The organism is Sagittula salina (genome assembly GCF_017813235.1).
GTDB lineage: Bacteria > Pseudomonadota > Alphaproteobacteria > Rhodobacterales > Rhodobacteraceae > Sagittula > Sagittula salina.
The window spans coordinates 109,571-167,241 of the sequence record NZ_JAGISH010000003.1; the positions used below are offsets into that span (position 1 = coordinate 109,571).

Here is a 57,671-nt window from a genome sequence, read left to right on the forward strand (position 1 = left end):
CCGGTCGGGAACATCCCGCCAGCCGAGGCCCAGCGCAACTTCTATGAAACGATCGAAGGAGTGAATATGGTCGCCTGAAGCCAAGCAAACTGCCTCCGGCAAACCCGGCGCGGTTCAATTTGGCAGGCGTGTATTGCGCGAGCCAGGTGTCCACGTCACCCTGCTGGTCGGCCATGTCCTGCAGGGTGATCTCAAGGCTGCGATTGCGGGGCTGGCGGGCCCGGGTCTCCCGCTCCTTCGGGTCGGAGATGTAGCCGTAATGAGCCAGGTCGACCGCCGTCAGCGGAGCATCGCGGGCGGTCGCGGCACGGGTCTTCAGCGTTGCCGGGCCTTCGTCCCCGAGTGCGGGGGCCAGCGCCTCGACCGCGTGGTCGAACGCGCCGTAGCCATCCGCGACCATGGCTTCGAAAACGTCTTCAGCAAGCGCCTGCGCGTCAGGCGAGAGGTTTGGTGCGATCCGCCCCAGGGCCTCCATCGCGGCGCGCAAGCTATCGCCGATGGTGCCCCAGCTGTCATCGGTACGCTCAAAGATACATTCGGCCAGGTGCAGCTGCGCCCGGAGCAGGTCGAATGCAAGGTTCGGCGCTTCGGGCGCGATGCGGGCCTCTATCAGCTGAACGGTGCCGTCCAGTTCCTTGCCGAGCTTCTTCTGCGAGGTGCGCGAGATGAGCTGCAGCCCCGCCGGATCGAGGCAAACCTCTTGCGGATGTCAGCGGCGACCGGCTCCGCCCCCTGGCCGGCAGCCAGCGCCATGCGAACCTACCGTTGCCGCGCCGCCTCGCCCTGGACGGCTTCGAGCAGCAGGTCGGCCAGCGCTTCGGACCCCAGAGCCACCAGGGTCGGCCTTGTTCAGCGCCTTGCCCGCCATCTTGCGCCCCCTTTCAACCCTACGCCCGGGCGACTTCACACCAGGGTCAGCCGGAAATCAATATATGGAAAAGGCGCCCAATGGGCGCCCTACATGTTGAATTGATCCTGGCTTCGCGGGATCTTTGCCCCGATGTACAACCGTCAGTGCGTCCAAGGGGCGCGGCGGTCGCTGGCGAAATTCTCCGCGTAGCCGCGTGCGCGGATGTTGGGCTTGCGCTTCTTTGGCTCCGTCACGACCGCGTCGATACCGTGATCCTTCGCATAGGCCAGCGCCGCCTCTTTCGTCTCGAACTGCAGGCGAACCTGACTCTGGGTGTCCGAGGACGAGGTCCACCCCATCAGCGGGTCGATCGCGCGCGGGCTTTCGGCCACGTAGTCGAGAACCCAGTGCTTTGTCTTGCCCTGCCCCGAGGACATCGCCGTACGGGCCGGCTGATAGATGCGTGCGCGCATGTCCAGACCTCCTTGAATCACCGGGGTTATCGGGGATTCCGCGCGCCAAGGCAACCGCGCATGCATGGCCAATTGTCACGGCAGCGCCTCACAGAAGTAAGGCGCAAGCAGCGCCAAGGGTCAAAGCCCGTACCACGGGGAGCGAGGGGTGGGTAAGGTGGTACAAGGATCAGGCCAGCCGCTGCTTGCTGACCCAAGGCTATTGCGCAATTCAAATCTGGCAAGGCGCAAGCATTGGCATTTTTGGGCGGATTGCCGCCGCTGAAACGACAAGCAATTGGCAGCGAACCGTTTTCGCCCGGCCCCCGTGTTTGCTCCATATACTCAAGTCGTGCCGATCTGCTCACGGCTTGCGCACTGCGTGAACGCCACCGCCCGCCCTTCCTGCCGAAAACCGTCAGGAACCGCCCTTGCATCCCGGCCCGGCCATGCCACATTCCCTCCGAAGGAGTCGCCGATGCACAACAACAATCCGCAGTCCATGCCCGTCCTGCACGCGGCCGCGCCCGACGTGCGCACACGCGAAAAGCTCGAGGGCGGGAAGCGGTTCACCATGCAAACGGAGTTCAAGCCCGCCGGCGACCAGCCCACCGCAATCGCGGAGTTGTCCACGGGCGTGCGAGAAGGCGAGCGCGATCAGGTTCTGCTCGGCGCCACCGGCACGGGCAAGACCTTCACCATGGCGAAGGTCATCGAGGAAACCCAGCGGCCCGCAATCATCCTTGCCCCGAACAAAACACTGGCCGCGCAGCTATATGGCGAGTTCAAGAGCTTCTTCCCCGATAACGCGGTGGAATACTTCGTCTCCTATTACGACTACTACCAGCCCGAAGCCTACGTCGCGCGCTCTGACACCTATATCGAGAAAGAAAGCCAGATCAACGAACAGATCGACCGGATGCGCCATTCCGCCACCCGGGCCCTCCTGGAACGGGACGACGTGATCATCGTGGCGTCGGTGTCCTGCATCTACGGCATCGGGTCCGTGGAAACCTACGGCGCCATGACTCAGGACCTGTTCGTGGGGCAGGAATACGACCAGCGCAAGATCATGGCCGACCTGATCGCGCAGCAGTACCGCCGCAACGATCAAGCGTTCCAGCGCGGGTCGTTCCGGGTGCGCGGCGACGTGCTGGAAATCTGGCCCGCGCACCTCGAAGACCGGGCGTGGCGGCTGTCCTTCTTCGGCGAGGAACTCGAAGGACTGACCGAATTCGACCCGCTCACCGGCGAAAAGACCGCCAGCTTCGATCGTATCCGCGTTTACGCCAATTCGCACTACGTGACCCCGCGCCCGACGATGCAACAGGCCGTCATCTCCATCAAGAAGGAGCTGCGCCAGCGGCTCGACCAACTGGTTGGGGAAGGCAAGCTGTTGGAAGCGCAACGGCTGGAGCAACGCACCAACTTCGACATCGAGATGCTGGAGGCCACTGGTGTCTGCAACGGGATCGAGAATTACTCGCGTTACCTGACCGGCCGCGCGCCGGGCGAACCGCCGCCCACGCTGTTCGAATTCATCCCCGACAACGCCATCGTCTTTGCCGACGAAAGCCACGTCTCCGTCCCGCAGATCGGCGGCATGTACAAGGGCGACTACAGGCGCAAGTTCACGCTGGCTGAACACGGGTTCCGCCTGCCGTCCTGCATGGACAACCGCCCTCTGAAGTTCGAGGAATGGGACGCGATGCGCCCGCAATCGGTCTTTGTCTCCGCCACGCCCGCCGCGTGGGAGCTGGAGCAATCCGGCGGCGTCTTCTCCGAACAGGTGATCCGCCCCACCGGCCTGCTTGATCCGCAGGTGGAAATCCGCCCCGTTGAGATGCAGGTGGACGACCTGCTGGACGAGATCCGCAGGGTCGCGGCGCAGGGCTTCCGAACGCTCGCTACCGTGCTGACCAAGCGCATGGCCGAAGACCTTACGGAATACCTGCACGAACAGGGCATCCGCGTCCGCTACATGCACTCAGACATCGACACGATCGAACGCATCGAAATCCTGCGCGATCTGCGGCTTGGGGCTTTCGATGTTCTGGTGGGCATCAACCTGCTGCGCGAGGGCCTGGACATCCCGGAATGCGGGCTGGTCGCCATTCTGGACGCGGACAAGGAGGGTTTCCTGCGCTCCGAAACCTCGCTGATCCAGACCATCGGCCGCGCGGCGCGGAACGCCGAGGGCCGCGTCATCATGTACGCCGACCGCATCACCGGCTCCATGGAGCGCGCCATCGACGAAACCAACCGCCGCCGCGAAAAGCAGATGGCCTACAACGTCGAACACGGCATCACTCCGGAAACGGTGAAAAAGAACGTCGATGACATTCTCGCGGGCCTCTATCAGGGCGACACCGACCAATCCCGCGTCACGACAAAAATCGACCCGAAACTTCAGGGTTCCAACATCCAGGCCGTGCTTGAGGGGCTGCGCACCGACATGCGCAAGGCCGCCGAGAACCTCGAGTTCGAAGAGGCCGCCCGCCTGCGCGACGAAGTCAAGCGGCTGGAGGCGGTGGAACTGGCCGTATCCGACGACCCCCTTGCGCGACAACAAGCCGTTGAACGGGCATCCGAGGCTGCCGTAAAGGCGCGAGGCCGGTCGACGGCCGGCAAGCCGGGTCAGCGGGGCGGGAACGTGAAGCGGCGGAAGCGGTGATGGCCGGACCGGGAACAGGGTTCGGATAAGCCGAAAACTCAGACGCCATCTGGGCGCAGGACGTCGTATCGGGGCAATCGTCACCAAGGGTTTTCGTGCAAGCGAATTGATCCCGCACGTGGGCCAGTTTCATTCGGTCGATCCGGCCTGCACCTTCTCGGCTTGATCGACAGTACAGGTATGAAGGCCCCTTGGGGTCGTTGAACTCCGCTCTGTATCGCATCGCGGATATGCCGCGGTGATGGCTGGTTGCGCCGCACTGCATTCATCCGTAAAATACCAATGGGGACAGACGCCTGCGCCATGAGGCCAGTCCGGCGGGGTTCGCTGGCTTATGAGCCCGATTGCAGCCGGGCGAGGGATGTTATGATCAGCCAGATGCCAACTTTGGTCAATGCAGCCATGCTCCGGGCGCCAATCCGGCTTGCCGTCACCTCAGCGGATGATCTCTGACCTGGGGCGCGGGCCCGACCCGGTGCGCGCTGGTCAGCCCAAACCCATCGACCCTGTGAACTTGCGGCTGTCGGGCCGGTTGGTTGTCGCCAGGCTGGAAGAGGCCCGCGCGCAATTCCCGGCAACGGCAACAGCCGCTGACATCAGTCTCGACCTGTCGGCGGTCGAGGCCCTGGATACGGCCGGGGCATGGCTGATCATCGACACGCAAACCGCCATCCAGGACCGTGGCGGGCACTGTGATATTGTCGGCGCATCGGCGCCCCACCGCGAATTGCTGGACGTCGTCCGGCAAAGCATCCCCGCCAGAGCCACACTGGAAAAGCCGCGCCACAGCTTTGTCGATTGGGTCGAGATGATCGGCGCCAAGACGTGGCATGGCATTCTCGGGCTGGTGGAAATCGTCGGGTTTCTCGGGGCGGTCGTGGCGTCCTTGGCGTTTGTCATGGTGCATCCCAGCCGACTGCGGCTGACCTCGCTTGTGCATCACATGCAGCAGATAGGGCTGAACGCCATTCCCATCGTGTCACTCATGGCGTTCCTGATCGGCGTCGTCATGGCCTTTCAGGGCGCCGTACAGTTGCGGCAATTCGGAGCAGAGGTATTTGTCGTCGACCTGATCGCGATCTCTGTCCTGCGCGAACTGGGCATCCTTCTTACGGCTATCATTGTCGCGGGGCGCTCCGGCGCGGCCTTTACCGCGGCAATCGGGTCGATGAAGATGCGCGAAGAAATCGATGCCATGCGGACATTGGGTCTGGATCCGATTGAGGTGCTGGTCCTGCCGCGCGTTCTGGCATTGATCGTGGTGCTGCCGTTGCTGGGCTTCGTGGCGGATGTCATGGGCCTGTTGGGCGGGGCCATCATGTCGTGGATCGAGCTGGGGGTGTCTCCCGGCATGTTCCAGACGCGGCTGTATGATTCCGTCGGCGCCTGGCATTATGCCGTCGGGCTGATCAAGGCGCCGTTCTTTGCCGTCATCATCGGGATCGTCGGCAGCTACGAAGGCATGAAGGTCGGCGGCGACGCGGAATCCCTGGGCAAGCTGACTTCGACTTCGGTGGTGCTGTCGATCTTCCTCGTCATCGTGGCGGACGCCCTGTTTTCGGTCTTTTTCGCCGTGGTCGGTGTCTGATGCGGGAACCGCGCGATGCCATCATTCAGGTCCGCGGGCTGCGCACGCAGTTCGGCACACATGTCGTCCATGAGGGACTGGACCTGGACGTCTATCGCGGTGAGGTGCTGGGCATCGTCGGCGGATCGGGTACGGGGAAATCCGTCCTGCTGCGGGCCATCGTCGGGCTGGTGCATCCCAGCGCGGGCAGCATCGAGGTCTTTGGCACCGACCTGCTGAACGCCTCGGCTGAGACCCGGCAAGGCATCGGGCGGCGATGGGGCGTGATGTTTCAGGACGGGGCGCTGTTTTCTTCGCTGACGGTGCGCGAAAACGTCGAGGTCCCGATGCGCGAGCAGACGGATCTGCCTGCCAAGACCCGCCGCGCGCTGGCGGAGCTCAAGATTTCGATGGTCGGCTTGCCGCCGCTGGCGTGTGACAAGTATCCGTCGGAACTGTCTGGCGGGATGCGCAAGCGCGCGGGGCTGGCCCGGGCGCTGGCGCTCGACCCGGAGATTGTTTTCCTGGACGAGCCTACGGCCGGGCTGGACCCGATCAGCGCCTCTGCCTTTGACGCGCTGATCAAGAAGCTTCAGACCACGATGGGTCTGACGGTGTTCATGGTGACCCACGATCTGGACAGCCTGCATGCGATCTGTGACCGAATTGCCGCCCTTGCGGAAAAGAGGGTTCTGGCAACCGGCACGATGAAGGACATGTTGAAGGTAGAACATCCCTGGATGCAGGAGTATTTCCACGGTCCCAGGGCGCGGGCCGCGGGGCTTGGGACGGACAGATCGGGAACTGAGGGACCGGGGACCGACCGGCCGGGGCTGGGGGGCTGAATACGGATGGAGACCAAGGCCAATTTCGTGCTGATCGGCACCGTCACCCTGGCTGGCATCCTGGGGGCACTGGGCCTGTTGGTCTGGTTCGCCAAGGTCGAGATCGACCGTCAGTATGCTGTCTACGAAGTCCTGTTCGAGGATGTCTCGGGGCTGGGGATGGCAGCGGACGTGCGTTACAACGGTCTGGCGGTCGGCAAGGTCATCGGGCTGGATCTGGACCAGACCGACCCCAGCAAGGTGCGGGTGCAGATCGAAGTCGCCGCAACCACACCGGTCAAGACCGACACGACCGCGCAACTGAATTCTCTGGGTGTGACGGGGGTGGGCTATGTTGCCCTTGACGGGGGCAGCCCCGCCGCGCCGCTGCTGCGCGATCCCGACGACCCGACTGCGGTCAAACTGATCCCGTCGGAACGCTCTGTGGTTCAGGCGCTGACCGAAGACGCCCCTGACCTGATGGCCGAGGCGGTCGCCGCGATCAGGGAAGTCCGCACCTTTCTGGGGGCCGAGAACCAGCAATCGGTGGCCAACGTTCTGAAAAACCTCGAAAGCGCGTCAGGGCAGCTTGAAACGGCGCTCAGCGACTTTTCGGACATTTCCCGAACCGTCTCGGATGGCGTCAGCGAAATTTCCAAGTTCACGGGGCGGTTGGATGACATCGGAAACTCGGTGGAGACGACGCTTGTGTCGATCACCGAAACGCTGGACGTCGCCAGATCGGCCATCGCCAATGTCGAGCCCACGTTCCAGTCCGCGACGGCGGCGTTCAACACGGCCGAGGCGACCCTTGGCGACGTGGACGCGTTCGTGCAGACCCGTGTCCCGCAGATCGCCGACGATCTGACGACGGCCATCCAGTCCGTCGAGACCGCCACGAACGACCTGCGCCCACGGCTGGACGAGGTGCTTGCCCAGTTCGGCGGCACGGCCGAGGCCGCGACGAAACGCTTTGCCGAGCTTGAAGCAACGATTGCCGATCTGGATGTGACCCTTGCGGATGCGCGCGCATCCTTTGCCGCGATCGAAGCGGCCTCCGACGATTTCCAGACGCTGGTGAACGGCGAAGGCACGGCGCTGGTGACCGACGCCCGCGCGACATTGACCACGGTGAACGAGGCCTTCGCCGGCGTGGACAAGATGCTGAAGGACGACATCCCGGCCGTTGTTGCGGACATCCGCACGGCTGTCACCTCGGCGACCGAGGTGATCAACGAGGTCTCGACCGATGTCACGGCGTTCACGAAGCGCCTCGACCCGCTGGCGCTCAGCGGCGAGGAAACGCTGAAGGCGGCGACGCGGACCCTGCAAAACGCGGATCAGACCCTTGCCAACCTCGACCAGGCCCTGACGACCACAGAGACGACGCTGGACGCCGCCAAGGGCGCGTTTGCCAAGGCCGACACGGTGTTGTCCACCGATCTCGGGCCCGCGATTGCCGATATCCGCATCGCGGCAGGTCAGATCGAGGAGACAATGAACCAGTTGGCCGGGGACATCCCCGCCATCGCCACCGACCTGCGCGAGGCCGCGTCGCGCACGCTCAAGGTGGTCGAAAACATCGAAACCACGGTGAACGCCAGCGCGCCGCCGCTGCAGGACTTTGCCCGCAACGGCTTGCCGGAGTTCACCAAATTCGCCCGGGAGGCCCAGCAACTGGTCCTTCGGCTGGAACAGGTGGCCAAGAAGCTGGATCGGGACCCCGCCCGGTTCTTCTTTGGCAACAACATCCCGGAATTCAGGAGATAGGCAGACATGACACTTCGTATCGCATTGCGACGGGCGGCTCTGACGCTTGGGCTGGCCGCGATGGCCGGGTGTTCGGCCATTTCCAGCATCCAGTCGGCGTCGACGCCGCTGGGCACCTATGAGCTCAGCCCGCTGCCTGCGGTTTCAGACGGAACACGGCGGGGCCGACATCATCTGGAGGTCGCGATGCCGACCGCCACGGGGGCGCTGACAAGTGACCGCATCGTGATCAAACCGACGCCGCTGGAGCTGCAGACGCTGCCGGATGCGCGTTGGGTCAATGACGCGGCGGCGCATTTCCAGTTGCTGCTGGTGCGGTCGCTGGCGAATTCGGGACGGTTTTCGCTGGTCACCAGCGCCGGGTCGGGGCCGTCGCCGGACTATGTGCTGATGACGGATCTGCAGGCGTTCCAGGCCGAGGTCGTCGGCGACAAGGTGCGGGTTGTCATCCGGTCGACCATGACCGTGCTGCGCGACAGTGATGGCGCGATCGTCGCCTCGCGCAGCTTCAGCAGCTACGTGCCGGTGGCCGACACATCCGCAGAGCTTGTCGTCGGTGCGTTTGACGCGGCCATGACCCGGCAACTGACGGAAATGGTCGACTGGCTGGCCGATACGCGGGGCCTGTAGTCACACGGTCCGCCGCCCCGGATGTCCATTCACGTTGCCTTCAGATCGCGGCAAAGCCGCTGAAACTGTATTTGCATCGGCGGGCGGGGCATGACCTGCGCTTCAGGAAATAGCATCTTCTGTTTCTGAATCTCCTCAGCCATCCTCCCGAGAAAATTCCACGTCCGCATCCTCCTGAAATCAGTAACCGCCCGGTTGTCACCGCGGATCGGTGCGGCGGCGTCCAGTTCCATGGAAGCGGTTCGCCGAGCCGGTTGATCTTGTGATCATGGACGCGGTCGAGGATGTCGGGGAGCCAGGCTTGCGGATCGATCCCGTTCATCTTGGCTGTCTCGATGAGGGTCATCGCCCGGGAGAGCGTTTCGCCACCGCTGTCGGCGCCCGCGAAAAGTCGGTTCTTCCGCCCGATGCCAATCGGTCGCATGGCGCGCTCGGCCGGGTTGCCGATGCCGACGCGGCCATCTTCGAGAAAGAGTTCGAAGGACGGCGAGCGGCTGAGACCGTAGCGGAAGGCCTTGGCGAGATCCCCCTTGCCCGGAATGCGCTGCAGCTGGGCTTCGGCCCATGTCTTGAAGGTATCGACCATGGGGCGGGAGTGCTTCGCGCGTGGCTGCGCTCAGTTCGGCCGGTTGGCCAGCGATTTCGGAAAAAAGGGCGCCGAAATCCACCGGCAGGAACACCGTACCGTGGTCCGGGGACCACAGGCCCTATTTCTTCAGGTCACGCGACCGGCCATAGATCAGACACCGTGTAATCTCGTGACGCTGGGCGACCTGCGTCACCGAGGCCCCGCCGACGCCGACCTCCAGCGCGATCTTGAGCTTCTCATCGTCATTCCAGCGGCGACGTTCGACACCCAGAACCTCGCCCAGCATGGCCCCTCCCGATAAACACGTCGCCAACGACATCGTTACGCGCGTGTCTCGACTCGGCGGACCTCTGTCAGGCAGGCGGTCTCAAACAGGCGGTTACTGAAATCAGGGGGATTACCTTCCTCAATCGCCCCATCCACCATTGCATCCTTGGCATGAGGCGCAACGACGGCTGACACTTCATGGCCCTGTCTGACGTCCCCTCGCTAGGCCAAAGGCTTCATCAACTCGTGGCGGATGCCCTCTGGCAGTTCCTCGGCCTTGTAATACCGTGTCGCATGGGCAGCCCGCATGATGGATGCGCGCTTGCGCGGCAGCCGCTCCATTACGCAGCGTCCGATCCGGCGGCCCGCCACCGTCTCGTTGCGGGCCAGTGCAAAATACCCCGGCAGATAGGTCGAAAACCGGTGGGCGGGCCGCGAGGTGAAATTCAACGCCACATTGTTCCACGCCGGCGCGCTGGCAAAGAACCACGCATAGCCGTCCTCCACCCCCAAAAGCCACCCGCGCAACTCGCGCAACTTTGGCGGCAGAACGTCCGTCTGCAGGATCGAGGACCGATTGACGTAGCCGCGCAGAACCCGCGCCCCGGGCAGCGTCTTCATCTGGAGGGCGGAGCACACAAAACTGTCCGCCATGCCCATTGAGGCCCGCCAATACAGGTAAAGCCCATCCGGCAGTTCTTCGGGCGACACGTAGTGCGAAACGTGCTCGGGCAGGAAATGCACCGCGTTCTCCAGCCCGAAATTCCGGGGCGGCGGGGGCCGGACAGAGCCGGGCGGGGGCAGGCCCGCGATGAAGCCACCGGGCAGCACCTCCGTCAGGATACGCGCATCCACACCGAAGAAATCACTGATCCGCTTCAGCACGGCGGGCTTCGGGTGGGCCTCTCCGTTCAAATATCGGTTGAATTGCGCGCGATTGATGTCCAGTGACCGTGCTGCTTCGGCTGTGGACGGACACAAGGCCACGAGTTTGCGGAGATTCGCGCAGAAGCGCATCGATACGGGTATGTCGTCCAGAGGATTCATCTCGCCTGTCTCAGAATTGCGTCGAAAACCGCGAAAATGTATACATTCACGTTACGTCAGTAACAGTTTCTGATCACGATGACCGCAAAAAACATGCACATTCCAAATGCTTTACGTCAAATTGGTTGATCAACCCGCATGATAAATTCACATATCGTTGTTTGATCAATGTATCATCCTGGGACCATATAGATCATTCTGATGCGAAGGGAGGCAAACTCGTGAACAACAACCTTTTCGCGCATGCCATTACAACCGCCGAACGCGTTCCGGCTCAAGCTGCGGCGGGACTGACGGAGGGAATCATTCATCGATTGGAGCATGTTATTCGCCTCCTCGAACAAAGTGGCTACGAGCTCGCGCGGTCCGACACCTCGGCCGACGCGCCGCAACTCTTCCTCGCCGCCGCCTCGGTTGAGCGCGTGATCGCTCGCCTCAAAGCCTAGAAGATTGCCTTCCAGGAACAGCTTGACCCGCTCCGATCTGCGCACCCCGGATCGGGGTATTACTTTTTTCGTCAATAGCCTGCCGCGCGAACGCGGGACAGGGGCGGGACGCAGCTTACCCAGCCATCGCCCGACACCTCATAGCCCGCCCATTCGATTTAACGTATTGTTTTAGCTTGTTCAATTCGCGGGTGCGGGTAGCGCTCCATCAGCTAATTCCGTCTGGACTCGCGGCGGTGTGTCTGAGACAAACGCAGGCGGCCTGACCCGTCGGAGGCGCCCTCATGACCATCACCCACCTCGTCACCCATTCCGGCGGCTTCCACGCAGACGAACTGCTGTCCTCCGTCATCCTGACCCACCTTTTCCCGCAGGCGACGCTGTTGCGCAGCCGCGATCCCGCATGGACCAATCCGGCCCCTGGCCGCATCGTGTATGACGTGGGGCGCCTGTATGATGTGGATCAGAAAATCTTCGACCACCACCAGAAGCAAAGCCCCCTGCGCCCGGACGGCCATCCCTATAGCTCTTTCGGGTTGATCTGGCACCATTTCGGGCGCGACTACCTGCGCGCGCTCGCCGTGCCGGAGGCGGACGTGGACTCGATTCACGAGGGCTTCGATCGCAGCTTTGTCCTGCCTGTCGACCTGATGGACAATGGCGCGCTGGAGCCCTCGGTCGCCGGTCCGCTGGCCGCACTGACCCTTCCTGTTCTTCTGGAGACGCTGAAACCGACCTTCGACGACCGCAGCGATGCGGCGGACGATGCGGCCTTCGCGCAGGCATTGACCGTCGCCCGCACCTTCGTGGAGGCCACCGTGCGCGGCAAGGCCGCCAGACATCGCGCCGAGGCGGTCGTCCTGAAAGCCATTGAGGCCGCAGGAAATTCGCCCATCCTCGAACTGCCGTCAGGGATGCCCTTCCGGGCCGCGATCGACAAGGCTCACGCCGACCATCTGCTGTTCATTATCCATCCGCGCGACGGCGACTGGGCGCTCAGCACGATCCGCAAGGGCGCCGACACCTTCGAAAGCCGCGCCGACCTGCCAAAGGCCTGGGCGGGCCTGACCGACGGCCCGCTGGAATCCGCCTGCGGTGTCGAGGGCGCAAAGTTCTGCCACAACGCCCGTTTCATCGCCGTCGCCCACACCCGCGAGGCAATCCTCGCCATGGCCGAGAAGGCCGTGGCGGCGGTAACTCCCCCCTCCTGAACAGCCCCGCAATGCCGCCAAAAATACAGGCAAACCCTGCATGACGTTACGGCGCCCAGCGCGGCCCCCTTCCGCTGCGCCCGCAACGCGCCGCGACCAACCATCTGAAAAGCAATAACAATACCCACGACCAGCCCCCGCATGTTTTGCTTGCATAGCCTCATGCAGCATCGGCATTTGCAGTCCGCAAACCCGTCTCAATAGGCTGCCGCCATTCTGACAGGGAGAAAACAATGTCATTTCTGAAGACCTGCGCGGCTTCGACCGCGCTCGTTCTCGCACTCGCCGGGGGTGCTCTGGCCGAGACCACGGTCCGCGTCGCCTATGACGCCGACCCGGTATCGCTGGACCCCTACGAGCAGCTTTCCGGCGGCACGCTGCAGCTGAACCACATGGTATTCGACCCGCTGGTGCGCTGGACGCAGGATCTGGAATTCGAACCGCGCCTTGCGACCTCGTGGGAGCAGGTGAACGACACCACCGTGCGCTTCACCCTGCGCCAGGGCGTGAAGTTCCACTCCGGCAACGAGATGACCGCAGAAGATTTCGCCTGGACCTTCGAGCGCATCCGCAATTCGGATGACTTCAAGGGCATCTTCACCCCGTTCTCCGGCCTCGAGGTCGTCGATGACTACACCATCGACCTGAAGACCACCGCGCCCTACCCGCTGGTGCTGCACACGGCGACCTACCTCTTTGCCATGGACAGCGCTTTCTACACCGGCCAGACCGAGGACGGGAAAGACAAGGCCGAGATCGTCAAGCACGGCGACAGCTTTGCCTCGCGCAACATGTCGGGTACCGGCCCCTTCACCGTCACCGCGCGCGAGCAGGGCGTGAAGGTCGAGTTCGAGCGTTTCGACGGCTACTGGGACACTGAGTCCGACGGCAACGTCGACCACATCGTTCTGACGCCCATCAAGGAAGACCCGACCCGCGTCGCGGCACTTCTGTCGGGTGACGTCGATTTCATCGCGCCGGTCCCGCCGACCGACCTGCAGCGGATCGAGGATGCCGAGGGCGTCGACCTGATCACCATGCCGGGCACCCGCGTCATCACCTTCCAGATGAACGAGGACCGCGTCGAAGCCTTCAAGGACCCGAAGGTGCGTCAGGCCATCGACTTCGCCGTGAACAACACCGGCATCGTAGACCGCATCATGCGCGGCTTCGGCACCGTGGCGGCGCAGGCATCGCCCGCGGGCTACGCCGGCCACATCGACGACCTCGCACCGCGCTACGACGTGGCCCGCGCCAAAGAACTGATGGCCGAAGCAGGCTACGCGGAGGGCTTTTCCATCACCATGATGGCGCCGAACAACCGCTACGTGAACGACGACAAGATCGCGCAGGCCGTGGCTTCGATGCTGTCCCAGATCAACATCACCGTCGACCTTCAGACCCTGCCAAAGGCGCAGTACTGGCCCGCCTTCGACGAGCGCGCGGCCGACATGATGATGATCGGCTGGCACTCGGACACCGAGGATTCCGCGAACTTCCACCAGTTCCTGACCGCCTGCCCCGATGCCGACACCGGCAACGGCCAGTACAACTCGGGCAACTACTGCAACGAGAAGGCCGACGAGCTGATGAAGGCCGCCAACAACGAGGTGGACCCGGCGAAGCGCACCGCCATGCTGCAGGAACTCGAGCAGATCCTCTATGACGAAGCGGCCTTCATCCCGCTGCACTTCCAGGACCTCGCATGGGGCGCAAAGTCCAACATGAACGCGGGCGAGATCGTCAACGCGCTCGACTTCCCCTACTTCGGCGACCTCGTGGTATCCGAAGAGTAAACCCTCCGGGGGCGCCTCGCCGCGCCCCCGTTCCCGCCGCGGGCCGCGTCACGTACCGGCCCGCGCTTTCCTTTCCAAAAAAGAGGACTGCCATGTTCGCCTATCTCGTCAAACGGGTCCTTCAGGCCATCGCGGTGATGCTCGCCATCTCGCTGATCGGCTTTGCCATTCAGGGCAATCTCGGTGACCCCCTGCGCGAGTTGGTCGGGCAGTCCGTTTCCGAAGAGACCCGCCAGCAGTTGCGCGAGCAGCTGGGCCTCAACGACCCGTTCCTCGTGCAGTACACCCGGTTTCTGGGTAACGCGCTGCAAGGCGATCTGGGCACGTCGTATTTCTTCAAGGAACCGGCGCTGGACGTGATCCTGAAGAAACTGCCTGCCACGCTGGAGCTGGTGTTTGGTGCGACACTCCTGATCGTCGGCCTGTCGGTGCCGCTGGGCGTCTTTACCGCGATCCGCCCCAACGCGATCCTTAGCCGGATCATCATGGCGGTGTCGATCGTCGGCATCTCCATCCCGGTCTTCCTGACCGCGATCCTGATGATCTACCTGTTCTCCGTCGAACTGGGCTGGGCGCCCTCCTTCGGCCGCGGCGAAACCGTGCATGTCATCGGCTACTGGGACACCAATTTCCTGACCGCCGACGGCTGGGCACATATCGTCATGCCCTCCATCGCGCTGTCGTCGATCATGCTGCCGATGTTCATCCGCCTGATCCGCGCCGAGATGCTGGAAGTGCTGCAATCCGAATACGTCCGCTTTGCCAAGGCAAAGGGCATCGCACCGTGGCGCATCTACTTTGTGCACGCGTTGAAGAACACGCTGCTGCCGGTCATCACCGTGGGCGGCGTGCAGATCGGCACAATGGTGGCCTACACCATCCTGACCGAAACCGTGTTCAGCTGGCCCGGCATGGGGGCGATGTTCCTTGAAGCCGTCAACCGCGTGGATACCCCGCTGATCGTTGCCTACCTGATCGTCGTCGGCTTCATCTTCGTGGTGACAAACACCATCGTCGATCTGATCTACGGTCTCGCCAATCCCACAGTCAAACTCGCGAGGATGGGGGCATGACCGACCAATCCGTCGAAAACACCGTCCTGCAGGCCCGCCACGCGCCACGGCTGCGCGCGTTCTGGGACAGCAACATCATCTATGCCTTCCGTCACAACCCGGTGGCCATCGTGTCCTTCACCGTCTTCGCGGTGATCGCCGTTCTCAGCTTCTGCGCGCCGCTGATCGCGCCATACGATCCCTACGATCCGGCGCAGATCGACATCATGAACTCCGAATACCCGCCGGCCTGGGTGAACGGGTCGCTGCCGGAATTCTGGCTGGGCACCGACGACCAGGGCCGCGACCTGTGGTCGACTATCCTTTACGGTACGCGGCTGTCGATCATCATCGGCCTCTGCGCCGTGGTGGTGCAGGCGGTGCTGGGCATCACCATCGGGCTGCTATCGGGCTATGTCGGCGGGCGCACGGATTCGATCCTGATGCGTCTGGCGGATATCCAGCTGTCGTTCTCCACCCTGATGGTCGCGATCATTTTCCTCGCGTTGACGCAGGCGCTCTTCGGCTCGGAGGTCTTCGGGCAATATGCCGTCGTCTTCCTGATCGCGGTGATCGGCGTCGCGGAATGGCCGCAATACGCGCGCACCGTCCGCGCCACCGTGCTGGCCGAAAAGAAAAAGGAATACGTCGACAGCGCCCGCGTTCTGGGCTTTGGCCCCGTCCGCATCATGGCGCGGCACATCCTGCCGAACTCGCTGTCGCCGATCTTCGTGATCTCCACCGTGCAGGTCGCCAACGCCATCATCTCAGAAGCGTCGCTGTCGTTCCTCGGCCTCGGCATGCCGCCGTCGCAGCCCTCGCTGGGTTCGCTGATCTCGGCTGGCTTCGACTATATTCTCTCGGGGAGCTGGTGGATCACGGTGATCCCCGGCGTGGTTCTCGTGGTGCTGGTGCTTGTCATCAACCTGCTGGGTGACTGGATCCGCGACGTTCTCAACCCGAAACTCTACAAGGGCTGACCCATGACGCTGCTTTCCGTCCGTGACCTCACGGTCAAGTTCAAGACACGGGAGTCCTCCGTCACGGCGCTTGACGGTATCTCCTTCGACATCGCGCGCGGCGAACGCGTGGGCGTGGTGGGTGAATCCGGCGCGGGCAAGTCGATCACCGGCTTCGCGCTGATGAACCTGTTGTCGCGCCCCGGCTACATCGACGGCGGTCAGATCCTGTTCGAAGGGCAGGACGTCACGAAGATGACGCCGAAACAGGTCCGTGCCATGCGCGGCAACCGTATGGCGATGATCTTCCAGGACCCGATGGTGACGCTGAACCCGGTGCTGACCATCGGTCAGCAGATGATCGAAACGCTGCGCGCCCACCGCAAGCTGTCAAAGGAAGAAGCCCGCCAGATCGCGCTGGTGAAGCTGAAGGAGGTCTACATCCCCTCCCCCGAGGCGCGGCTGGACCAGTACCCGCACGAACTGTCTGGCGGGATGCGCCAGCGCATCGTCATCGCCATCGCGCTGCTTCTGGACCCGCAGCTGATCATCGCGGACGAACCGACGACCGCGCTCGACGTGACGATCCAGGCCGACATCATGGACCTTCTTCTGGAGATGTGCCGGTCCAACATGGTGGGGCTGATGCTGATCACCCACGATCTGGGCGTGGTATCCCAGGTCACGGAGCGGACCATGGTCATGTACGCCGGGCGGATCATCGAGAGCGGGCGCACGCGGTCGATCATCAACGATCCGCAACACCCCTACACGCAGGGCCTGATCAACGCACTGCCGCAGCAGACCCCGCCGGGATCGCGGTTGAAACAGATCCCCGGCACCATGCCGACGCTCTCGGCGATGCCGCAGGGCTGCCCCTTCCACCCGCGCTGTGCGCTGGCGACGGACGAATGCCGCGCGGTGATGCCGCCGCTCACGCAATACGGCGAGGTTCAGGTCGCCTGCCACGAGGTGCAGCGCCTGCACCGCGAACTCGCAAAGATGGAGGCCGCGCAATGACGAACGCTGCAACAAAGGCGGGGACACAGCCCGGGACACAGGGCCGGGACAGCGGCGCACTCCTGCAGATCCGCAACCTCGAACGCCGTTTCGACGTCGATGCGGGTTTCCTCGAAAGCCTCAAGTTCAAGGGGGGCCGCATCGTCCGCGACACCCGCGCGGTGCACGCGGTCAACGATATCTCCTTTGACGTCCACAAGGGCGAGGCGGTCTGCGTCGTGGGCGAATCCGGTTGCGGCAAATCCACGGTGGCGCGCATGGTCGCCTCGCTGCTGCCGCCCACCGCCGGCTCGATCCACTACGAGGGCCAGCGCATCGACACGCTGAAGGGCCGCGCCCTGCTGCCCATCCGCAACAAGATCCAGATGGTCTTTCAGAACCCCTATGCCTCGCTGAACCCGCGCATGACCATCGGCCAGATCCTCGAAGAACCCACGCGCTACCACAACCGCGGCGTCTCGACCGGAGAGATCCGGGACAAGGTGACGCAGGTCATGCAGTCCGTGGGCGTCGATCCGAACTGGGCCGCGCGCTACCCGCACGAATTGTCCGGCGGCCAGCGCCAGCGTATCGCCATCGCCCGCGCACTGACAGTCGACCCGCAATTCATCGTGGCCGACGAACCGATCTCCGCGCTCGACGTGTCGATCCAGGCGCAGGTTCTGAACCTGATGCTGGAAATGCAGGAACAGCACGGCATCACCTACCTCTTCATCACCCACGACCTGTCGGTTGTGGAACATTTCGGCACGCGCGTCGTGGTGCTTTATCTTGGCTCGATCTGCGAGGTGGCGGACACCCGCACGCTGTTCGCCGCGCCCAAACACCCCTATACAAAGGCGCTGCTGTCCGCCGTGCCGCAACTGAAGGACGACCGTCCCAACCACATCCGCCTGAAGGGCGAGATCCCGACGCCGATCGACCTGCCCTCCGGCTGCCCCTTCCAGACGCGGTGCCCGCAGGCCAATGATCGATGCCGCGCTGAAAAACCCCGTGGCGTCACGCAACCCGACGGAAGTCTTGTGGCCTGCCACGCAGTAGAAGAAGGTCGCACAGAACCCGGGGTTGAATCCGGCATGAAGGAGGCCGTCTAAGGTGGAATTCAACTGGTTGCGCGATTTCATCGCCCTTGCCGCGACGCAGAGCTTCTCTCGCGCCGCAGAGGAGCGGCACGTGAGCCAGCCCGCCTTTTCCCGCCGCATCCGCGCGCTGGAGGCCGCCATCGGTGCGACGCTCATCAACCGCGAGACGTTGCCATTGTCGCTGACCCCGGCGGGGGAGATCTTTCACGGTCAGGCGGAGGCCATGCTGCGCACGCTTGAGGACACCATCGAGCGGTGTCAGGCGGCCGAGGTGGAGGACGAGAACCTCCTCCGCCTCGCCGCCAGTCAGTCGCTTTATACCACCTACCACGCGCGCCACGTTCAGCCGCAGGCCAACGAGGGCCTGCTGAGCGTGGAACTGGGCGCGGTGGACTGGCCGGCGGAAAAATTTGCCGCCGCGCTGCACTCGGGCAGCGTAGATCTGGTGTTGGTCTACTGGCACCCGAGCCTGCGCTTCCTCGACGTGCTGGACACCGGCGCCTTCGAACATGCCGTGCTGGCGCGCGATGCCTTTGTCCCGGTGTCGAAACCCGATGCCGAAGGCCGCCCGGTGTTCCGCCTGCCTACCGCCGATAAAACCCGCGTGCCGCTGCTGTCCTACGGTTCGGCCTCCGTGCTCCGGCCGCTGGTCGACGACCTGCTGGCGCGCCACGCAGGCACGGTCGACACGCTTCAGGTCAGCCAGAACGCGCTCTCCTCTTCGGTGAAGGCGCTGATCCTCGAAGGTTTCGGCCTCGGCTGGCTGCCGCGCCGCTTCGCGCAGGCAGAACTGGACCGGGGCACGCTGGTGCCCGCCGGAGATGACCGCTTCGAAGCGCCGCTTGAAATTCGCCTTTACAGCCGCCGCGAAAGCCCGAAGCCAAAGCTGGCTCAGGTCCGCGAGGCGCTTTGCGCGCCGCAGGCAGACGATCACCCGGACACCGCGCAGGTGGTCCGGCTGAAACCCATCCAACAGGGAGATAGGCAATGAAGACAACAATCCTCGCCGCATTGATCGGCTCGACCATGCTGACGGCGGCATGGGCCGCCGACGTGCCCGAAGGCACCACGCTGGCCGAAGACCAGACCTACACCTACCGGGTACTGGACGAATACGACAGCCTTGACCCGCAGATGCTGGAAGGCGTCGAAAGCTCCACCGTGGTGCGCGACCTCTTCGAAGGTCTCTACAACATGGACGCCAAGGGCGAACTGGTGCCGGGCGTGGCGACCTCGCACGACGTGTCCGACGACAACCTCGTCTACACCTTTCACCTGCGCGATACCGCCAAGTGGTCGGACGGCAAGCCGGTGACCGCGAACGATTTCGTCTACGCGTGGAAGCGCGCGGTGGACCCGGAACTGGCCTCCCCCTACGCATGGTACATGGAACTCATGTCCATCGCGGGCGCGGCAGAGATCATCGCGGGCGAGGCCGACAAGGACACCCTCGGCGTCAAGGCCGTGGACGACAACACGCTCGAAGTCACGCTGTCGAAGCCCCTGCCCTACTTCGCCGACATGGTGGCGCACGCGACCACCTTCCCGTCACCGTCCTGGGCGATCGAGGCGCACGGCAAGGAATGGACCCGTCCCGAGAACATCGTCGGCAACGGTGCCTACATCCTGACGGAGCACGTCCCGAAGGAGCGCCTCGTGCGCGAGCGCAACACCCGGTACTGGGACAACGAGCACACCGTGCTGGACAAGGTCGTGGCCCTGGTCATCGGTGACGAGAACCAGGCTCTGACCCGTTACAAGGCAGGCGAGCTGGACAAGACCGACATCCCCGCAGGCCAGTACCCGGCCCTGAAGGACGAGCTGCCCGACGAGGCCTACGCCGTGCCGCGCCTGTGCAACTACTACTTCAGCTTCAACCTCTCCGACACCGGGCTGGAGGCGTTCAAGGACGTGCGCGTCCGCAAGGCGCTGTCCATGGCGATCGACCGTAAGGTGATCGTGGACGCGGTGCTGAAGGGCGGCCAGTTCCCGGCCTACAACTTCACTCCCGAAGCCACCGCCGGCTTCGAGCTGCCGGAAATCGATTACGCCGGAATGACCCAGGCGGAGCGCGATGCCGAAGCCCTGCGGCTGATGGAAGAGGCAGGCTACGGCAAGGGCGGCAAGCCACTGGAGTTCGCCTACCTCTACAACACGTCCGACAGCCACAAGCAGATCGCCATCGTCGCGACCCAGATGTGGAAACAGAAGCTGGGCGTGAACGCGACGCTGGAAAACCAGGAGTGGAAGGTCTTCCTCGAGAACCGCGGCAACCAGAACTTCGACATGGCGCGCGGCGCATGGTGCGGCGACTACAACGAGGCGTCCACCTTCCTCGACCTGCTGGCATCGAGCTCCGGCTACAACGACGCGAAGTATTCGAACGACCGTGTGGACGAACTGCTGACCGAGGCGAAGACCTCGCATGACACGACGCCGCTCTATACCGAGATCGAGCAGATCGTCGCCGAGGACATGCCGGTGATCCCGGTCTACCACTACTCCGTCAACATGATGCTGAAGCCGGACCTGAAGGGCTGGCCAATGGATAACGTCATGCAGAAAATGTACTCGAAGGACATGTACAAGGTCGCCGAGTAAACCCACCGCCGCCGCCCCTTTCGCGGGCGGCGGCCCCCTCCCTAAGCCATTCTCCGGCAAAGGCTCCCCGACATGCTGCAATACACGTTCCGCCGCACGCTTGCGGTGCTGCCGACGATCATTTGCCTGATCGTCATCTGCTTTTTCCTGATGCGCCTCGCACCGGGCGGCCCGTTCACATCCGAACGCCCGCTGCCGCCCGCGATCATGGCCAACGTGCTGGAACGCTACGGGTTGGATCAGCCCCTGCACGTGCAGCTCTGGACCTACCTGAAGAACATCTTCTTCCACTTCGACTTCGGTCCCAGCTTCTCGCAGCGCGACCGAGACGTGAACGACATCATCGCCGCCGGTTTCCCGGTGACGCTTACCTACGGGTTCTGGTCGGCGGTCTTCGTGCTGGCGCTTGGCATCCCGCTGGGGATCATCGCCGCCCTGAGGCAGAACAGCCTCTGGGACTACATCATGACCGGCTTCGCCATCTTCAGCCAGATCTTCCCGAATTTCGTGCTGGCGCCGCTGATGGTGCTGACCTTCACGCTGGCATGGGGCCTTTTGCCCGGCGGCGGCTGGAACGGCGGACAGTGGGAATATGTGATCATGCCCGCCGTGGCGCTGGGCACGTCGTACCTCGCCAACGTGGCGCGGATCACGCGGTCCTCCCTGCTCGAGGTGCTGGGTGCGCCCTACATCCGCACCGCCCGCGCCAAGGGCCTGGCCGAACGCACCATCCTGTGGCGTCACGCGCTGAAACCGACGCTGCTGCCGGTGATCTCCTACATGTCTCCGGTCTTCGTCTACATGATCACCGGCTCGGTTTTCATCGACGTCTTCTTTTCCACCGGCGGGATCGGGCAAAGCTTCATCGACGCAGCCTATACCCGCGACTACTCGGTGATCCTCGGGCTGGCGATCCTCTACTCGGTGCTCACCTTCGTGCTCAACCTCGGCGTCGACCTCGCCTACGCGGCGATCGACCCCAAAGTCCGGAGCGGCCTGAAATGACCAATCCCCAGACGCCAGAACAGACACCGGACAACCCGGAACACCACCCGCGCACCATGTTCGGTGCGCGCCGTCAGCACGAAGCGGCAGAACTTGCCGCAGCCGAGGAGATGATCGTCTCCCGCTCGTTCTGGGCCGACGCGCGCCGCCGCTTCGTAAAGAACCGCATGGCGATGATCGGCTGTTTCTTCGTCGTTCTGATCTTCCTCTTCGCCGCCTTCGGCGGGGTGTTCGCGCAATACAACATCGAGGAAATCGACTGGTCCCTGCTGGGCAAGGTCGAAACCGAGGGCGGCCCCAACCTGACCAACGGTCACTGGTTCGGCGTCGATGAACTGGGTCGCGACCTTTACGCCCGCGTCGTGCAGGGTACGCGCGTGTCGCTGCTCGTGGGCTTTGTCGCGGGTATCACCTCGGTGATGATCGGGTCGATCTTCGGGGCCATCGCGGGCTACTACGGCGGCCGCACCGACCAATTCATCATGGCAGCCTACAACATCACGCTGTCGATCCCCTACATCATCTTCTTCGTCGTGTGGCAGGCATTCTTTGGCCGCTCCGTGACGCAAATGGTGCTGGTGATGATCCTCATCAACTGGACCGCCGGGCTGCTGATCACGCGCGGACAGGTCATGACTCTGAAGAACCGCGAATTCGTCGATGCGGCGCGGATGCTGGGCCTGTCGGACCTGAAGATCATCGCCCGCCACATCCTGCCCAACATGCTCTGGGTGATCGTGATCTATACCTCCATCACCATCCCCGACGCCATCATGATGGAAAGCCTCGTGTCCTTCCTCGGCGTCGGAATCCAGGAACCGCAGACCTCATGGGGCGCACTGATCTCCGAAGGCGCATCGACCATGACCTACGGCACGCTCTGGCAACTCATGTTCCCGGCCCTCTTCTTCGCCGTGAACCAGATTTCGCTCTATTACATCGGGGACGGACTGCGTGACGCGCTGGACCCGAAGGAACGCTGATGACCCTTCTATCCGTCGAAAACCTCTCCATCCGCTTCGGCACGCCGGACGGCGACGTCCACGCGGTCAACGACGTCTCGTTCGATATCGCCGCGGGCGAGACCGTCGCGCTGGTCGGTGAATCGGGCTCCGGCAAGTCGCAGATCGCACTGTCGATCCTCGGCCTGCTGGCGCCCAACGCACGCACCTCGGGGCGCATCATGTACGGCGGGCGCGACCTCCTGTCCCTGAAGCGGCGCGAGCTGAACAAGGTCCGCGCCAAGGAGATCGCCATGATCTTCCAGGACCCGATGAGTTCGCTCAACCCCTACATGACCATTGAACGCCAGCTGAACGAAAGCCTCGAACTGCACGAGGGCCTGCGCGGAGCCGCCGCCCGCAAGCGTGTGCTTGAAGTGCTGGACGCAGTGCAGATCCCCGACGCCAGGAACCGCCTGCGGGCCTACCCGCACGAATTCTCCGGTGGGATGCGCCAGCGCATCGTCATCGCCATGGCACTCCTGTGCAATCCAAAACTCATCCTCGCCGACGAACCCACCACCGCGCTCGACGTGACGGTGCAGGCGCAGATCATGCGGCTTCTGGACGACATCCGCCGCGACATGGGCACGGCGATCCTGCTCATCACCCACGACCTCGGCGTGGTGGCGGGGTCGTGCGAAAACACGCTGGTGCTCTACTCCGGCAAGGTGATGGAGCACGCCCCCACCCGCGCGCTGTTCGCCGAACCGCAGCACCCCTATACGCGCGGCCTCTTGCGCGCCGTGCCGAACATCCACGACGAGGCGGGCGCGCTGCACGCCATTCCGGGCCAGCCGCCGAACACCATGCGGGCGCTGACCGGCTGCCCCTTTGCGCCGCGCTGCGTCGACGCCATCGCCGCCTGCCACCAGATCGTCCCGCCGCTGGAGGGGGACGCCCTCAGACAACGGGCCTGCATCCGCCCGGTGGAGGAGCTGACATGACCCTGCTTTCCGTCCGCGACCTCGAGGTCGCCTTTACCCTGCGCCACACCGCGCCCTGGCCCTGGCAGACCCCCGACGTGGTGCATGCGGTCAACGGCGTGTCCTTCGACCTTGAAAAGGGCCAGACGCTGGGCATCGTGGGCGAATCCGGCTGCGGCAAGTCCACCCTGATCCGCGCCATCGCCGGGCTGGTGACGCCCTCCGAAGGCACCGTGACGCTGGAGGGCCAGCAGGTCGCCTACCATTCGAAGGCCGACCTCACCCGCCTGCGCCGCTCCGTCCAGATGATCTTTCAGGACCCGGTGGCTTCGCTCAACCCGCGCATGACGGTGCATCAAACGCTGGAAGAACCGATCCGCCAGTTCTTCCCCGACCGTTCTGCGGCAGAACGCAAGCGCAACGTGAAGGACCTGCTCGACCGCGTCGGCATTCCCGAGCGCAACGCCAACCGCTACCCGCACGAGTTCTCCGGCGGCCAATGCCAGCGCATTGGCATCGCCCGCGCGCTGGCGGCGGAGCCGAAGCTGCTGCTCTGCGACGAACCGGTGTCCGCGCTCGACGTGTCGATCCAGGCGCAGGTGGTGAATCTGCTGCGCGACCTGCAGCGCGAGATGGGACTGACGCTGGTCTTTGTCGCGCATGACATCGGCATCGTGCGCCATATCTCCGACGAGATCCTGGTGATGTACCTCGGTGGCATGATGGAGATGGGCGCCGGCCGCGACGTGGTCACGCAGGCCGCCCACCCCTACACGCAGGCGCTGCTGTCGGCGGTGCCGGTGCCCGACCCGGACGTGAAGGTAATCCCGCAGATCCTCACCGGCGACCTGCCCAGCCCGCTGAACCTGCCCACGGGCTGCTTCTTCCGCAGCCGCTGCATCCATGCGACCGGGGCCTGCGCCCAGCGCCCCGCACTGCGGCCCGTCGGTGCCACGCGGGCGGCCTGCGTCCGGGCAGAGGAAATCGCCAGGATCCCCGCCTGACCCTGCTCCGGGGGCACTGCGCCCCGCGTATCGGAACGCGCATTGACAATTCCTTCCCGGCGCAACGATCATTGCCAGAACGGATTTTTCCGCAGGCAGGATCGCGTCGGGGAGGACGCCGCATGAACAGACTCAAGGATCTCTGGGCCTCTGGGCGCCCGGCGCTGAACGGCTGGTGCTCCATCGGCAGCCCCTTCACCGCCGAGATCATGGCCGCGCAGGGCTACGATTCACTCTCCATCGACTGGCAGCACGGCGCGCTCGACTACTCCGACCTGCTGCCGATGCTCCAGGCCATCCGCGCCTCCGGCGTCACGCCCATGGTGCGGGTGCCCTGGCTCGATCCGACATCGGTGATGAAGGCCCTCGACGCGGGCGCCATGGGGATCATCTGCCCGATGATCTCCACCCGTCAGCAGGCTGAGGATTTCGTTTCCTACATGCGCTACCCGCCGCAGGGGCAGCGATCGTACGGGCCGACGAGGGCCGGGTTTGCCATGCCGGGCTACGGCGTGGGGATGAACGATCACGTTCTGGCGCTGGCCATGATCGAAACGAAGGAAGGCGTCGAGAACCTTGAAGAGATCGCCGCCACGCCGGGGCTGGACGGGCTCTATGTCGGCCCCGCCGACCTGACGCTCGGGACGCAGGACGGCCGCCTGCCACCGGGCTTCGACCGCGAGGAACCCGAGATGACCACCCTCATCCGGCGCATCGCCACCGCCTGCAAGGCAAACGGCATCCGCGCCTGCCTGCACTGCGGCACGCCAGACTATGCCGCAAAGGCCATCGGCTGGGGCTACGACCTGACCACCGTCAGCGGCGACACGCGGCTTCTGGCGGGGGCGGCAAAGGCCTCGGTCGACGCCTTCCGCGCGCTCACGAAACGGGGCGACTGATGCCGCATGTCCTCGTCGCGGGAAAACTCCACCCGCTGGGCCGCGCCGTGCTGGACGCGGCCCCCGGCATCACCGCGCACTACATCGACGAGATCAGCGAAGACAGCTACGCGCCGCACATCGCGCAGGCCGACGCGCTGCTGATCCGTACGCAGCCGCTCTCTGCCGCGACGGTGGCGCGGGCGGACCGCCTGCGGTTCGTCTCGCGCCACGGCGTGGGCTATGACGCCGTGGACGTGGCGGCGCTGAACGCCCGCGGCATCGCCCTGGCGGTCTGCGGCGACGTCAATTCGACGGCAGTGGCGGAACACGCCTGCATGATGATCCTCGCCGCTGCCAAACGCGCCCTGCGGGGCGATCGCGCCGTGCGAAGCGGCCCATGGGACTGGCGTAACACCCTGGAATCGCAGGACATCCGGGGGCGGACGCTGCTGATCCTCGGCTATGGCCGCATCGGTCAGCATGTGGCGCGGATGATGGCGGGCTTCGGCCTGACAATCCTCGCCTACGACCCGTGGCTGGCACAACACGGCTGGCCCGACGGCCCCGCCACCTCCGTCACCGATCTGGACGACGCGCTGGGGCAGGCCGATATCCTTTCCGTCTCGGCGCCAAAGGGCAACCGCCCGCTGATCGGCGCGGCGGAATTCGCGCGCATGAAGCCCGGCGCCATCCTCGTGAACACGGCGCGCGGCGGCATTGTCGACGAGGCCGCGCTGGTCGACGCGCTCCGGTCGGGCAAGGTCGGCGCGGCGGGGCTCGACGTCTTTGCGCAGGAACCGCCCGCCCCGGCCAATCCCCTGCTGGGTTTCGATCAGGTCATCCTGAGCCCGCATATCGCAGGCGTCACCGAGGGCGCGGCAGAGCGCATGGCCGTCTCCTCGGCGCAGAATATCCTCGACTTTCTCGCAGGGCGGCTCGACCCGGCGCTGATCGTCAACCGCGACGCCCTGCGCGCGGATTAAAGTGTCAGGCTCTCCGGCCCGTCGAGCGGACGCACCCCCCGGCCAAAGACGCTCTCCGGCTCCGCCCGGAGCGGGTCGTGCGTCCGCAGGGGGCCGAAATCCAGCCCGGTGAACGCCTCGATCTCTGACACTTTCATCTGATAGGTGCGGTATTCACCCAGCACAAAGGCCGCCTCCGTCAGAGACCGGATCATGTCGCCCTGCGTCAACAGGTAGCCCGTCGCAGACAGCGCCCCCGTGTCGTCGTTGATCATCACCGCCACCTTCCAGAAGCTTTCGGGGATCAGGATGTCCTCCGCGCCGGGCTGCTCGCGCAGCTGCTTGTCGCCGGGCAGAAAAACCGGCCCGGTAAAGACCGAGACCCGGAACCCCCGCGTGGTTGATGACCCGAGGATGTAGTCCTCCAGCCCGACCCAGTCCTTCTGGTTCAGATCGGCGTGCTGCGGCGCGCAGTTGGTGTAATGGAAGGTGTCCTGCTCCGCCGCCTGCGCCTCGGCCCGGCTGTCGCCCCAGCCGGGGTCCTTGCGGCGCACCATGTGGCCGCGATCCAGCGGGTTGCGGCGGTAAAGCTCGTTGCCGATCTGATGCTCCGGCTTCAGCCGCCCGTCCAGTCGCCAGTTGCCCTTGCGTTTCAGCGACAGCGCCTTTTCACCGTCGATGTTCACCGCCGTCACGCGCGGCAACCGTCGGGAGGCCGACTGCAATACCGTAAAATGCGTGTAGTCGAGGTGCCCGTCGTCGCGGCCCTGCACGGGTGCGAGATCGGATGCGTGGTCGCAAAGGTCGGGCAGCGGCACCTGTCGGTCCGCCCCGAGGAAATCCGGGTCGTAGCCCTGCCGCCCGTCAAAGCTTTCGGCCGGCGCTTCCTCCGTGGGCGGCGGCGGCGCGGCGGCAGCTGTCAGGCGGCCCTGAACGTCGCGCAGCGCGGCCGCCACCACATCGCCCGCCACGGCGTAGTTCATTTCGCGGAAGGCCCCGGCAAAATGCAGCCCGACCGCCTCCCCCGTTTCCAGATCCAGCACCACCGACCCGGAGTTCCCGCCGAGCGAACTGTAGTCCGCAAGAAGCAGCGTCCCGTCGGACTGCGCGCCGGTGATCATGCCGGGCGAGAACCGCTTGACCTTGTAGACGCCCTTGAAGATCCGGTCCATCAGGTCGGGATCGTTGCGCCCGCCGTCCCGCGCCGGGTAGCCCACCGCGGCGACCGGGGCCCCCGGTTCCGGCATGGCCGTGGCGATGGAAAGCGGCTCCAGCCCCTCCGGGTTCGCCACCCGCAGGAAGGCGATGTCGGGCGCACCCGAGGGCGCCACGTACAGCACCTCCGTCGCCAGAAGGATGCGCGGCGGCAGCCCGCGCGGGTCCTGCTGGCGGAGGGTGTTCACCTGCACATGCAGCGGGTTGCCGAATGTCCCCTCCCCGAACCGCCAGTCGCCCAGCCAGTCCCGCGTGGCAAAGACATGCGCGACGTGGCGATTGGTCACAACGATATCCTTCGCCACCAGCCAGCCGGTGCCCGCGTAATCCATCGTGACGTGGTTCAACAGATCGACCCGCCCGACGCGGGCGCAGACCTGTTGCAGGGTGTCGCGGTTCGCCTCCAGCAGGTCGATGCGGTCGAAATCGCCCTGCACCTCGATCCGGTCGCCTTCGATGAAATAGGCGGGGCGCATCTCCGACAGGATGATCGCCTCCAGCGCACCCTGCACCGGCCCCTCGAAGGGATCGCCCCGCCGCAGCCCCTCCAGCGCGTCATCCACCGGCCCCCCGGCCATCGGCGCCATGCCCTCCAGCGGTATGCCCATGGGTGCCGCCATCGGCGCGTCCAGCGGGCCGGGGCTGTGCTGCACCGTGGGGGACAGGGTGTCGAGGTAAAGCCTGCGCGCCTTCTCCAGCGCCTTGTCGAACTTGTCCGAGCCCCGCAGGGCGTCAATCTGTCTGGGTGCCATGGAACCGGCCTTTCGTGGAAAAAATCATGGGAAAATATATTGGCTTGGGTCGGGCGAGCCCGTCGGGCCGCCCGTCCTGTCTGTCAGGACACGGGGGTCAGGCTGTCGCCCCAGACCGCGCAGATCTCCTCCAGCGTGGGGCGGATCAGGCGGCGGATCATCACGGCGGCGACCACGGCGGCCACCGCCGGGCTCAGTCCGAAACTGACCACAAGCAGTTGCACCAGCGCCGCCGCCACAGCCGCGTCGCCGAGGCCCAGCGCCTTTGCCAACGCCTCGCGCTCCGCCTTGTCGGCGGCCGCGGCACCGCACATCAGGCCGTGCAGTTCCCGGTTCAGGCGCCGCAGGATGCGCTGCCCCGTGTCGCGGAAGGTGTCGCCCACGCCCTCCAGCGCGCCGAATTCAAGTGGCGCGATCGCCGCCATCGGCAGCGCGCGCTCCGGTTCTGCCGAAGTCAGCAAGGCGCGGCGGCCGATCTCAGCCTCCAGCGCGGCATCGGTCATCGTGGCGGCCATCTCCGCCGCCGCCTGCGCCGCTGCCTCCAGCCCGGCGGGGCCGGCACTGCCCGGAGCGGCCCCTGGCATGCCCTCCAACGCGCTGCCGCGCAGGCCTTCCAACGCGCTGCCGCGCAGGCGCAGCGCCTCGCGGAACTTCCCCGCCACGCGGGCGTAGCTGTCCGAGGTCGGGTGCAATTCGTCGTGCCACTGTTTCACCACCGACCGGCAATCCACCAGCCCCACCTGCCCGGCCATGCCCGGTTCGTCCACCAGCGCCGTCAGCGCGTCATAGAAACGGTCCACCATGCGCGCCACCAGCGCCCGCTGCAGACCCGGCGCGAGAATGCCCAGCGTCTGCATCGGACGGCCCAGCCACTTGCCCCGTGCAGGGATGGCGTGGTCGTAGCCGTGGATCAGCACCGGCAGCCCGGGAAAGCCGCGCACCAGACGGTGCAGCAGCCCGCGATAGTCCGTAATCACGGCGTGCAGCGCGGTTTCGAACCCCTGCGTCAGGTAATCGTCGACCCCAAGCGCCGGGTCGTAGGGCCTGAGGGACCGCACCAGCCGCCCCTCCCCCAGCAGATCGTTGCCGCCACCCGAAATCAGCACCCCGTCGGGGCGTTCGGCGGCGACGGTGGCGATCAGTTCGTCCTGCGCCACGATGTCCGCCACCAGATCCCCCGCCGCGCCCAGACTGCGGATCGCGTAATGCGCGCCGAGGTGGTCGATCACGTCCGACAGCAGGATCGGATACTGGAACCAGCTGTCGCCCTCGGACACCAGCTTTGGGCCGTCCCATGTCCTCAGCTTCGCCTTGTACTGTACATCCCGCCGCCAGCGCGCGATGCGGTTGGCGGAGGACATCAGGACGGCGCCCTCCTCCATCGAAGGCGTGACCAGCGCCGGATTGGGCACAATCACCGGGTCGAACCCCCGGCTGCCCCGCGTGTCCTCCATCAGGTAGGGGGCGATTTCACTATCGGGAACCGAAGGGTCCATCAGCCGCCGTCTGAGTTCGCTTTCGGTGATCGGGGTCGGTATTTCGGCCATGACGCGGCCTCCCATCTGGAAATGACAAACGGATGGAAAACTGCCGCCTCCCGGTCCCGTCCGCCGCCCTGAAACGCCTTTCCACCCAACGATGGTCTTAACACGGATCGCCTTATGGTTCTATATTGGCGATCAAGAACAACGCATAATTGCTTCGACGATTGGCAGACCGATTTGGAGACCGCTCATGCCGCTGCCATTTCAGGACCTGAACGCCCTGCATGCTGCTCTGTTGCAGGCGTTTCGGAACCGGGCGGAATTCGAGATGTTCCTGATGCGGCGTGGCCGCGTCTACGAGGACCTGACCGGCGCCGCGCGCCGGGATATCGAGTTCTTCAACATCCTCGTCGAGGCCAATGCCAAGGGCTGGCTGGGCGACCTCGCCCGCGCGCTGTCCGAAGATCCCGGCCTGTCGGGCAACGCCGCGCTGACGCAGGCCGCCGAATCCCTCCTTGCCAAGCTGCACGAACCGCAGGCCCCCGCCCTGCCGGACACCGCCCTGCCCCCGGCACGCGTCTCCGACGCGGCCAAGGCGCGGGCCGACAGTCACGACGAGGACGTGCAGGACGCGCTCCAGCGCATCGTGGACAAGATCAATCCCTACGTCGATGCGGTAGCGGTGCTGCAAAGGCTGGCGCGCACCGGCTGCCACACCGGGCGGGTAGAGGCCTTTGGGGGCACGCAGGGCAGTTGCCTTCTGGTGGGGCCGGACCTCGTGCTGACAAACCACCACGTGATGAGTCCTCTGAAACCCGTGGAGGCCGGGCACCTCGCGGTGCGTTTCGATTTCTACAAGGACGAACACGGCATCGTGCACGACGGCTTTACCGTCGGGATGACAGCGGACTGGCTGGTGCTCGACAGTCCGCCCGCACCGTCCGATTTCAGCAACGACCCCGATGACGAAGCGACGGCCGACCACCTTGATTACGCGCTGGTGCGGCTGGCGGAGGACGTCGGCATCCGCCCCTGCCACACCGCGCTGGGGGGTGGGACGGGCGGCAGGGCGACGGGGCGAGGCTGGACGACGCTCGACACGGACGCCCCCTGCCCGCAACGTGGCGCCTACCTGACCATCGTCCAGCACCCCGTCGGCGCCCCTCGCAAAAGCACGCCGGGCAAGGTGCTCAGCTACGGCCCCTCCGCGCGGCGTATCCGCTACGACGCCAATACCGAAGTTGGCTCCTCCGGTTCTCCGGTGCTGAACGGCGAAGGCCGGCTGTGCGCGCTGCACCACTCCGGCGATCCGAATTTCGACCTCAACGCCTTCAATCAGGGCATTCCCATCGGCCTGATCGCGGCGGATATCGCGGCGCGCGGCGTGATCCTGCAGGCGGCGTCATGACCGGGACGCGCCTCATCGCATCCGGAGGGCCGCCATGCACCTGAGCCCGGAAGACATCGGCACCCTGCACGGCGCGCTTCTGGGCGCCTATCCGGCGATCGCCGGTTTCGACCACATGCTGAAGATGCCGCCCATCGGCAAGAACCGCGAGGACATCATCCTCGAAAGCAACGGCGTCACCCGGCCGGTGATCTACGAACACGTCATCCACGCGGCCCAGGCGCAGAACTGGCTGACTGACCTGATCCGGGGCGTTCTGAACGCGCAGGACGCGCATAGCCCGCTTCATGCCACGCTGGCGCCGCTGCTCGACCGCCACGCCGCCGAGGCCACGCAGACGCTGCTGAAACGCCTGACCTGCGACGGCGTGGCCTTTGCCAACCGCGACGGGCTGCGCGACACCCTGACAGAAATGCTCAACGTCGAAGGGCCGCGCGTGCTGGTGCTTTACAACGACGGGCGGCGGCGCCATTGCGGCACATCCTACAGCTGGTACCTGGTCAACGTCCTCGCCCGAGAAAAGGCCAAGGCCGAGCGCATCTACCACGACTTCGACGACTTCGGAGACCACTCGCCCACCGGCCTGATCGACTCGCTCTGCCTGCAGATGGGCTTCGACCCGCCCGACATCGGCGACGACAGGCCCAGCGATGCCCAGCTTGCCGCCCGCTATGTCCTCAAATTCCTCGGCCTGTTCCGCAACAGCGACCGCACGTGGTGGATCGTTCTGGACAATGCCCACCGGGCCCACGTGCCCCCCGAAACCCGCGAGATGATCGCCGGCATCGCGCGCAAGGTCTCCTCCGGGGCGATGGAGCGGGTGCGCCTCTTCGTGCTGGGTTTTGACCGCCGGATGAGCAATCTGCACGCCAATTATTCCCGGCAAGACAGCCTGCGTCCGCTGTCGCGCGACCATGTGCAGCGCTTCGTGGAGGACGTGCGCAGCCGCTACAACGCGCTGGGGGACTATGCCGACGTCGATGCCGCGCTGGAGGATCTGCTCGCCGACGTGGATTTCGACGCGCCCGACCTGGAGAAATTGCAGATTTTCTCCGACAAGCTCGGTCGCCTTATTCCGAGGGCGCCGCGATGATGGCGCCCCCGCAGGACGCGCCGGACCGCGACGGCCCCGCGATCCGCGCCGCCGCGCTGCTGGCGTGGTACGACCCCTACAGCACCGGGGGCAAACCGCGCGACCCGGAGGAAACCGAGGATCTGACCGCCATTGGCCGGCCGGTGACGCGACCGCCGGGCGCATGGTCGCTGCACCCGCTGACCCGTCGCCGCCTTCTGCAACGCTTCGACAGCCGCGACGACGCCCGCGCCCTGCTCGCCGCCCAGACCGACGCGCCCGACATCCCCGTTCAACGCGGCATCGCCCTGCTTCTGGCGGGACCGGAGGCGGTGACCCGCGCCATGACAGAGGCCGATCCGCAGGTGCTCGCGGGGCTGGTGCAAGCGCGCGGCTGGCTGGACGGCGTGCCCGCATTAAGCGACGGCCTGCCCGGCACCGAGACCCTGACCCAGTCCCTGCAGGAGGCCCGCCGCTCCGAACCGCTCCGCAAGCTCGTCGGCTCCCATTTCTCCGGACGGGGCGATATTCTCGACCAGCTGCGGCAATACATCGAGGCCCCCGGCGGCGAACAGGACATCCTGTTTCTCTACGGCCCCGGCGGCATCGGCAAATCCTCCGTCCTGGCGAAATTCGCCCTCGACGCGCGGCAGTCCGGGCTGCTCGACGCCGTGGTCTACCTCAACCTCGACCGTGCCGTGCTGCGCGCCGAGGAACCGCTTACCCTGCTCGAGGACATGCTGCTGCAGATCCGCGGCCAGATCGCCGGTGCCGAAGACACGCTGGCTCCCGCAATCGAGAACGTCAGCCACCTGCTGCAACAGCTCACCGCTGACACCGCTGACACCAGCCTGCTGGAAAGCGTCATGACCTTCTCCGGCGGGCGGGCGTGGGAAAGCGTGCTCGACGACACCATTCGCCGCCTCAACGCGCTGGCAGTCGCGCGGCCCATGCTGGTCATGGTCGACACCTTCGAACTGGCCTGGAATCAGGGGCGCGAGGTCGTCTCCGAAATCTGGCGGCTGGGCCAGCGTCTTGCCCACGACGTGCCACAGCTGCGCATCGTCGCCGCCGGTCGCGTGACAGAGCCGGGGTTCACCGCAAACGCGGTGCCGCTTCAGGCGCTGGAAAAGACCGATGTGGCCCGGATCCTCGCCGAAGCACTGGGACAGGACCCCGACCCGGCACTCATCGACGCGGTTCACGACGGCACGGACGGCTACCCCCTCATGGTGCGCCTGACCGCCATCGACATCGCGCAACAGGGCGCCGAGGCCTTCTCCGATCCGGAGGCCCGCGCCCGACTGGTGGCGCAACTCCGCGACCGGGGCCGCATGGCCTTTCTCACCGGGCGCGTGCTGAACCAGATCACGGATCCCATGGTGCGGCGTCTTGCCTCTCCCGGCCTTGCCCTGCGCCGGATCACCGTGCCCGCGATCCACCAGATCCTCGCAGGTCCCTGTGCCCTGCCGCTGGCCGAAATCGCCAAGGAGGCCCTGCACCAGCGCGGCGAGAACCCCGGCGGACGGTCACAGACCACGCGGGAACATCTCGGCGCAGAGGCGCTCTTTGCCCGGCTGGCCGCGCAGCTCGATCTCGTGACGCCCGACGACAGCGACCCCGGTGGCCCCGCGCTGGTGCATCGCCGCGACGTGCGCGCGCTGATGCTGCCCCCGCTGCGTCAGCACGAAGCCGCCCGCGCGCGCGAAATCGACGACCGTGCCGTGGCCTTCTATGCGGGCCAGCCCGGACGCCGCGCCCGGGCGGAGGAGATCTATCACCGGCTGTGGCGCGGTGACACGCCAGAGGTTCTGTCAGACCGCTGGAGCGGCGCCGCCGCGCCCTATCTTGCCGACGCCCTGCCGGAATTGCCCGACCCCGCCCGCGACTGGCTGGCCCGGCATCTGGGCGACCGAGCCGGGCTGGAGCAGTTCCACGACGGCCCCTTTGCCGGGCGCGATGCGGCGCTGGACCGGATCGCCCGCCACATCGCCGCGCCGGGGCCGCAGCCCCCGTTGCAAGTCTGCGGGCCGGGCGGCGTCGGAAAGTCGACACTCGTGGCGCAGGCTGTCCGCACTGCACAAGTGGCGGGGGATGCCGCCGCCTCCGTCTACCTCGACCTCTCGCTGCTGCCGCCGGAAACGCTGCGCCAGTTCCTGCCCACCCTGCTGGTGCAGGCGGGCGAGGCCCTTCCCGAAAGCGCCCCCGGCCAGCGCCAGTCCATCCTCGACCTCGCCAGCGCGATCATGGACGGCGTGCCACCGCCGCCGGACTTCGACGCCGTGCTGCCGCAGGCGGACGCACCCACCCTGATCGTGCTCGACAACCTCGAAGCGCTCGACCGCATGGCGGATGCGGACCTTGCAGCCCGCATCGCCGCCGACCTCTCCGCTCTCGCTCTCGGTGCCGCGCGCCTGCGCCTGATCGGCGTCGGCCGCCACCCCCTGCCCGGCCTGCATGGCCCGACGCTGACCCTTGGTGGCCTCGGCCCGACGGAGGTCGCCGCGCTGGTGCAAAAGATCGCCGGGGATACGCCGTCCGACGCGGTGCTCGACGCCATTGTGGCCACCACCGGGGGCAGGCCGCAAATGGTCCGCCTGCTGGCGCATTCCCTTGCCGGGCCAGGGCGTGACGCCGTGCTGCGCGGGCTCGAACAGGGCACCACCGACCCCGAAGAGGCCGTCATCCGCAGCCGGCTTCTGTTCCACCGCATCCTCGATGGCATCAAGGACCCGACCCTGCACGCCATCGCCGCGCATTGTCTTGTGCTGCGTCTGCTCGATGCTGATCTGCTGTTGCATGTGCTGGGTCCCGCGCTCGACCTCGCGCTCGACCCCGCGCAGGCTCCGCCGCTGATGCGCGCCCTGCGCGACCTCACCCGGCTGGTCACGGACACGCCGAAGGGCGACGATCTCACCCTTCAGGTGTTTGGCGATGTGCGCCGCATCCTGCTGCCCGAGGTGCGCGAGGCCGACCCGCAGGCCACCGCCCGTATCGACAGCGCCGCCGTGACCTGGTTCGCCGCCCGCAAGGGCCTGCCCGACCGCGCGGAGGAACTTTACCACCGGCTCTGGCGCGGCGACGATGCCACCACACTCGACGCGCGCTGGAACCCTGATTGCGCCGATCTGCTCACCGCCGTTCTACCGGAACTGCCGCCGCGCGCGCAGGGCTGGCTGTCGGCGAAACTCGGAACCGGGGTAACCAGCGAAACGGCCTTTGCCCTCGATCAGCCCGAATGGGAGGCCGCCCGCGCCCGGATGGCCCGCCAGCTTCTGGCCAAAGGCGCCCCCGCCGAAGCGCTTGACACGATCCGCCAGCGCCACACGCGCCTGCCGGGCAGCGTGCTCTACGACCTCGAAGCGGAGATCCTGCTGGCCCTCGGCCGCGCCGAAGACGCCGACCGCGTGCTGCAATCCGGACTTGCCAGCCTTGACGACGCACCCGACCCGCACCGCCGCTGCGAAATGCTGCTTTTCACCAGCCTCTTCCGGGAACGCCGGCGCGCCTTTTCCCAGGCCGCCGAAATCGCCGCCCGCGCTGCGGAGCAGGCCGCCGCGATCGGCGATGACGAACTGCACCTGCGCGCGATCTCCGCCCTGCTCCGGCTGTATCGCAAGACCCGCGCCCGCCCCGGCCCGCCGCGCGACGCGCTGGTGTTGCAGGCGATGAAACTCGTCTTCAGCCCGCCCGAGGATCCGGGCACAGAACCGGGCGCACCGCGCACCGTGCGCCCCTTCGTTGCCGGCAATCCGGCGCTGGCGCGTGGCCTCGCCGCCGAACTGGGCGCCGAGGCACCGGAACTGCTGGAACTCGGTCTGGGTCCCGGCATGGCCTTCTCCGCCGGGGATTCAAACACCGGCGCCCTGATAGAAGCCGTGACCGACCGGCTGCTGACCGTAACCGCCGCCGATATCGGCAACACTCTGCGCAAGGCGCTGGCGGACGGGCCGGAGGCCACCATGCGCCTCGTGCCGGAACTCCTCGGCCGGGCCCGCGACAGCAATGCGCTCGATCAGGTGGCAAAACCGCTGTCATGGGTGCTTGCCGCCGACGTCGACCAGCGCATCGGCGCCGTGCCCTCGCGCTCCATGATGGAACGCCATACCGGCCTCGACCTCGGACCCGTCCAGAAAAAGTGACCCAAGGCCGACAGCCACCGCCCCCCTGCGGCTTTACCAGAGCGCGTTTACCCGATGCTAACCAAGTTTGCCGCAGGCTGCGCAGCGGGTCCGACCGGGGAAACGCATGACCGCCACCGCCTATACCGTCGCCTTCGAAGGGGTGGAGGCCCGCCCCGTGCAGGTGCAATGCGCGGTGACCACCGGCGTGCCGGCCTTTTCCATCGTGGGCCTCCCGGACAAGGCCGTGTCGGAGGCGCGCGAACGCGTGCGCACCGCACTCACCGCCCTGTCCATCGCGCTGCCCTCGAAACGCATCACGGTGAACCTGTCGCCCGCCGACCTGCCGAAGGAAGGCTCGCATTTCGACCTGCCCATCGCGCTCGGTCTCCTTGCCGCGCTGGAGATCCTGCCGCGTGACGCGGTCGCCCAGACGCTGGCACTGGGCGAACTGTCGCTTGACGGAACGCTGGTGCCAGTGCTGGGGGCCCTGCCCGCCGCCATGTGCGCCGCAGAGGAGGACCGCACCCTGCTCTGCCCGCGCGCCAGCGGCGCGGAAGCCGCCTGGGTCGAAGCCTGCACCGTTCTGGGTGCGTCCAGCCTGCTGGACATCATCCACCATTTCACCGGGCGCCAGGTTCTTGAGCCCGCCCGTCCCGGCGAGGTGCTGCACCCGGTCGGCCACCGCGATCTGCGCGACGTGAAGGGGCAGGAACGCGCCAAACGCGCGCTTGAAATCGCCGCCGCCGGGCGTCACCACATGATCATGATCGGCCCGCCCGGCTCCGGTAAATCCATGCTCGCCGCGCGGATGCCCGGCCTCTTGCCGCCGCTCACCCCGCTGGAGGCGTTGGAAACTTCCATGATCCACTCCATCGCGGGGCTGTTGACGGATGGCGGCATCTCTCGCACGCGGCCCTTTCGGGAACCGCATCACACCGCGTCCATGGCGGCGCTGATCGGCGGCGGGCGCGGTGCCAAGCCCGGCGAAATCAGCCTCGCCCACAACGGTGTACTCTTCCTCGACGAGTTCCCCGAATTTCCCCGAACCGTGCTGGAAACCCTGCGCCAGCCGGTGGAATCCGGCGAAGTCATGGTCGCCCGCGCCAATGCGCATGTGCGCTACCCCTGCCGTTTCCTGCTGATGGCGGCGGCCAACCCCTGCCGCTGCGGCCATCTGTCTGACGCCAATCGCGCCTGTTCAAAGGCCCCGCTTTGCGGCGAGGACTACCTCGGCCGCATCTCCGGGCCGCTGATGGACCGCTTCGATCTGCGGCTGGAGGTCCCCGCCGTCAGCCACACCGACCTCGACCTGCCGCCCTCGGGCGACGCGTCGGCACAGGTCGCCGCGCGGGTCGTCGCCGCCCGCAAGGTGCAGGAGACCCGCTTCGCCGACCACCCCGAGTTGCGCACCAACGCCGATGCCGAAGGGCGGATGCTGGACGAAATCGCCGCGCTCGATGAAGAAAGCCGCACCGTGCTGAACAAGGCCGCCGACCGTTTCGGCCTGTCGGCGCGCGGCTATCACCGCGTCCTGCGGGTGGCGCGCACCATCGCCGACCTCGACGGCGCGGACCGGATCGCACGCCCGCATCTGGCAGAGGCGCTCAGCTACCGGCTGATTGCCGCAAAGGAGGTCTGAACAAAGCGCGCCGCCCGTTTCAGCGTGGCGCGCCCCTCCGGCACCCAGCCCTGAAACAACGGCCAGACGTGCGGCGCGGTGGGATGGACCTCCGTTTCCACCCGCGCGCCGAAGCCGCGCAGCCGCTCCGCCATCCGTGCGCAGTCGTCGCGCAGTATCTCCGTCTCCGCCCAGGCGAGGAAGACCGGCGGGCAGTCCGGGAAATCGGCATAGAGCGGCGAGGCGCGCGGGTCCGTCGGGTCCGCACCATCCAGAAAGAGTGTCGCCAGATCGCCGATCCGCTCCGGCGGCAGCAACGGGTCACTGTCCGCGTTTTCCCGCAGCGAGGCGCCGGTCAGCGCTAGGTCCGTCCAGGGGGAGAAGACCACCGCCCCCGTAGGCCGTTCACCACGGCGACAAAGCGCCCCCAGCAGCGCAAGCGCCAGTCCGCCGCCCGCCGAATCGCCGCCCAGCACGATGTCCCGAGGATGATACCCCTGCGCGCGCAACCGGTCCCAGGCCGTCACGGCAGCCTCGAACTGCGCCGGAAAGCGCGCCTCCTGCAACAGCGGATAGCGCGGCGCACAGACCTCGACCTGTGCATCGCAGGACAGCGCACCCAGCATCGCGCGATGCGTCCACGGGCTGCCCGAGATATACCCGCCGCCGTGAAACCAGAGGATCGCCTTGCCGGATTTGCAGGTCCCGCAGGCAACCCATGTCAGCCCGCCGGGGCGTTCGAAAACGCGCAGGTAGGGCGGAACCCAAGCCAGTTGCGAGGAACGCTCCACCTGCAGGGCGGCCTCCTGCGGGGAGGCGGTGCGGCCGATGCGCCGCTTCGTGATCAGCCGCAGCTGCGCATTGAGCAGCCGCAGCTGCCAGCTCATGCCTGTGCGGCCGTTTCGCCTGCCGCGACCTTCGGCTCGATCGCGAGCCAGATCTTCTCTGCCACGTTGATGCCATCGAACCGCTCCAGCTCCTGGATGCCGGTGGGCGAGGTGACGTTGATCTCGGTCAGCCAGTCGCCGATCACGTCGATGCCGACAAAGATCTGCCCGTGCTCGCGCAGAACCGGCCCGATGCGGGCACAAATCTCGCGGTCCCGCTCGGTCAGTGCGACCTTCTCTGGACGGCCGCCGACGTGCATGTTCGACCGCACCTCGCCCTCCGCCGGTACGCGGTTGATCGCGCCCACCGGCTCCCCATCGACGAGGATGACACGCTTGTCGCCCTTGGCGACGGCGGGGAGGTACCTCTGCACGATCAGCGGCTCGCGCGAGAAGCCGGTAAAGAGTTCGTGAAGGGAGGACAGGTTGCGGTCATCCTGCGTCAGGCGGAACACGCCCGCGCCGCCGTTGCCATAGAGCGGCTTGAGGATGATATCGCCGTGCTTGGCACGGAAGCGGCGGATCGCCTCCAGATCGCGGGCGATCATCGTCGGCGGGGTCAGATCCTCGAAGCCGAGGACCAGCAACTTTTCGGGGAAGTTGCGGACCCAGAACGGATCATTGACCACCAGCGCCTTGCCCTTCAGCCGCTCCAGCAGGTGCGTCGTGGTGATGTAATGCATGTCGAAAGGCGGGTCCTGCCGCAGCCAGACCACATCCATTTCGCCGAGGTCGACGGTCACCCGCTCGCCAAGCACGGCGGGTTTCTCCGCCACGCGCTGCACCGTCATCCAGTGGCCTGTGGCCGTGATCCGCCCCTCGTCGAAGGCCAGCTGGTCCGGCCCGTAGTAGAACAGCCTGTGCCCGCGCGCCTGCGCCTCCTCGGCGATGCGAAAGGTGCTGTCGGCATTGATGTCGACCCCGGTGATCGGGTCCATCTGAAAGGCAATCTTCATGCGCGTTCCCCGCAACTGTCCGGTACGATTTGCGCCCATTGATGGCGCAAGCCGCAGCCAGAGGCAATGCAGGCCGCGTTGCCGAAGCTGTTACCAGCCGCACAAGGCGTTTTCGATCACGCGCATTTCGCCCTGTCCGTTAACCAGCGCAACATCGAAACGCACCTCGGTCAGACTGCCCTTCGGCTGGGTTCCAAGGTATTCCTCCGCCGCCACCCGCAGCCGGGCGATCTGGCGTGCCGTCAGCCGTTCGAGCGCTCGTTCAAAGGACCGGCTCTTCTTGACTTCGACAAAGACCAGCCCCTCCCCGTCGCGGAAGATCAGGTCGATCTCCCCGCCCATGCCGCGCCACCGCCGCCGCGCGACGGGGAAGCCGCGCCGTTCGTAATCCTGCGCGACCCGCAATTCGGCGGAAAGCCCAGCCTCGTAACCCATCCGGCCTTCGTGCTTTCGACGATCCGCCGAAACACGTTTTGCGGGACTCGTCGGGCGGTCATCGGCCACCGGCCGCGAACTGCCATGGACCTGCGCCCCGGCCATGTGGAGGGAAACCTCGGCTACGCGACACACAGGAGGAGACACAGGCGGAGACACAGGCGCGCCGCTCAACGCGGCCAATGCATCTCCGGGCCAATCCCATAGCGACATCTGCCGCCCATCGGTCTTGGGTCTGCGCCGTGTCATCCCGTCCCCTCCCCGAGTGTTAGCCGGTCTCCTTCGCCAGACGCATGGCCAACTGGTACACCGGGCGGCGTTTCACGCCATACCGGGTGGACACATAGTCGGCGGCATCCCGCACCGACATCGTTTTCAGTGCGATGTTCACTTCCTGTTCTAAATCGAATTCCCTAATATTCTCTGAATCGCCCTTTCCCACCACAACGACGATTTCCCCGCGCGGAGGCGCGCCTTCGTAGTGGGTTGCCAGCGCGCTCAGCGTACCCTCGCGGACTTCCTCGAATTTCTTCGTCAGTTCGCGGCAAACTGTCGCGGGGCGGTCGCCCAGCCGGTCCGCCGCATCCGCCAGCATCGCCGCAAGCCGTTTGGGGGACTCGTAGAAAACCAGCGTCGCGGGCACGGCCGCCAGTTCGTCCAGCGCCTTCTTGCGCGCCCCGCCCGCGTTCGGCAGGAACCCGGCAAAGAGGAACCGGTCCGTCGGCTGCCCCGCCAGCGTCAGCGCCATGATCGCCGCCGAGGCCCCCGGAGCGCTGGTCACCGCCCCGCCCGCCTCGCGAACCGCGCGGCCCAGGTCGAAACCCGGATCCGAAACCATCGGCGTCCCCGCTTCCGAGGCGTAGACCACCGATTTGCCCGCTGCGATCTCCTCCACGATGCGCTGCCGCACCCGGTCGCCGCTGTGGTCGTGGTAGGACCACAGCGGCCGCTCGCCCAGCGCCACGCCGTGGATGTCCATGAGGTGCCGCAGGCTGCGCGTGTCCTCCGCCACCAGCATGTCCGCGCCGCGCAGCAGGTCCAGGGCACGCAACGTTATATCCCGTGCGTTCCCGATCGGCACCGCCACGAGGTACAGCCCCGCGGGGACCGCGCCCCCCGGTTTCCCCCCGCCAAAATCCGCCTTCTCGGGAATCGTCACTGGTCCCGCCCCCTATGCCGCTCTATCATTGGATCAAAACCCATGCGGGCCGCTCACCCCGCTATCCGAACGACGACGAGGGAGTCTCCATGTTCACCGTTTTGTCCCGCCTCCGCAAGGCGACGCTGGCGCTCGGCGCGCTGACCGCGGTCGGTCTGCTTGCCGCCTGCGACCCGGTCGCAACCTCCGGCACCGGTTCTGCCGGCACCGGCGGCCCGGCCATCCGCGGCGGCGCGCCCGTTCCGGTCGCCCTGCTGGTGCCGAAGTCCGACAGCGGCGCAGGCCCCGTGGCTGCCTCGCTGGAAAACGCCGCGCGCCTCGCCATCCGGGAACTCGACGGCGTCGAGATCGACCTGCGCGTCTATGACACCGCCGGGCAGGCCGGGCAGGCGTCCGTCGTGGCACAGAAGGCCGTCGACGACGGTGCCAAGATCATCCTCGGCCCGCTCTTTTCCGAGGCCGCGAACGCCGCCGGTGCCGCCGTCGCGGACGAGGGCGTCAACGTGCTGTCCTTCTCCAACACCACCGCCATCGCGGGCGGCAACGTCTTCATCCTCGGGCCGACCTACGCCACCACGGCGAACCGCCTGATGGGATACGCCCGCAAGACCGGCAAGACCCGCGCCGTCATCATCTATTCCAACGACGTGCCCGGCCAGTTCGGCAGGGCCGCCATCGAGCAGGCCGCCACGGTCAACGGCGTTCAGATCATGTCCTCCGAGCCCTACGAGCTTTCGATCGAAGGGGTGTCCGCCACCGCCCAGCGCGCCGCCGCCACGGTGACATCGGGGGCCGCCGACACGATCTTCATCACCACGGATGCCACCAATGCCGCCATGCCGATGCTGCTGAACCAGTTGCCTTCCAACGGCGTGTCGCCGGGACAGGTGCAATTCGTGGGCCTGACCCGCTGGGACGTGCGCCCCGACCTCTTCAACATGCCCGGCGCCCAAGGCGCCTGGTTCGCCCTGCCGGACAACCAGCGGCAGGAGGCCTTCAACCAGCGTTACAGCGCCGCCTTCGGCGCGGCGCCCCACCCGCTGGCGGGCCTGGCCTATGACGGCATTTCCGCCATCGGTCTGCTGGCAAAGCGCGGCAACTCCGACGCATTGACGGGAAAAAGCCTCACCTCTGCTGGATTCACCGGCACCGGCGGTGTATTTCGCCTGCTCAAGAACGGTACCAACCAGCGCGCGCTGGCGGTTGCCTCCATCCAGAACAATCAGATGGTGATCCTTGACCCTGCCCCCAGCAGCCTCTCCGGAACAGGTTTCTGACGTCACAAGCGAAACGCTGCCGGCGGACCTGATCGCGCCGGCAGCCGACATCTTTGACCTGCCTGCAATCCGCACCGATCTCTTTGCCGCCTGCCCCCACGGGGCGGCGGAACAGGAGGTGCGCAAGGTCACCGTCGCCCTCCTCAACGAGGCGGCGCAAAATGGGCGCAAGGTCATCCGCGAGGCTTTCGAACGGGAACCCTTTGGCGCCCGCCGCACCACGCGCTCCTATACCTGGCTGACCGACGGGCTCGTCACGCTCGCCTTCGAGGTCGCCACCCAGATCCTGCACCCGAAACACAACCCCACCGATGGCGAACGGCTTGCCGTGCTGGCGGTGGGCGGCTACGGCCGGGGCGAAATGGCGCCCTTCTCCGACGTGGACCTGCTGTTCCTGACTCCTTACAAGGTCACCCCCTGGGCCGAGAGCGTCATCGAGTCGATGCTCTACATCCTGTGGGACCTGAAGCTGAAGGTCGGCCATTCTTCCCGCACCGTGCGCGACTGCGTGCGCCTCGGGGGGGAGGATTTCACCATCCGCACCGCCATGCTGGAAGCCCGCCACCTGATCGGGGAACAGGCCCTGTCCGACCGGCTGGAGGAACGGCTCTGGGCCGACCTTTTCGAAGGCACCGAACGCCAGTTCGTCGAGGCCAAGCTGGATGAACGCGATGCCCGCCACGACAAGCAGGGCCAGCGTTACATGGTCGAACCCAACGTCAAGGAGGGCAAGGGCGGGCTGCGCGACCTGCAATCGCTGTTCTGGATCATCAAGTACGTCCACCACTCCGACGACGTCAGCCTGCTGGTGAAACGCGGCGTCTTCCTGCCCGAGGAATACGAGACCTTCGTGCAGGCCGAACGCTTTCTCTGGGCGGTGCGCTGTCACCTGCACCTGCTGTCCGGCCGCGCCGTGGAACAGCTGACCTTCGACCTCCAGCCCGAAGTCGCTGCCCGCATGGGTTACAACGACCGTGCCGGGCGGCGCGCGGTGGAATGGTTCATGCAGGACTACTTCCGCCACGCCACCGCCGTGGGCGACCTGACCCGGATCCTGCTCACCGCGCTGGAGGCCGACCACGCCAAGGCCCCGCCCCTTCTGGAACGCATCTTCAAGCGCACGCCCGACACGCCCGACGGCTACACCGTGACCCACGGCCGCCTCGCCATTCTCGACGACGCGGCCTTTCTCAAGGACCCGCTGAACCTCCTGCAGATCTACGAGGAAGGGCTGCGCACCGGCCTGCTGATCCACCCCGACGCCATGCGTCTGGTCAAGGCCAACCTGCACCTGATCGATGACCGGATGCGCAATGACCCACGCGCTCAGAAGCTGTTCCTCGACCTTCTGCTGAACCACGGCAACCCGGAGCGCGCCCTGCGCCGCATGAACGAACTCGGCGTTCTGGCCCGCTTCATCCCCGAATTCGCCCCCATCGTGGCGATGATGCAGTTCAACATGTACCACCACTACACGGTGGACGAACACACCATCCAGTGCCTCTGGCACCTCTCGGAGATCGAGCACGGCCACCTTCAGGAGGAACTCCCTGTCGCCTCCACCATCCTCGACGCGGGCGTGAACCGCCGGGTGCTGTACGTGGCGCTGCTGCTGCACGACATCGGCAAGGGCCGGGAGGAAGACCACGCCATCCTCGGCGCGCGTATCTCGCGCACCGTGGCGCCGCGGCTCGGCCTGACAAAGGACGAATGCGAGACCGTCGAATGGCTGGTCCGCTATCACCTGCTGATGTCCGACATGGCGCAGAAGCGCGACATCGCCGACCCGCGCACCGTGCGCGACTTTGCCAAGGCGGTGAAGACCCGCGAACGGCTCGACCTGCTGACCGTGCTCACGGTCTGCGACATTCGCGGCGTCGGCCCCGGCGTCTGGAACAACTGGAAGGCCGCGCTGATCCGCGCCCTCTACCGCCAGACCCGACGCGCGCTCGAGGGCGGGATGGAAGCGCTCAACCGTGAAAATCGCGGCGCTGAGGCCAAAAAGGCCCTGCGCGAGGCCCTCTCGGACTGGCCGGCGGAGGATATCGCCCGCGAAACCACACGTCATTACGGCCCCTACTGGCAGGGCCTGCACGTCACCGGCCATGTGATCTTTGCCAACCTCCTGCGCGGCATCGGGCAGGACGAGATCCGCATGGACATCCACCTCGATTCCGACCGGGACGCAACCCGCGTGGGCTTTGCCTTGCAGGATCACCCCGGCATCTTCTCGCGCCTTACCGGCGCGCTGGCGCTGGTCGGCGCGAACGTGGTCGATGCGCGCACCTTCACCACCCGCGACGGCTATGCCACGGCCATGTTCTGGATTCAGGATGCCGACGGCGCGCCCTATGACGACGCCCGCATCCCGCGCCTGCGCCAGATGATCCTGAAGACGCTGACCGGCGAGGTCATCGCCCGCGATGCGATCCTGCCCAAGGACAAGCTGAAAAAGCGCGAGCGCGCCTTCAAGGTGCCGACCCATGTCACATTCGACAACGACGGCTCTGAGATATTCACCATTATCGAGGTCGATACCCGCGACCGCCCCGCGCTGCTTTATGACATCACCCGCACGCTGGCGCATCAGAACATCTACATCGCCTCCGCCGTCATCGCGACCTACGGCGAACAGGTGGTGGACACCTTCTATGTGAAGGACATGTTCGGCCTGAAACTGCACAGTCAGGCCAAACGCGACCTGATCGAAAAGAAGCTGCGTCAGGCGCTGGCGGAAGGCACCGAACGCGCCTACGGGTGAGACGGCAAACCGTCGCCCTGCCGCAGCCATTCGTCCTCAAGCACCCGGTATTCCGGGCGGCTGCGGTCCAGTTCCAGCCAGTCCAGCGCCGCGATGCGGTCGCGGAAGACCTCCACGTCCCAGACCGCCGTGGACAACATCGCCTTGAGCACCTGCACCACCTGAAAGGTCACCGCGTCCGGGGCGTAGATCGCATGTCGGGCCGTGATCCCGCGGTCGGGAAAGTTCTTTCGGATACGCTGCGAAACCTTTTGCATCGCGTCGTGGCGCAGGTCCTCCATCGTGCAATGCGCGAAATCGATCAGCACGTGCTGGTCCGCTCGAAACGCCGGGTCCAGCCGGTAGGCCATCATTGTGCGGGCCTGATCATCCAGACCCACCGCCCCCCGGTAGGTGGCGATCATCAGGTTGAGCTGCGGCACGATCCGGTAGGCACCAGGCATCGCGATCCTTTCGTCGGCACCGGGGTACGCGCCCGTCCCTCCTCCCGCACCTCCGGTATCCAACTGCACCCGGTCGCGCCCCCCGACGCGTCATGTGGGACAGCCATCATACACGAAGAACGATCTTTCCGATATGGGTAGATCCCTCCATCCGTGCATGGGCGGCGGCGGCCTCCTCCAACGGGAATTCGGAATCCATCACCGGGGCGATCTTTCCGGCATCCAGCAGCGGCCAGACCTGTTCGCGCAACTGGTCCGCGATGCGCGCCTTGGCCAGCACGCTTTGCGGGCGCAGGGTGCTGCCGGTGATCGTCAGACGCTTCACCATCACGAGGGCAAAGTTCAGCTCCACCTGCGGTCCCTGAAGAAAGGCGATCTGCACCAGACGCCCGTCCTCCGCCAACGTCTTCACGTTGCGGGAAATGTAGTCGCCGCCCACCATGTCCAGAATCAGGTTGGCGCCGCCCTCGGCCTTCATCACCTTGACGAAATCCTCCTCGCGATAGTTGATCGCCCGTTCCGCCCCGAGGTCGAGACAGGCCTGGCACTTCTCCGCGCTGCCTGCCGTGACAAAGACCCGCGCGCCAAAGTGCTGCGCAAGCTGGATCGCCGTGGTACCGATCCCGCTCGATCCGCCGTGGATCAGGAACCGCTCTCCGGCCTGCAATCCGCCGCGCATGAAAACGTTGGACCACACGGTAAAGAAGGTCTCCGGCAGGCAGGCCGCTTCCTTCAGGCCCATGCCCCGCGGCACCGGCAGGCAATGCGCCGCCGGGGTCGCGACGTATTCGGCGTAGCCGCCACCGGGCAGCAGCGCACACACCTGATCGCCCGCCCTGGGCCAGTCGACGCCCGGGCCAACCGCGACCACCTCGCCCGAGCATTCCAGCCCCGGCAGGTCCGACGCGCCGGGCGGCGGCGCGTAGCTGCCCGCGCGCTGCAACGCGTCGGGGCGGTTCACGCCTGCATAGGCCACCTTGATGACGACCTGCCCCGCCTCCGGTTCCGGCACCGGGCGGGTGCAGGGCTTCAGCACCTCCGGCCCTCCGGGCTGGGTAATCTCGATCGCGCGCATCTCGGCCATGTTTGCCTCCCTTTCCTGTCGGGCCAAGCTAGGGCCGGACGGCGCGGCGGGAAAGCCCTGTCTGGGGCCGCGCCTCAGGTCCGGGGCGCCGAGCCCCCCGGCAAATCGTCGCGCCTTTCCGGCGCGCGCACCCGCTCCATCACCTTCATCGGTCCGGCCAGCATCGTCGACAGAAGCCGGTTCTGCCTCACCCCGGCCTTGAACTTTTCAAATCGCATCACGTCCTCGATCCGGCGGTCAAGAAAGGACCAGGTCGCGTCGTGCCCGGTGGAATCGTCGCCCAGCCAGTACAGCACCACCGAGGAATAGACCGCCGACAGCGTCATCCGCTTCGTGTACCAGTTCACGTCGCGCGATGTGTCGCCCAGCGCTGTCCAGATCGCATCCGACGTGCCCCAGATCAGCTTTGCCCCGTCCCCCGCATACAGCGGCAACGCGAACAGCGCCGTGCCCCGCCGCACCGCCTCCCGGTCGTCTGCCGCCTCGATCCGCGTCCGCACGGCAAAGGCAACCCGGTCGCGGAACCGCATCTCCGACAGGTCCGCCGCCGCCAGCCGCGTCACCATCTCCGCGTCGCCGCGCCTGTGGTAGGCGGCGGCCAGATCCACCGCGCCACGCGGGAACAGCGCGCGCGCCACCGTCGGGTCCACCTCCGCGTCCGTCACCGCCGCGCGAAACGTGGTCTCCGACCAACCGTCAAAGGCCACGTGCGCCAGCGCGGCGTCCAGCAATCGATCTGCGGTATCGGGCATGTCGTCCTCCGTTTCCGGCCCCCTCGGGGCCTTGTCTGTCGTCCACTGGACACATAGCCCGAACCTTGCTATAGGGCCACTTCCTGCAATGACCGAAACTCAAACCTAGAAAGGTGGTGACAACCACATGCAGGTCAGTGTTCGCGACAACAATGTCGATCAGGCGCTCCGTGCCCTGAAGAAAAAGCTGCAGCGCGAAGGCGTTTTCCGCGAAATGAAGCTCAAGCAACATTTCGAGAAGCCGTCCGTCAAGAAAGCCCGTGAAAAGGCCGAGGCGATTCGCCGCGCCCGCAAGCTGGCTCGTAAAAAGGCTCAGCGCGAAGGGCTGCTTTAAGCATCGCTTCAGCTTCCGAACCTATACGTTCAGACGACCCCCGGGGCAGCCGCCTTCGGGGGTTTGTCGTCTTTGGGGGCCGTCGGGCAGCCTCTTTGGAGGCCGTCGGGCAGCCCCTGAAACCCACGCTCCCCTGAACATCTGAAAAAGGGCGGGGCCATCAACCCCGCCCCCGCCGTCATGCCAGTTCCAGCATCGCCTCACCGCAGGAGGTGGTGCAGACGCCGGGGCTTTCCTCTGCCGCCAGCGCTGTCACCGTGCCGTCCTCGACGATCATGGCGTAGCGCTTGGATCGTCCGATCAGGCCCGCCGGCGGGGCGGAAAACTCCATCCCCATCGCCTTGGTGAACACGCCCTCCGGGTCGGCCAGGAAACCGATCCCCGCCTTGTCCGCGCCGGTATGGCGCGACCACGCGTCCATCACGAAAGGATCGTTGACCGAAACACAGAGGATCTCGTCGACGCCCTTCTCGGCAAAGGCATCCTTCGTCTGGATGAACGACGGCACATGCGCGTTCGTGCAGGTCCCCGTGTAGGCGCCCGGCAGCGCAAAGATCACCAGCTTGCGCCCTTTCGCCAGATCGCCGGTCTCCACCCCTTCGGGCCCGTTTTCGCCGATCCGCAACAGCGTTGCCTCCGGCAGCCTGTCACCCTTTGAAATCGCCATTTGCGCGTCCCTCCTTGGAATTGCGTTTCCCGTGCCCGCTACATAGTGTGCCCCGCAGTGATAAACAGGCCGCACGCCCACGCGGGTCAGCGCCAACAGGATCAGGGAGAGGGCCAATGAGCAAGGTCGTTGTCGTGGGCGCCGGTCAGGCCGCCGCATCGCTGGTGGCGCGACTGCGCTCCAGGGGCTTCGAAGGCACCATCACCCTGCTGGGCGACGAACCCGTCCCGCCCTACCAGCGCCCCCCCCTGTCCAAGGCCTACCTGCTGGGCGAAATGGAGGAAGACCGCCTCTACCTCCGCCCCGCCAGCTACTACCCCGAGAACGGCATCGACCTGCATGTGAACGCCCGCGCCATAGCCATCGACCGCCCCGAGCGCAGGGTCGTGGCGGAGGGCCAGACCTTCGACTACGACCACCTCGTGCTTTGCACCGGCTCCCTGCCGCGCCATCTGCCCGCGGCCATCGGCGGCGCGCTCGACGGCGTCTACACCGTGCGTACGCTGGCCGATGTCGACCGCATGTGCCCGGCCTGCCAGCCCGGCGCGCGCGTTCTGGTTGTGGGCGGCGGCTACATCGGGCTGGAGGCCGCTGCCGTCTGCGCCAAGCTCGGCCTGACCGTCACGCTGGTCGAGGCCGCCGACCGCATCCTGCAACGTGTCGCCGCCCCGGAAACCTCCGCACGGTTCCGCGCCCTGCACAAATCCCACGGCGTCGACCTGCGCGAAGGCACCGGCCTCACCCGCCTGATCGGCGACACCCGTGTGACCGGCGCCGAACTGGCCGACGGCAGCACACTGGAGGTCGATTTCGTCATCGTCGGCGTCGGCATCACCCCCGCCACCGATCTGGCCGATGCAGCCGGTCTCGAAATCCGCAACGGCATCAGCGTCGACAGCCACGGCCGCACCTCCGACCCGGCAATCTGGGCGGCGGGCGACTGCGCCTCCTTCCCGTACGCGGGCCTCGTGAGCGATGGTCGCATCCGGCTGGAATCCGTCGGCAATGCCATCGACATGGGCGAACTGGTGGCCGACAACATCATGGGCGCCGAACGCGGCTACAAGGCAAAGCCGTGGTTCTGGTCCGACCAGTACGACGTGAAATTGCAGATTGCCGGGCTGAACACCGGCTATGACAATATCGTCACCCGCACGGAGGGCGAAACCCTGTCGCACTGGTACTTCAAGGGCGACACGCTGCTCGCCGTGGACGCGATGAACGACTCGCGCGCCTACATGGTCGGCAAACGCCTGATCGAGGCGGGCAAATCTCCCGAGAAATCCGCCGTTTCCGACCCGGCGACCAACCTGAAGACCCTGCTGAAAGCGTGAGGATCATCGCCGGAGACTGGCGCGGCCGCCGCCTCGCCGCGGTGGGCAAGGGCGATCCGGGCGCGCACCTGCGCCCGACAACCGACCGCGTGCGCGAATCGCTGTTTTCCATGCTCGCCGGGGGCCGCTTCGACCGGAAAATTCAGGACGGGCCAGCCTTGGACGGATCATCCCCGAACGCCCCCGCGGGCAGCGGCGACCCTTTCGACGGCGCCACCGTGCTCGACCTCTTCGCCGGCACCGGCGCCCTGGGGCTGGAGGCCCTGTCCCGCGGGGCCGACTTCTGCACCTTCGTCGAAAGCGGCCGCACCGGCGCGCGCCTCGTGCGTGAAAACCTCGACCTGCTGAACGGGCACGCCTATGCCGCGCTGCTGACCTGCGACGCCACCCGCCTGCCGGCGCGGCCCGCGACCACTCCGCCCGCCAGCCTCGTCTTTCTCGACCCACCCTACGGCAAGGGCCTGGGAGCCCGCGCCATAGCCTCCGCGAGGGCGCAGGGCTGGCTCACGCCACAGGCCCTCATCGTCTGGGAAGAAAGCACCCCCCAGCCCGCACCCGAAGGCTTCACCCTCCTCGATGCCCGGCGTTACGGCGACACCCACGTGACCCTCCTCCGCGCCCCCTGAGCCCCAACCCCGCAGCCCCGCCCGACCCCGCTTCTTTGGTTCAAAAATACCGCAGGGGCAGCGCGCCCGCTCCGCTTTCGAACCAACGAAACATGGGTTGCGAAATCGCCCCGCACAGCTTCTGCGTCCTCAGCCTCAAAGCGGCCCCTGACAGCCAGACCGGACCACGCCGCAACCCTGCCGCGCGGCAAGACCCGCCCCGCCAAACCTCGCCTTCCGCAGGGACAAACCGGTCCACGCAAACGACAGGGACACGCGCACGCGCCGGTTTCTCCTTGGTTCAAATACCGCGGGGGAGTCCGCCATCGGCGGACGGGGGCAGCGCCCCCTGCTCCCTTTCGAACCTCCGCGTGATAGATTGCGAGACTGACGCCTCCAGTTCGAAAAATTCGGAAGATTCAACAACTAACGGCCGGGCACCGCCCCCTGCTCCCTTTCGAACCGGGGCGGCGTCAGGATGGTGTTTCGAATGCCCGGCTTGACGCGTTGTCTCATCCGGGGGCGCTGCAGCCAACGGCAGAGCTGGACCCCTTCGTTTTCACCCTGTCGCGCTTCACGCGCTTCTCCGCCCGATCCCCCGCGGCCGGGGCAGCGCCCATACTCTCACACTGCCGCACCAGCGCGACGGGGACCACTCTCACCTTGTCGCGCAGCGCGCCACAGGAGTACGTCCCTCCCAAAGCGGGACGCCCTCAGCTGACCGAGGAACCAAAGCCCCATCCGCCGAAAAACTTGCCAAACCCTGAATGGCCAAGCCTAACCCATTGAAAGACAAGCACCACGATCCTGTCCCAGCATGGGACAATCACAGGGCGGCCGCCAGCCTCACGCCCTGATCGATGGCCCGCTTGGCGTCGAGTTCGGCCGCCACGTCGGCGCCTCCGATCACGTGGCAGGCGATCCCGGCCGCCTCCAGCCGGTCCGCGAGGGACCGCTCGCTGACCTGCCCCGCGCAGAGCACCACCGTGTCGCAGGCGATCACCTCGGGTCGCTCCCGCGCCTCCCCATAGGAGACGTGAAGCCCCGCGTCGTCGATCCGCTCGTAATTCACCCCGGCCCGCATCTCGACCGCTTTCATCTGGAGCGAAGCCCGGTGGATCCAGCCGGTGGTCTTGCCCAGCCGCTTGCCCGGCTTCTCGGCCTTCCTCTGCAGCATCACGACCTCGCGGACGGCCGGCTCCGGGCGCGGCCCCTCGGGTGCCAGCCCGGCACGGGCCAGGGCCGGATCGGTGATGCCCCATTCCCGCATCCAATCCGGCAAGTGCTCCGTCGGGCTATCTCCGGTCACGAGGAATTCCGACACGTCAAACCCGATCCCCCCGGCGCCGATCACCGCCACCCGGGGACCCGCCTGGGCGCGCCCTCTCAGGACATCGACATAGCCCAGGACCGAAGGGTGATCCTGCCCCGGTATGCCCGGATCGCGCGGGACCACCCCTGTCGCCACAATCACCGCGTCGAAGCCGCCCAGATCCTCCACGGTTGCCTCCACCCCGAGGCGCAGCGCCACGCCCGCCTCCTTTAACGAGGCCGCGAACCAGTCCACCAGACCGTGGAATTCCTCCTTGCCCGGCACCTGTTTGGCCATGTTCAATTGGCCTCCCACCTCTCCCTCACGATCAAAGAGAGTCACCCTGTGGCCGCGCTCCGCCGCCGTGAGCGCCGCCGCCATGCCTGCCGGTCCTGCCCCCACGACCGCCACAGCCTGCGTTTCTGCCGCCGGGGCGACGACCAGCTCGGTTTCGAAACCCGCTTTCGGGTTCACCAGGCAGGACGATACCTTCCCGGCAAAGGTATGGTCCAGGCAGGCCTGGTTGCAGGCGATGCAGGGCGCAATCAGATCGGCGCGCCCGGACGCCGCCTTGTTGACGAAGTCCGGGTCGGCAAGGAACGGCCGCGCCAAAGACACCATGTCGGCGCAGCCCTCTGCCAGCACCTGCTCCGCGACCTCGGGCGTATTGATCCGGTTGGAGCAGATCAGTGGTATGCCGACCTTCCCCATAAGTTTTTTCGTCACCCAGGCAAAGGCCGCGCGCGGGACGCTGGTCGCGATGGTCGGAACCCGCGCTTCGTGCCAGCCGATGCCGGTATTGATGATGGACGCACCGGCCGCCTCGATCGCCTGCGCCAGGTGGACAACCTCCTCGTGCGTGGAACCGTTCGGCACGAGGTCGATCATCGAAAGCCGGAAAATGACGATGAAATCGTCGCCCACTGCCGTGCGCACCCGCTTCATCACCTCCACCGGGAGGCGCATCCGGTTTTCGTAGGAAGCACCCCAGCGGTCCTCGCGCCGGTTGGTATGGGTCACGAGGAACTGGTTCAGGAAGTAGCCCTCGGACCCCATAACCTCGACGCCGTCGTACCCCGCCTCCCGGGCTCGGGCGGCGGCGGTGGCGATGTCGGCGATCTGTTTCTCGATCCCGGCCTCGTCCAGTTCGGTGGGCTTGAAGGGAGAGATCGGCGACTTGATCGCACTCGGCGCCACGCAATCGGGCCCGTAAGCGTAGCGCCCCGCGTGCAGGATTTGCATGGCGATTTTTCCGCCACCCGCGTGCACCCGATCCGTTACCATCCTGTGGTTGGAGATATCCTCGGCCGAGAACAGCCCCGCCGCCCCGGGAAAAACACCGCCCTCGCTATTCGGTGCCATACCGCCGGTCACCATCAGGCCCACCCCGCCGCGCGCCCGCGTGGCGTAGAACTCCGCCACCCGGTTCCAGTCTCCACGCTCCTCGAGATTGGTGTGCATGGAACCCATCAGAACGCGGTTCTTGAGCGTGGTGAACCCCAAGTCTAACGGATGCAGCAGATGCGGGTATTCGGTCATGTGTAGGCCTCCCTCTGTAAGGCGGCAGCACACACCATAGACCTGACCTTGTCACCGGCCTACGTCACGTCAGAAACCCCGGGACCCGAACGCCAGTTCGGAGAAGGGGTCACGCCACGTTGCGCCCCTCGCCCCCAGCTTCGTTCTTCGCGGTCGTTTCCTTAATGACCCAATCGACCTCGTCGCCCTCGACCTCGGCTTGCCCCGCGACCTTGAAGTTCTCCATCCTCTTTGCCAGATCCTGTGCCGCGCGCGCGATACGGTCTGACATCGCTGCGAGCTCCTCGCTCATCGCGGCGTTCGACTGGGTGTTGCCGTCGATAGCACTCATGGTGCGCGTCAATGCCTCCAGCGCGTCGCTCTGCTCTGCCGATTTGGAGCTGATTTCCTTGTTGTAGCCGGTCACCCGCCCCACTTCGCTGCGGATCTCCTCCAGCGAGGCAATGGCCCCGGAGACCAGCTCGACCCCTTCGGCCACCCGGTCTTCGGAATCCACGATGAGATCACGGATGCCGCTGGCCGCCTCCGCCGTGCGTTGCGCAAGTTGCTGCACCTCCATGGCGACGACGGCAAAACCTTTGCCCGAGGCGCCGGCGCGGCTCGCTTCCACCCCGGCGTTCAATGCCAGAAGGTTGGTCTGGAAGGAGATATCGTCGATCAGGTCGATGATGCGGGCGATCTCGTTCGATGAGGTCTCGATCGAACGCATTGCCTCCATTGCACGGCCGGTGATTTCGCGCGAGCGTTCCGCCCGGTTGTTGGCCTCCTGAGCGGCCTGGCTCGCCTCTCCGGCCATCTGCGCGGTCGAGCGCACAGCCTCCGTCATGGAGTTGAAGGTGGAACTGGTTTGCGCCAGTTCGTAGGCTTGCGCCTCCCCCCGATGCGACAGGTCAGTGGTGGAGGACGTCAGTTCCGCCGCCTCGTGGTGGAAGGTCTGCGCGGCGGAATTCGTTTCCGCGATGGCGTCGCGCAGCGTTTCCACCGCGCGGTTGAAATCCCCGCGCATCGCCTCGTACTGCCCTTCGAGGCGCTGAGAAATAAAGCAGGTCAGGTCGCGGTCGGCCAGACGTTCCAGCCGTGAGCGCAGGAGATCGACAACCTCGTTGGCCTGCCGCTCTGCGTCATGAGCCTGCGCCTCTGCGGCGGCGGCGGCCTGCGTCTGGCGGGTCTGCTCCTCTGCCGCCGTCTCCAGCTGCGCCATCATGCGGTTGCGGCTCCAGATCCGCGTCACCAGAACGCCCGCCTCGATCACCACGATGACCGCGTGGACCACCGTCCGTTCAAGGTTCAGCGTGAGATCGGTCGAAGGATAGACGAGGCCGGGCAGAAAGACGGTAAAGCCCAGGTGATGCACCGCCGTCAGTCCCGCCGCCCAGACCACCAGCGAAACCCGGGGCAACGAGGAAACCGTCGCCAGCGTGGCAAAGAACAGCATGTGCATATCGATCTGCCAGCCGTGCCCCGTGGCAGAGGCCGTCGCCAGCATCGGCAGCCCGGTCATCGCCGCCACCAGCGCGTATTCCGCCAGCGAATTGTGCATCCGTTTGGCCACGAAGCCCAGCAACAACAGCGCCAGCGTACCTGCCACAGGGATCATCAAGGAATTCCCGGCAAACCAGGCGACGAAAGCAGGGAAGGGAGCCACCAGCAGCATTGCATTGAATGCAAGGTTGCGGTTCGACTGGTTTGCGGACATGCGACGTGCTCCGTATACAGGCAGACCCGCCCCCGGATGGGAACGGGCCAGAACGGAGTTAGACCGCGAATCTTTCTGCGGACTTAAAGATAAAATTCACTCGGCCGCGTCACGGCGCTCCAACACCCAATCCGGGCGGGGAAAGTGACAAGTGTAACCATTTGGCAGCCGTTGCAGATAGTTCTGGTGCTCCGGCTCCGCCTCCCAGAAAGGACCCACGGGCTCCACCTCTGTGACCACCTTGCCGGGCCAGCGACCCGACGCCTCCACGTCGGCGATGGTTTCCAGTGCCGTCTGGCGCTGCGCCTCGTCGACGTAGTAGATGGCTGAGCGGTAGCTCATCCCGAGGTCGTTGCCCTGCCGGTTCGCCGTGGTCGGATCGTGGATCTGGAAGAAGAATTCGAGAAGCTTCCTATAGGACGTCTTCGCCTGGTCGAACAGGATCTCGATCCCTTCCGCATGGGTGCCGTGGTTGCGGTAGGTCGCGTTCTCCACGTCTCCGCCGGTATAGCCCACGCGGGTCTCCTCCACCCCGGGCAGCTTGCGGATCAGCTCCTCCATGCCCCAAAAACAGCCCCCCGCCAGTACAGCGCGCTCAGTCATTCAGATATCCTCCACCTGGGAAAGGTAGGCGCCAAAGCCTTCCGCCTCCATCTCCTCTTTCGGGATGAAGCGCAACGCCGCCGAATTGATGCAGTAGCGCAACCCGCCGCGATCCGCCGGCCCGTCCGGGAAGACGTGGCCGAGGTGGCTGTCACCGTGGCGCGACCGCACCTCCGTGCGGACCATGCCATGACTCACGTCGCGCAATTCAACGACATTCTCCGGCTCCACCGGCTTCACAAAGCTGGGCCAGCCGCAACCGGACTCGTATTTCGCCGCGCTGGCAAAGAGCGGCTCGCCGGAGACGACGTCGACATATAGCCCGACCGCCTTGTTTCCGAGGTATTCCCCTGTGCCGGGCCTCTCGGTCCCGTTCTCCTGTGTGATGCGGTATTGCTCCGGTGTCAGGGCCTCGATAACCTCAGGCCTGCGTTCGAATTTTACCGGATTTTCGGACATGCTTGCCTCCTGTACGCGCCGCGCGGGCGCAATTTCGGGTGTCGCACAGGATATGGGGCCTGTTGCCGATAAGCAAAGCCTTGGCGAAACATCGCACACGATGACGTGGTTCGGGTTGCGTGATGCGGTCTGGGCTGCGATGTAACAGGCGGGTGACGACCGCAATTCTCCCAAGAACACGCAAAGTCGCCTCGGGCGCGGAGATGGCAGCTCTGCGCCCGTCAAACCCTCCCTCCGAGACAACGCAACGCGCGCCGCCCGTCGGGCAACCGCCAGGCGGTTACCTGTCAACCGTCGCTGAGTGATTGTGTGTTGGCAGCACGTCCCCCACTCGGCACGCTCCGACTCCATCACGCTTTCGTATAGTATGCAAGCCTCCGATTGACCCGGCGTCGCCCGATTTCATTCCCGACGCGTGGATTGTGACAGCCGCGCCACGGCCCAGCGCGCCGCGTCCGACACCGCCTCGTCGGCGTCCTCACACAGCCCCTGCGCCACGGGAAAAAGCGCCGGCACGCCGGAGTTCCCTATGGCATAAAGCACATTGCGCACCATGCGGTCGCGACCGATGCGCTTGATCGGGCTGCCGGAAAACCGCGCGCGGAATCCCGCATCGTCCAGCACCGCCAGCTCCGCCAGAGGCGGCGCGCCGACCCTGCTCGCATACTTCACCTCTTCCGCGCGGCGAGCGAACTTGTTCCATGGGCAGACCGCGAGACAATCGTCACAGCCATAGATGCGGTTGCCAAGCCCCGACCGGAGATCCTCGTCCACCGGGCCGCGGTGTTCGATGGTCAGATAGGAAATGCAGCGCCGCGCATCCAGCTGGTAGGGCGCCGGAAAGGCGTTCGTCGGGCAGATATCCAGACATTTGCGGCAGGACCCGCAGTGGTCCACCTCCGGCGGATCCACCTCCAGCTCCAGCGTGGTGAAGATGCAGCCAAGGAAGAACCAGGAGCCAAGCCGCCGACTGACAAGGTTGGTGTGCTTGCCCTGCCAGCCCAGTCCAGCCGCCTGACCCAGCGGCTTTTCCATCACTGGCGCGGTATCGACAAAGACCTTGATCCCGGGCGCGCCCC

At 65.9% G+C, this 57,671-nt stretch carries 48 protein-coding genes and 1 pseudogene (1 of these 49 cut by a window edge); 29 read left to right on the forward strand and 20 right to left on the reverse strand.

Annotation, left to right across the window (positions count from 1 at the left end; all coding sequences use genetic code 11):
* Positions 1-676: DUF6880 family protein (locus J5474_RS06775; RefSeq protein WP_342454014.1), on the reverse strand; the 676-nt coding region annotated here is incomplete at its 3' end.
* 335 nt (positions 677-1,011) lie between these two features.
* Entirely contained in the window at positions 1,012-1,323 is a 312-nt protein-coding gene (locus J5474_RS06780; RefSeq protein WP_209360057.1) for an ETC complex I subunit, read from the reverse strand.
* A gap of 457 nt (positions 1,324-1,780) precedes the next feature.
* Here J5474_RS06780 and uvrB point away from each other — a divergent pair, with 457 nt between their 5' ends.
* From uvrB to J5474_RS06805, 5 genes are all read left to right on the forward strand, one after another.
* Positions 1,781-3,976: an excinuclease ABC subunit UvrB gene (gene uvrB / locus J5474_RS06785; RefSeq protein ID WP_209360058.1), complete on the forward strand. Its 2,196-nt coding sequence runs from the start codon at positions 1,781-1,783 to the stop codon at positions 3,974-3,976.
* 442 nt (positions 3,977-4,418) lie between these two features.
* Positions 4,419-5,564 carry an ABC transporter permease gene (locus tag J5474_RS06790; protein ID WP_209360059.1) on the forward strand — a complete coding sequence of 382 codons (1,146 nt, stop codon included), beginning with the start codon at positions 4,419-4,421 and terminating at the stop codon, positions 5,562-5,564.
* Positions 5,564-6,388 carry an ABC transporter ATP-binding protein gene (locus J5474_RS06795; protein ID WP_209360060.1) on the forward strand — a complete coding sequence of 275 codons (825 nt, stop codon included), beginning with the start codon at positions 5,564-5,566 and terminating at the stop codon, positions 6,386-6,388. The genes J5474_RS06790 and J5474_RS06795 overlap by 1 nt, the downstream gene beginning before the upstream one ends.
* Before the next feature lie 6 nt (positions 6,389-6,394).
* Positions 6,395-8,137 (forward strand): MlaD family protein, encoded by a 1,743-nt coding sequence (locus J5474_RS06800; RefSeq protein WP_209360061.1) that lies wholly within the window; start codon positions 6,395-6,397, stop codon positions 8,135-8,137.
* Between the two features lie 6 nt (positions 8,138-8,143).
* Positions 8,144-8,767 carry an ABC-type transport auxiliary lipoprotein family protein gene (locus J5474_RS06805; protein ID WP_209360062.1) on the forward strand — a complete coding sequence of 208 codons (624 nt, stop codon included), beginning with the start codon at positions 8,144-8,146 and terminating at the stop codon, positions 8,765-8,767.
* Between the two features lie 217 nt (positions 8,768-8,984).
* On the opposite strand, the pseudogene J5474_RS06810 reads toward J5474_RS06805, so the two are convergent.
* From J5474_RS06810 to J5474_RS06820, 3 genes and pseudogenes are all read right to left on the reverse strand, one after another.
* A pseudogene (locus J5474_RS06810) lies at positions 8,985-9,426 on the reverse strand (IS66 family transposase); the annotation flags it as partial.
* A gap of 48 nt (positions 9,427-9,474) precedes the next feature.
* Positions 9,475-9,642: a transposase gene (locus J5474_RS06815; RefSeq protein ID WP_209360063.1), complete on the reverse strand. Its 168-nt coding sequence runs from the start codon at positions 9,640-9,642 to the stop codon at positions 9,475-9,477.
* A gap of 203 nt (positions 9,643-9,845) precedes the next feature.
* On the reverse strand, positions 9,846-10,670 hold the full coding sequence (locus tag J5474_RS06820) for a helix-turn-helix domain-containing protein (RefSeq protein ID WP_209360064.1): 825 nt from the start codon (positions 10,668-10,670) through the stop codon (positions 9,846-9,848).
* A 221-nt stretch (positions 10,671-10,891) separates the two neighbouring features.
* Between J5474_RS06820 and J5474_RS06825 the strand changes: the two genes are divergently transcribed.
* The 15 genes from J5474_RS06825 to J5474_RS06895 all read left to right on the forward strand — a co-directional run bounded on the left by J5474_RS06825 (position 10,892) and on the right by J5474_RS06895 (position 26,637).
* Positions 10,892-11,116 (forward strand): hypothetical protein, encoded by a 225-nt coding sequence (locus tag J5474_RS06825; protein WP_209360065.1) that lies wholly within the window; start codon positions 10,892-10,894, stop codon positions 11,114-11,116.
* A gap of 284 nt (positions 11,117-11,400) precedes the next feature.
* Entirely contained in the window at positions 11,401-12,327 is a 927-nt protein-coding gene (locus tag J5474_RS06830; RefSeq protein WP_209360066.1) for an MYG1 family protein, read from the forward strand.
* A 233-nt stretch (positions 12,328-12,560) separates the two neighbouring features.
* Positions 12,561-14,123: an ABC transporter substrate-binding protein gene (locus tag J5474_RS06835; protein WP_209360067.1), complete on the forward strand. Its 1,563-nt coding sequence runs from the start codon at positions 12,561-12,563 to the stop codon at positions 14,121-14,123.
* A 92-nt stretch (positions 14,124-14,215) separates the two neighbouring features.
* The gene (locus J5474_RS06840) at positions 14,216-15,196 is read left to right on the forward strand and encodes an ABC transporter permease (protein ID WP_209360068.1); all 981 of its coding nucleotides are present in this window, start codon (positions 14,216-14,218) and stop codon (positions 15,194-15,196) included.
* The gene (locus J5474_RS06845; protein WP_209360069.1) at positions 15,193-16,155 is read left to right on the forward strand and encodes an ABC transporter permease; all 963 of its coding nucleotides are present in this window, start codon (positions 15,193-15,195) and stop codon (positions 16,153-16,155) included. Before J5474_RS06840 ends, J5474_RS06845 begins: the two co-directional genes overlap by 4 nt.
* A gap of 3 nt (positions 16,156-16,158) precedes the next feature.
* Positions 16,159-17,154, forward strand: a complete 996-nt coding sequence (locus J5474_RS06850) for an ABC transporter ATP-binding protein (RefSeq protein ID WP_209360070.1) — start codon at positions 16,159-16,161, stop codon at positions 17,152-17,154.
* On the forward strand, positions 17,151-18,248 hold the full coding sequence (locus J5474_RS06855; RefSeq protein ID WP_209360071.1) for an ABC transporter ATP-binding protein: 1,098 nt from the start codon (positions 17,151-17,153) through the stop codon (positions 18,246-18,248). Before J5474_RS06850 ends, J5474_RS06855 begins: the two co-directional genes overlap by 4 nt.
* 1 nt (position 18,249) lies before the next feature.
* Complete coding sequence (locus J5474_RS06860; RefSeq protein ID WP_209360072.1) at positions 18,250-19,227, forward strand: LysR family transcriptional regulator; 978 nt, start codon at positions 18,250-18,252, stop codon at positions 19,225-19,227.
* On the forward strand, positions 19,224-20,837 hold the full coding sequence (locus J5474_RS06865) for a peptide ABC transporter substrate-binding protein (RefSeq protein ID WP_209360073.1): 1,614 nt from the start codon (positions 19,224-19,226) through the stop codon (positions 20,835-20,837). Before J5474_RS06860 ends, J5474_RS06865 begins: the two co-directional genes overlap by 4 nt.
* Before the next feature lie 72 nt (positions 20,838-20,909).
* Complete coding sequence (locus tag J5474_RS06870) at positions 20,910-21,842, forward strand: ABC transporter permease subunit (protein WP_209360074.1); 933 nt, start codon at positions 20,910-20,912, stop codon at positions 21,840-21,842.
* Complete coding sequence (locus tag J5474_RS06875) at positions 21,839-22,825, forward strand: ABC transporter permease (RefSeq protein WP_245216306.1); 987 nt, start codon at positions 21,839-21,841, stop codon at positions 22,823-22,825. Before J5474_RS06870 ends, J5474_RS06875 begins: the two co-directional genes overlap by 4 nt.
* Positions 22,825-23,790: an ABC transporter ATP-binding protein gene (locus J5474_RS06880; protein WP_209360075.1), complete on the forward strand. Its 966-nt coding sequence runs from the start codon at positions 22,825-22,827 to the stop codon at positions 23,788-23,790. The genes J5474_RS06875 and J5474_RS06880 overlap by 1 nt, the downstream gene beginning before the upstream one ends.
* Complete coding sequence (locus J5474_RS06885; protein ID WP_209360076.1) at positions 23,787-24,773, forward strand: ABC transporter ATP-binding protein; 987 nt, start codon at positions 23,787-23,789, stop codon at positions 24,771-24,773. Before J5474_RS06880 ends, J5474_RS06885 begins: the two co-directional genes overlap by 4 nt.
* A 122-nt stretch (positions 24,774-24,895) precedes the next feature.
* Positions 24,896-25,672 carry an HpcH/HpaI aldolase family protein gene (locus J5474_RS06890; RefSeq protein ID WP_209360077.1) on the forward strand — a complete coding sequence of 259 codons (777 nt, stop codon included), beginning with the start codon at positions 24,896-24,898 and terminating at the stop codon, positions 25,670-25,672.
* The gene (locus J5474_RS06895) at positions 25,672-26,637 is read left to right on the forward strand and encodes a hydroxyacid dehydrogenase (protein WP_209360078.1); all 966 of its coding nucleotides are present in this window, start codon (positions 25,672-25,674) and stop codon (positions 26,635-26,637) included. Before J5474_RS06890 ends, J5474_RS06895 begins: the two co-directional genes overlap by 1 nt.
* Here the strand turns inward: J5474_RS06895 and J5474_RS06900 are convergent.
* Complete coding sequence (locus J5474_RS06900) at positions 26,634-28,583, reverse strand: DNA/RNA non-specific endonuclease (RefSeq protein ID WP_209360079.1); 1,950 nt, start codon at positions 28,581-28,583, stop codon at positions 26,634-26,636. The genes J5474_RS06895 and J5474_RS06900 overlap by 4 nt on opposite strands.
* A gap of 83 nt (positions 28,584-28,666) precedes the next feature.
* Positions 28,667-30,130: an SGNH/GDSL hydrolase family protein gene (locus J5474_RS06905; RefSeq protein WP_209360080.1), complete on the reverse strand. Its 1,464-nt coding sequence runs from the start codon at positions 30,128-30,130 to the stop codon at positions 28,667-28,669.
* 187 nt (positions 30,131-30,317) lie between these two features.
* Between J5474_RS06905 and J5474_RS06910 the strand changes: the two genes are divergently transcribed.
* The 4 genes from J5474_RS06910 (at position 30,318) to J5474_RS06925 (ending at position 38,310) form a co-directional block, all read left to right on the forward strand.
* The gene (locus J5474_RS06910) at positions 30,318-31,475 is read left to right on the forward strand and encodes a trypsin-like peptidase domain-containing protein (RefSeq protein ID WP_209360081.1); all 1,158 of its coding nucleotides are present in this window, start codon (positions 30,318-30,320) and stop codon (positions 31,473-31,475) included.
* Positions 31,476-31,509: 34 nt separating this feature from the next.
* The gene (locus J5474_RS06915; RefSeq protein WP_209360082.1) at positions 31,510-32,568 is read left to right on the forward strand and encodes an effector-associated domain EAD1-containing protein; all 1,059 of its coding nucleotides are present in this window, start codon (positions 31,510-31,512) and stop codon (positions 32,566-32,568) included.
* Positions 32,565-36,689: an AAA family ATPase gene (locus J5474_RS06920; protein ID WP_209360083.1), complete on the forward strand. Its 4,125-nt coding sequence runs from the start codon at positions 32,565-32,567 to the stop codon at positions 36,687-36,689. Before J5474_RS06915 ends, J5474_RS06920 begins: the two co-directional genes overlap by 4 nt.
* Positions 36,690-36,795: 106 nt before the next feature.
* Positions 36,796-38,310: a YifB family Mg chelatase-like AAA ATPase gene (locus J5474_RS06925; RefSeq protein ID WP_209360084.1), complete on the forward strand. Its 1,515-nt coding sequence runs from the start codon at positions 36,796-36,798 to the stop codon at positions 38,308-38,310.
* On the opposite strand, the gene J5474_RS06930 is transcribed toward J5474_RS06925, so the two are convergent.
* From J5474_RS06930 to rsmI, 4 genes are all read right to left on the reverse strand, one after another.
* Entirely contained in the window at positions 38,280-39,176 is an 897-nt protein-coding gene (locus J5474_RS06930; protein ID WP_209360085.1) for an alpha/beta hydrolase fold domain-containing protein, read from the reverse strand. The genes J5474_RS06925 and J5474_RS06930 overlap by 31 nt on opposite strands.
* Positions 39,173-40,132 (reverse strand): glutathione synthase, encoded by a 960-nt coding sequence (gshB, locus tag J5474_RS06935; RefSeq protein WP_209360086.1) that lies wholly within the window; start codon positions 40,130-40,132, stop codon positions 39,173-39,175. Before gshB ends, J5474_RS06930 begins: the two co-directional genes overlap by 4 nt.
* A gap of 90 nt (positions 40,133-40,222) precedes the next feature.
* Positions 40,223-40,567: a YraN family protein gene (locus tag J5474_RS06940; protein ID WP_245216308.1), complete on the reverse strand. Its 345-nt coding sequence runs from the start codon at positions 40,565-40,567 to the stop codon at positions 40,223-40,225.
* Between the two features lie 268 nt (positions 40,568-40,835).
* The gene (gene rsmI, locus J5474_RS06945) at positions 40,836-41,726 is read right to left on the reverse strand and encodes a 16S rRNA (cytidine(1402)-2'-O)-methyltransferase (protein ID WP_342454013.1); all 891 of its coding nucleotides are present in this window, start codon (positions 41,724-41,726) and stop codon (positions 40,836-40,838) included.
* Positions 41,727-41,815: 89 nt separating this feature from the next.
* On the opposite strand from rsmI, the gene J5474_RS06950 reads away from it, so the two are divergent.
* Both J5474_RS06950 and J5474_RS06955 read left to right on the forward strand, forming a co-directional pair.
* Entirely contained in the window at positions 41,816-43,003 is a 1,188-nt protein-coding gene (locus tag J5474_RS06950) for a penicillin-binding protein activator (protein ID WP_209360088.1), read from the forward strand.
* Positions 42,963-45,764: a [protein-PII] uridylyltransferase gene (locus tag J5474_RS06955; RefSeq protein ID WP_425342867.1), complete on the forward strand. Its 2,802-nt coding sequence runs from the start codon at positions 42,963-42,965 to the stop codon at positions 45,762-45,764. Before J5474_RS06950 ends, J5474_RS06955 begins: the two co-directional genes overlap by 41 nt.
* Here the strand turns inward: J5474_RS06955 and J5474_RS06960 are convergent.
* The 3 genes from J5474_RS06960 to J5474_RS06970 all read right to left on the reverse strand — a co-directional run bounded on the left by J5474_RS06960 (position 45,755) and on the right by J5474_RS06970 (position 48,043).
* A complete protein-coding gene (locus J5474_RS06960) occupies positions 45,755-46,207 on the reverse strand; it encodes a hypothetical protein (protein ID WP_209360089.1) in 453 nt (150 codons plus the stop codon). The two genes, J5474_RS06955 and J5474_RS06960, sit on opposite strands and share 10 nt — an antisense overlap.
* Positions 46,208-46,313: 106 nt before the next feature.
* Complete coding sequence (locus J5474_RS06965; RefSeq protein WP_209360090.1) at positions 46,314-47,291, reverse strand: NAD(P)H-quinone oxidoreductase; 978 nt, start codon at positions 47,289-47,291, stop codon at positions 46,314-46,316.
* Positions 47,292-47,365: 74 nt separating this feature from the next.
* Positions 47,366-48,043, reverse strand: coding sequence for a COQ9 family protein (locus J5474_RS06970; protein ID WP_209360091.1), 678 nt, complete (start codon positions 48,041-48,043; stop codon positions 47,366-47,368).
* Between the two features lie 127 nt (positions 48,044-48,170).
* On the opposite strand from J5474_RS06970, the gene rpsU reads away from it, so the two are divergent.
* Positions 48,171-48,377 (forward strand): 30S ribosomal protein S21, encoded by a 207-nt coding sequence (gene rpsU, locus J5474_RS06975; protein WP_009806335.1) that lies wholly within the window; start codon positions 48,171-48,173, stop codon positions 48,375-48,377.
* Positions 48,378-48,555: 178 nt separating this feature from the next.
* On the opposite strand, the gene J5474_RS06980 is transcribed toward rpsU, so the two are convergent.
* Entirely contained in the window at positions 48,556-49,044 is a 489-nt protein-coding gene (locus J5474_RS06980; protein WP_209360092.1) for a peroxiredoxin, read from the reverse strand.
* Between the two features lie 116 nt (positions 49,045-49,160).
* On the opposite strand from J5474_RS06980, the gene J5474_RS06985 reads away from it, so the two are divergent.
* Positions 49,161-50,378: an NAD(P)/FAD-dependent oxidoreductase gene (locus J5474_RS06985; RefSeq protein ID WP_209360093.1), complete on the forward strand. Its 1,218-nt coding sequence runs from the start codon at positions 49,161-49,163 to the stop codon at positions 50,376-50,378.
* The gene (locus J5474_RS06990; RefSeq protein WP_209360094.1) at positions 50,375-51,004 is read left to right on the forward strand and encodes an RsmD family RNA methyltransferase; all 630 of its coding nucleotides are present in this window, start codon (positions 50,375-50,377) and stop codon (positions 51,002-51,004) included. The genes J5474_RS06985 and J5474_RS06990 overlap by 4 nt, the downstream gene beginning before the upstream one ends.
* Before the next feature lie 805 nt (positions 51,005-51,809).
* On the opposite strand, the gene J5474_RS06995 is transcribed toward J5474_RS06990, so the two are convergent.
* From J5474_RS06995 to queG, 5 genes are all read right to left on the reverse strand, one after another.
* Positions 51,810-53,834: an NADPH-dependent 2,4-dienoyl-CoA reductase gene (locus tag J5474_RS06995; RefSeq protein WP_209360095.1), complete on the reverse strand. Its 2,025-nt coding sequence runs from the start codon at positions 53,832-53,834 to the stop codon at positions 51,810-51,812.
* A 109-nt stretch (positions 53,835-53,943) separates the two neighbouring features.
* Positions 53,944-55,530, reverse strand: coding sequence for a methyl-accepting chemotaxis protein (locus tag J5474_RS07000; RefSeq protein WP_209360096.1), 1,587 nt, complete (start codon positions 55,528-55,530; stop codon positions 53,944-53,946).
* A 96-nt stretch (positions 55,531-55,626) separates the two neighbouring features.
* On the reverse strand, positions 55,627-56,133 hold the full coding sequence (msrA, locus tag J5474_RS07005) for a peptide-methionine (S)-S-oxide reductase MsrA (RefSeq protein ID WP_209360097.1): 507 nt from the start codon (positions 56,131-56,133) through the stop codon (positions 55,627-55,629).
* Positions 56,134-56,592 (reverse strand): peptide-methionine (R)-S-oxide reductase MsrB, encoded by a 459-nt coding sequence (gene msrB, locus J5474_RS07010; RefSeq protein WP_209360098.1) that lies wholly within the window; start codon positions 56,590-56,592, stop codon positions 56,134-56,136.
* A gap of 402 nt (positions 56,593-56,994) precedes the next feature.
* A protein-coding gene (gene queG, locus J5474_RS07015; RefSeq protein WP_209360099.1) for a tRNA epoxyqueuosine(34) reductase QueG crosses the window boundary here: on the reverse strand, positions 56,995-57,671 show its 3' portion. 400 nt of this gene lie beyond the right edge of the window; 677 of the gene's 1,077 nt are visible here — the last part of the coding sequence; its start codon lies beyond the right edge, outside the window; it ends in the stop codon at positions 56,995-56,997.

Coding starts and splice junctions, on each gene's coding strand:
- J5474_RS06780 (WP_209360057.1), bottom strand. CDS start 1,323: ATGCGCGCACGCATCTATCAGCCGGCCCGTACGGCGATGTCCTCGGGG.
- uvrB (WP_209360058.1), top strand. CDS start 1,781: ATGCACAACAACAATCCGCAGTCCATGCCCGTCCTGCACGCGGCCGCG.
- J5474_RS06790 (WP_209360059.1), top strand. CDS start 4,419: ATGATCTCTGACCTGGGGCGCGGGCCCGACCCGGTGCGCGCTGGTCAG.
- J5474_RS06795 (WP_209360060.1), top strand. CDS start 5,564: ATGCGGGAACCGCGCGATGCCATCATTCAGGTCCGCGGGCTGCGCACG.
- J5474_RS06800 (WP_209360061.1), top strand. CDS start 6,395: ATGGAGACCAAGGCCAATTTCGTGCTGATCGGCACCGTCACCCTGGCT.
- J5474_RS06805 (WP_209360062.1), top strand. CDS start 8,144: ATGACACTTCGTATCGCATTGCGACGGGCGGCTCTGACGCTTGGGCTG.
- J5474_RS06815 (WP_209360063.1), bottom strand. CDS start 9,642: ATGCTGGGCGAGGTTCTGGGTGTCGAACGTCGCCGCTGGAATGACGAT.
- J5474_RS06820 (WP_209360064.1), bottom strand. CDS start 10,670: ATGAATCCTCTGGACGACATACCCGTATCGATGCGCTTCTGCGCGAAT.
- J5474_RS06830 (WP_209360066.1), top strand. CDS start 11,401: ATGACCATCACCCACCTCGTCACCCATTCCGGCGGCTTCCACGCAGAC.
- J5474_RS06835 (WP_209360067.1), top strand. CDS start 12,561: ATGTCATTTCTGAAGACCTGCGCGGCTTCGACCGCGCTCGTTCTCGCA.
- J5474_RS06840 (WP_209360068.1), top strand. CDS start 14,216: ATGTTCGCCTATCTCGTCAAACGGGTCCTTCAGGCCATCGCGGTGATG.
- J5474_RS06845 (WP_209360069.1), top strand. CDS start 15,193: ATGACCGACCAATCCGTCGAAAACACCGTCCTGCAGGCCCGCCACGCG.
- J5474_RS06850 (WP_209360070.1), top strand. CDS start 16,159: ATGACGCTGCTTTCCGTCCGTGACCTCACGGTCAAGTTCAAGACACGG.
- J5474_RS06855 (WP_209360071.1), top strand. CDS start 17,151: ATGACGAACGCTGCAACAAAGGCGGGGACACAGCCCGGGACACAGGGC.
- J5474_RS06865 (WP_209360073.1), top strand. CDS start 19,224: ATGAAGACAACAATCCTCGCCGCATTGATCGGCTCGACCATGCTGACG.
- J5474_RS06870 (WP_209360074.1), top strand. CDS start 20,910: ATGCTGCAATACACGTTCCGCCGCACGCTTGCGGTGCTGCCGACGATC.
- J5474_RS06875 (WP_245216306.1), top strand. CDS start 21,839: ATGACCAATCCCCAGACGCCAGAACAGACACCGGACAACCCGGAACAC.
- J5474_RS06880 (WP_209360075.1), top strand. CDS start 22,825: ATGACCCTTCTATCCGTCGAAAACCTCTCCATCCGCTTCGGCACGCCG.
- J5474_RS06885 (WP_209360076.1), top strand. CDS start 23,787: ATGACCCTGCTTTCCGTCCGCGACCTCGAGGTCGCCTTTACCCTGCGC.
- J5474_RS06890 (WP_209360077.1), top strand. CDS start 24,896: ATGAACAGACTCAAGGATCTCTGGGCCTCTGGGCGCCCGGCGCTGAAC.
- J5474_RS06895 (WP_209360078.1), top strand. CDS start 25,672: ATGCCGCATGTCCTCGTCGCGGGAAAACTCCACCCGCTGGGCCGCGCC.
- J5474_RS06900 (WP_209360079.1), bottom strand. CDS start 28,583: ATGGCACCCAGACAGATTGACGCCCTGCGGGGCTCGGACAAGTTCGAC.
- J5474_RS06905 (WP_209360080.1), bottom strand. CDS start 30,130: ATGGCCGAAATACCGACCCCGATCACCGAAAGCGAACTCAGACGGCGG.
- J5474_RS06910 (WP_209360081.1), top strand. CDS start 30,318: ATGCCGCTGCCATTTCAGGACCTGAACGCCCTGCATGCTGCTCTGTTG.
- J5474_RS06915 (WP_209360082.1), top strand. CDS start 31,510: ATGCACCTGAGCCCGGAAGACATCGGCACCCTGCACGGCGCGCTTCTG.
- J5474_RS06920 (WP_209360083.1), top strand. CDS start 32,565: ATGATGGCGCCCCCGCAGGACGCGCCGGACCGCGACGGCCCCGCGATC.
- J5474_RS06925 (WP_209360084.1), top strand. CDS start 36,796: ATGACCGCCACCGCCTATACCGTCGCCTTCGAAGGGGTGGAGGCCCGC.
- J5474_RS06930 (WP_209360085.1), bottom strand. CDS start 39,176: ATGAGCTGGCAGCTGCGGCTGCTCAATGCGCAGCTGCGGCTGATCACG.
- gshB (WP_209360086.1), bottom strand. CDS start 40,132: ATGAAGATTGCCTTTCAGATGGACCCGATCACCGGGGTCGACATCAAT.
- J5474_RS06940 (WP_245216308.1), bottom strand. CDS start 40,567: ATGGGTTACGAGGCTGGGCTTTCCGCCGAATTGCGGGTCGCGCAGGAT.
- J5474_RS06950 (WP_209360088.1), top strand. CDS start 41,816: ATGTTCACCGTTTTGTCCCGCCTCCGCAAGGCGACGCTGGCGCTCGGC.
- J5474_RS06960 (WP_209360089.1), bottom strand. CDS start 46,207: ATGCCTGGTGCCTACCGGATCGTGCCGCAGCTCAACCTGATGATCGCC.
- J5474_RS06965 (WP_209360090.1), bottom strand. CDS start 47,291: ATGGCCGAGATGCGCGCGATCGAGATTACCCAGCCCGGAGGGCCGGAG.
- J5474_RS06970 (WP_209360091.1), bottom strand. CDS start 48,043: ATGCCCGATACCGCAGATCGATTGCTGGACGCCGCGCTGGCGCACGTG.
- rpsU (WP_009806335.1), top strand. CDS start 48,171: ATGCAGGTCAGTGTTCGCGACAACAATGTCGATCAGGCGCTCCGTGCC.
- J5474_RS06980 (WP_209360092.1), bottom strand. CDS start 49,044: ATGGCGATTTCAAAGGGTGACAGGCTGCCGGAGGCAACGCTGTTGCGG.
- J5474_RS06985 (WP_209360093.1), top strand. CDS start 49,161: ATGAGCAAGGTCGTTGTCGTGGGCGCCGGTCAGGCCGCCGCATCGCTG.
- J5474_RS06995 (WP_209360095.1), bottom strand. CDS start 53,834: ATGACCGAATACCCGCATCTGCTGCATCCGTTAGACTTGGGGTTCACC.
- J5474_RS07000 (WP_209360096.1), bottom strand. CDS start 55,530: ATGTCCGCAAACCAGTCGAACCGCAACCTTGCATTCAATGCAATGCTG.
- msrA (WP_209360097.1), bottom strand. CDS start 56,133: ATGACTGAGCGCGCTGTACTGGCGGGGGGCTGTTTTTGGGGCATGGAG.
- msrB (WP_209360098.1), bottom strand. CDS start 56,592: ATGTCCGAAAATCCGGTAAAATTCGAACGCAGGCCTGAGGTTATCGAG.